The sequence below is a fragment of the Streptomyces microflavus genome (assembly GCF_014650075.1).
Classification (GTDB): Bacteria; Actinomycetota; Actinomycetes; order Streptomycetales; family Streptomycetaceae; genus Streptomyces; species Streptomyces microflavus.
In genome coordinates this window covers 112241-167858 of the sequence record NZ_BMUG01000011.1, presented here as the reverse complement: position 1 = coordinate 167858, position 55618 = coordinate 112241, and the positions used below count along the sequence as shown (strand labels likewise).

54 protein-coding genes and 1 tRNA gene (2 of these 55 cut by a window edge) are annotated in these 55618 nt (G+C 71.9%); 22 read left to right on the top strand and 33 right to left on the bottom strand.

The features are described 5' to 3' along the window. Positions 1-338 carry the 5' end (the start) of a M20/M25/M40 family metallo-hydrolase gene (locus IE264_RS29475; RefSeq protein WP_031123753.1) on the bottom strand. Its footprint begins 997 nt before the window's first position, so only the first 338 of its 1335 coding nucleotides appear in the window; it begins with the start codon at positions 336-338; the stop codon falls past the left edge of the window. 182 nt (positions 339-520) lie between these two features. On the opposite strand from IE264_RS29475, the gene IE264_RS29470 reads away from it, so the two are divergent. Both IE264_RS29470 and IE264_RS29465 read left to right on the top strand, forming a co-directional pair. Further along, positions 521-608, top strand: a tRNA-Leu gene (locus IE264_RS29470). Between the two features lie 70 nt (positions 609-678). Beyond that, a complete protein-coding gene (locus IE264_RS29465) occupies positions 679-1617 on the top strand; it encodes an RluA family pseudouridine synthase (RefSeq protein ID WP_032758341.1) in 939 nt (312 codons plus the stop codon). A 12-nt stretch (positions 1618-1629) separates the two neighbouring features. Here IE264_RS29465 and IE264_RS29460 read toward each other — a convergent pair whose 3' ends face one another. The 3 genes from IE264_RS29460 to IE264_RS29450 all read right to left on the bottom strand — a co-directional run bounded on the left by IE264_RS29460 (position 1630) and on the right by IE264_RS29450 (position 4115). Further along, positions 1630-2259, bottom strand: a complete 630-nt coding sequence (locus IE264_RS29460; RefSeq protein WP_032758339.1) for an MBL fold metallo-hydrolase — start codon at positions 2257-2259, stop codon at positions 1630-1632. Then, the gene (locus IE264_RS29455; RefSeq protein ID WP_015607548.1) at positions 2259-3344 is read right to left on the bottom strand and encodes an S-(hydroxymethyl)mycothiol dehydrogenase; all 1086 of its coding nucleotides are present in this window, start codon (positions 3342-3344) and stop codon (positions 2259-2261) included. The genes IE264_RS29460 and IE264_RS29455 overlap by 1 nt, the downstream gene beginning before the upstream one ends. A 69-nt stretch (positions 3345-3413) precedes the next feature. Next, entirely contained in the window at positions 3414-4115 is a 702-nt protein-coding gene (locus IE264_RS29450; RefSeq protein ID WP_015607549.1) for a FadR/GntR family transcriptional regulator, read from the bottom strand. A gap of 131 nt (positions 4116-4246) precedes the next feature. Between IE264_RS29450 and IE264_RS29445 the strand changes: the two genes are divergently transcribed. After that, on the top strand, positions 4247-4756 hold the full coding sequence (locus IE264_RS29445) for a gluconokinase (protein WP_031123757.1): 510 nt from the start codon (positions 4247-4249) through the stop codon (positions 4754-4756). Between the two features lie 11 nt (positions 4757-4767). Next, on the top strand, positions 4768-6165 hold the full coding sequence (locus IE264_RS29440; RefSeq protein WP_015607551.1) for a GntT/GntP/DsdX family permease: 1398 nt from the start codon (positions 4768-4770) through the stop codon (positions 6163-6165). Between the two features lie 77 nt (positions 6166-6242). Here IE264_RS29440 and IE264_RS29435 read toward each other — a convergent pair whose 3' ends face one another. Beyond that, entirely contained in the window at positions 6243-7823 is a 1581-nt protein-coding gene (locus IE264_RS29435; RefSeq protein ID WP_032758338.1) for an APC family permease, read from the bottom strand. Positions 7824-7871: 48 nt separating this feature from the next. After that, positions 7872-8843, bottom strand: a complete 972-nt coding sequence (locus IE264_RS29430) for a hypothetical protein (protein WP_032758337.1) — start codon at positions 8841-8843, stop codon at positions 7872-7874. Between the two features lie 204 nt (positions 8844-9047). Here IE264_RS29430 and IE264_RS29425 point away from each other — a divergent pair, with 204 nt between their 5' ends. After that, the gene (locus tag IE264_RS29425) at positions 9048-9494 is read left to right on the top strand and encodes an ASCH domain-containing protein (protein WP_015607554.1); all 447 of its coding nucleotides are present in this window, start codon (positions 9048-9050) and stop codon (positions 9492-9494) included. Between the two features lie 250 nt (positions 9495-9744). On the opposite strand, the gene IE264_RS29420 is transcribed toward IE264_RS29425, so the two are convergent. Beyond that, a complete protein-coding gene (locus IE264_RS29420; protein WP_032758336.1) occupies positions 9745-11403 on the bottom strand; it encodes an FAD-binding dehydrogenase in 1659 nt (552 codons plus the stop codon). A 120-nt stretch (positions 11404-11523) separates the two neighbouring features. On the opposite strand from IE264_RS29420, the gene IE264_RS29415 reads away from it, so the two are divergent. From IE264_RS29415 to IE264_RS29405, 3 genes are read left to right on the top strand one after another with little or no spacing between them, the layout of a single operon-like run. Next, the gene (locus IE264_RS29415; RefSeq protein WP_032758335.1) at positions 11524-12033 is read left to right on the top strand and encodes an NUDIX hydrolase; all 510 of its coding nucleotides are present in this window, start codon (positions 11524-11526) and stop codon (positions 12031-12033) included. 29 nt (positions 12034-12062) lie between these two features. Continuing rightward, positions 12063-12458: a YidH family protein gene (locus IE264_RS29410; RefSeq protein WP_015607557.1), complete on the top strand. Its 396-nt coding sequence runs from the start codon at positions 12063-12065 to the stop codon at positions 12456-12458. After that, positions 12455-12769 (top strand): DUF202 domain-containing protein, encoded by a 315-nt coding sequence (locus IE264_RS29405; RefSeq protein ID WP_032758334.1) that lies wholly within the window; start codon positions 12455-12457, stop codon positions 12767-12769. Before IE264_RS29410 ends, IE264_RS29405 begins: the two co-directional genes overlap by 4 nt. A gap of 41 nt (positions 12770-12810) precedes the next feature. Here IE264_RS29405 and IE264_RS29400 read toward each other — a convergent pair whose 3' ends face one another. Further along, on the bottom strand, positions 12811-13746 hold the full coding sequence (locus IE264_RS29400) for an NADP-dependent oxidoreductase (protein ID WP_015607559.1): 936 nt from the start codon (positions 13744-13746) through the stop codon (positions 12811-12813). An 89-nt stretch (positions 13747-13835) separates the two neighbouring features. After that, positions 13836-15140 carry a glucarate dehydratase family protein gene (locus tag IE264_RS29395; RefSeq protein ID WP_032758333.1) on the bottom strand — a complete coding sequence of 435 codons (1305 nt, stop codon included), beginning with the start codon at positions 15138-15140 and terminating at the stop codon, positions 13836-13838. Between the two features lie 142 nt (positions 15141-15282). Between IE264_RS29395 and IE264_RS29390 the strand changes: the two genes are divergently transcribed. Next, positions 15283-16305, top strand: coding sequence for a phosphotransferase family protein (locus tag IE264_RS29390; protein WP_032758439.1), 1023 nt, complete (start codon positions 15283-15285; stop codon positions 16303-16305). A 5-nt stretch (positions 16306-16310) separates the two neighbouring features. After that, positions 16311-17525 (top strand): acyl-CoA dehydrogenase family protein, encoded by a 1215-nt coding sequence (locus IE264_RS29385; RefSeq protein WP_032758332.1) that lies wholly within the window; start codon positions 16311-16313, stop codon positions 17523-17525. Between the two features lie 52 nt (positions 17526-17577). On the opposite strand, the gene IE264_RS29380 is transcribed toward IE264_RS29385, so the two are convergent. The 4 genes from IE264_RS29380 to IE264_RS29365 all read right to left on the bottom strand — a co-directional run bounded on the left by IE264_RS29380 (position 17578) and on the right by IE264_RS29365 (position 22319). Then, positions 17578-18915 (bottom strand): M28 family metallopeptidase, encoded by a 1338-nt coding sequence (locus IE264_RS29380; protein WP_032758331.1) that lies wholly within the window; start codon positions 18913-18915, stop codon positions 17578-17580. A 266-nt stretch (positions 18916-19181) separates the two neighbouring features. Beyond that, positions 19182-19775: a TetR/AcrR family transcriptional regulator gene (locus IE264_RS29375; RefSeq protein WP_015607564.1), complete on the bottom strand. Its 594-nt coding sequence runs from the start codon at positions 19773-19775 to the stop codon at positions 19182-19184. Between the two features lie 49 nt (positions 19776-19824). Next, positions 19825-21540, bottom strand: a complete 1716-nt coding sequence (locus IE264_RS29370; RefSeq protein ID WP_015607565.1) for an AMP-binding protein — start codon at positions 21538-21540, stop codon at positions 19825-19827. Then, a complete protein-coding gene (locus tag IE264_RS29365; RefSeq protein ID WP_032758330.1) occupies positions 21537-22319 on the bottom strand; it encodes an SDR family oxidoreductase in 783 nt (260 codons plus the stop codon). Before IE264_RS29365 ends, IE264_RS29370 begins: the two co-directional genes overlap by 4 nt. A 220-nt stretch (positions 22320-22539) precedes the next feature. Here IE264_RS29365 and IE264_RS29360 point away from each other — a divergent pair, with 220 nt between their 5' ends. Continuing rightward, positions 22540-23811, top strand: coding sequence for an exo-beta-N-acetylmuramidase NamZ family protein (locus IE264_RS29360; RefSeq protein WP_032758329.1), 1272 nt, complete (start codon positions 22540-22542; stop codon positions 23809-23811). A 138-nt stretch (positions 23812-23949) separates the two neighbouring features. On the opposite strand, the gene IE264_RS29355 is transcribed toward IE264_RS29360, so the two are convergent. Then, positions 23950-24432, bottom strand: coding sequence for a GNAT family N-acetyltransferase (locus tag IE264_RS29355; RefSeq protein ID WP_032758328.1), 483 nt, complete (start codon positions 24430-24432; stop codon positions 23950-23952). 278 nt (positions 24433-24710) lie between these two features. On the opposite strand from IE264_RS29355, the gene IE264_RS29350 reads away from it, so the two are divergent. Then, positions 24711-25334: a hypothetical protein gene (locus tag IE264_RS29350; RefSeq protein ID WP_031123776.1), complete on the top strand. Its 624-nt coding sequence runs from the start codon at positions 24711-24713 to the stop codon at positions 25332-25334. A gap of 75 nt (positions 25335-25409) precedes the next feature. Next, positions 25410-26150 carry a 3-keto-5-aminohexanoate cleavage protein gene (locus IE264_RS29345; protein WP_032758438.1) on the top strand — a complete coding sequence of 247 codons (741 nt, stop codon included), beginning with the start codon at positions 25410-25412 and terminating at the stop codon, positions 26148-26150. A 40-nt stretch (positions 26151-26190) separates the two neighbouring features. On the opposite strand, the gene soxR is transcribed toward IE264_RS29345, so the two are convergent. Continuing rightward, positions 26191-26682, bottom strand: a complete 492-nt coding sequence (gene soxR / locus IE264_RS29340; RefSeq protein ID WP_015607571.1) for a redox-sensitive transcriptional activator SoxR — start codon at positions 26680-26682, stop codon at positions 26191-26193. Between the two features lie 114 nt (positions 26683-26796). Between soxR and IE264_RS29335 the strand changes: the two genes are divergently transcribed. Continuing rightward, complete coding sequence (locus IE264_RS29335; RefSeq protein WP_015607572.1) at positions 26797-27258, top strand: MaoC family dehydratase; 462 nt, start codon at positions 26797-26799, stop codon at positions 27256-27258. A 40-nt stretch (positions 27259-27298) separates the two neighbouring features. Here IE264_RS29335 and urtE read toward each other — a convergent pair whose 3' ends face one another. Genes urtE through urtA form a run of 5 tightly spaced genes read right to left on the bottom strand, consistent with a single transcriptional unit; the run spans position 27299 to position 32055 of the window. Then, the gene (gene urtE, locus IE264_RS29330) at positions 27299-27997 is read right to left on the bottom strand and encodes an urea ABC transporter ATP-binding subunit UrtE (protein ID WP_032758437.1); all 699 of its coding nucleotides are present in this window, start codon (positions 27995-27997) and stop codon (positions 27299-27301) included. A 5-nt stretch (positions 27998-28002) separates the two neighbouring features. Beyond that, on the bottom strand, positions 28003-28788 hold the full coding sequence (gene urtD / locus IE264_RS29325) for an urea ABC transporter ATP-binding protein UrtD (RefSeq protein WP_032758327.1): 786 nt from the start codon (positions 28786-28788) through the stop codon (positions 28003-28005). Continuing rightward, entirely contained in the window at positions 28785-29930 is a 1146-nt protein-coding gene (gene urtC, locus IE264_RS29320) for an urea ABC transporter permease subunit UrtC (protein ID WP_032758326.1), read from the bottom strand. Before urtC ends, urtD begins: the two co-directional genes overlap by 4 nt. Then, positions 29927-30811 (bottom strand): urea ABC transporter permease subunit UrtB, encoded by an 885-nt coding sequence (gene urtB, locus IE264_RS29315; protein WP_015607576.1) that lies wholly within the window; start codon positions 30809-30811, stop codon positions 29927-29929. Before urtB ends, urtC begins: the two co-directional genes overlap by 4 nt. Next, a complete protein-coding gene (gene urtA / locus IE264_RS29310; protein ID WP_015607577.1) occupies positions 30808-32055 on the bottom strand; it encodes an urea ABC transporter substrate-binding protein in 1248 nt (415 codons plus the stop codon). The genes urtB and urtA overlap by 4 nt, the downstream gene beginning before the upstream one ends. A 385-nt stretch (positions 32056-32440) precedes the next feature. Between urtA and IE264_RS29305 the strand changes: the two genes are divergently transcribed. Then, positions 32441-32926 carry a MarR family winged helix-turn-helix transcriptional regulator gene (locus IE264_RS29305; protein WP_032758325.1) on the top strand — a complete coding sequence of 162 codons (486 nt, stop codon included), beginning with the start codon at positions 32441-32443 and terminating at the stop codon, positions 32924-32926. On the opposite strand, the gene IE264_RS29300 is transcribed toward IE264_RS29305, so the two are convergent. The 4 genes from IE264_RS29300 to IE264_RS29285 form a co-directional block, all read right to left on the bottom strand. Further along, positions 32883-34001, bottom strand: coding sequence for a substrate-binding domain-containing protein (locus IE264_RS29300; protein ID WP_032758324.1), 1119 nt, complete (start codon positions 33999-34001; stop codon positions 32883-32885). The two genes, IE264_RS29305 and IE264_RS29300, sit on opposite strands and share 44 nt — an antisense overlap. Before the next feature lie 101 nt (positions 34002-34102). Further along, positions 34103-34732: a TetR/AcrR family transcriptional regulator gene (locus IE264_RS29295; RefSeq protein WP_031123786.1), complete on the bottom strand. Its 630-nt coding sequence runs from the start codon at positions 34730-34732 to the stop codon at positions 34103-34105. A gap of 106 nt (positions 34733-34838) precedes the next feature. Beyond that, positions 34839-35129, bottom strand: a complete 291-nt coding sequence (locus IE264_RS29290) for a YiaA/YiaB family inner membrane protein (RefSeq protein WP_015607581.1) — start codon at positions 35127-35129, stop codon at positions 34839-34841. A gap of 97 nt (positions 35130-35226) precedes the next feature. Beyond that, complete coding sequence (locus IE264_RS29285) at positions 35227-36378, bottom strand: acyl-CoA dehydrogenase family protein (RefSeq protein WP_015607582.1); 1152 nt, start codon at positions 36376-36378, stop codon at positions 35227-35229. An 89-nt stretch (positions 36379-36467) separates the two neighbouring features. Here IE264_RS29285 and IE264_RS29280 point away from each other — a divergent pair, with 89 nt between their 5' ends. The 3 genes from IE264_RS29280 (at position 36468) to ppk2 (ending at position 39377) form a co-directional block, all read left to right on the top strand. Then, a complete protein-coding gene (locus IE264_RS29280) occupies positions 36468-37145 on the top strand; it encodes a TetR/AcrR family transcriptional regulator (RefSeq protein WP_032758322.1) in 678 nt (225 codons plus the stop codon). A gap of 254 nt (positions 37146-37399) precedes the next feature. Further along, positions 37400-38374: a DMT family transporter gene (locus IE264_RS29275; protein WP_032758320.1), complete on the top strand. Its 975-nt coding sequence runs from the start codon at positions 37400-37402 to the stop codon at positions 38372-38374. After that, entirely contained in the window at positions 38340-39377 is a 1038-nt protein-coding gene (gene ppk2 / locus IE264_RS29270) for a polyphosphate kinase 2 (protein WP_032758318.1), read from the top strand. The genes IE264_RS29275 and ppk2 overlap by 35 nt, the downstream gene beginning before the upstream one ends. Here the strand turns inward: ppk2 and IE264_RS29265 are convergent. The 7 genes from IE264_RS29265 to IE264_RS29235 form a co-directional block, all read right to left on the bottom strand. Continuing rightward, positions 39374-40453, bottom strand: a complete 1080-nt coding sequence (locus IE264_RS29265; protein WP_032758317.1) for a Zn-dependent alcohol dehydrogenase — start codon at positions 40451-40453, stop codon at positions 39374-39376. The two genes, ppk2 and IE264_RS29265, sit on opposite strands and share 4 nt — an antisense overlap. Positions 40454-40486: 33 nt before the next feature. Beyond that, the gene (locus IE264_RS29260) at positions 40487-41881 is read right to left on the bottom strand and encodes an aldehyde dehydrogenase family protein (protein ID WP_032758316.1); all 1395 of its coding nucleotides are present in this window, start codon (positions 41879-41881) and stop codon (positions 40487-40489) included. A 146-nt stretch (positions 41882-42027) separates the two neighbouring features. After that, positions 42028-43407, bottom strand: coding sequence for an ABC transporter ATP-binding protein (locus tag IE264_RS29255; RefSeq protein WP_032758315.1), 1380 nt, complete (start codon positions 43405-43407; stop codon positions 42028-42030). Positions 43408-43547: 140 nt separating this feature from the next. Further along, positions 43548-44864 (bottom strand): MFS transporter, encoded by a 1317-nt coding sequence (locus IE264_RS29250; protein ID WP_032758313.1) that lies wholly within the window; start codon positions 44862-44864, stop codon positions 43548-43550. Between the two features lie 27 nt (positions 44865-44891). Next, positions 44892-46304, bottom strand: coding sequence for a CitMHS family transporter (locus tag IE264_RS29245; protein ID WP_015607590.1), 1413 nt, complete (start codon positions 46302-46304; stop codon positions 44892-44894). A 151-nt stretch (positions 46305-46455) separates the two neighbouring features. Then, positions 46456-48639, bottom strand: a complete 2184-nt coding sequence (locus tag IE264_RS29240) for a molybdopterin oxidoreductase family protein (protein ID WP_032758312.1) — start codon at positions 48637-48639, stop codon at positions 46456-46458. 144 nt (positions 48640-48783) lie between these two features. Then, positions 48784-49395 (bottom strand): TetR/AcrR family transcriptional regulator, encoded by a 612-nt coding sequence (locus IE264_RS29235; RefSeq protein WP_015607592.1) that lies wholly within the window; start codon positions 49393-49395, stop codon positions 48784-48786. Between the two features lie 196 nt (positions 49396-49591). Between IE264_RS29235 and hmgA the strand changes: the two genes are divergently transcribed. From hmgA to IE264_RS29215, 4 genes are all read left to right on the top strand, one after another. After that, positions 49592-50911, top strand: a complete 1320-nt coding sequence (gene hmgA / locus IE264_RS29230; protein WP_032758311.1) for a homogentisate 1,2-dioxygenase — start codon at positions 49592-49594, stop codon at positions 50909-50911. Positions 50912-51068: 157 nt separating this feature from the next. Further along, the gene (locus IE264_RS29225; protein ID WP_032758310.1) at positions 51069-51842 is read left to right on the top strand and encodes a GntR family transcriptional regulator; all 774 of its coding nucleotides are present in this window, start codon (positions 51069-51071) and stop codon (positions 51840-51842) included. A gap of 106 nt (positions 51843-51948) precedes the next feature. Then, the gene (locus IE264_RS29220) at positions 51949-53214 is read left to right on the top strand and encodes a type ISP restriction/modification enzyme (protein ID WP_032758309.1); all 1266 of its coding nucleotides are present in this window, start codon (positions 51949-51951) and stop codon (positions 53212-53214) included. Positions 53215-53285: 71 nt separating this feature from the next. Beyond that, positions 53286-54482: a CaiB/BaiF CoA transferase family protein gene (locus IE264_RS29215; protein ID WP_015607596.1), complete on the top strand. Its 1197-nt coding sequence runs from the start codon at positions 53286-53288 to the stop codon at positions 54480-54482. Between the two features lie 51 nt (positions 54483-54533). Here the strand turns inward: IE264_RS29215 and IE264_RS29210 are convergent, their stop codons facing one another. Continuing rightward, positions 54534-54797: a hypothetical protein gene (locus IE264_RS29210; protein ID WP_015607597.1), complete on the bottom strand. Its 264-nt coding sequence runs from the start codon at positions 54795-54797 to the stop codon at positions 54534-54536. 241 nt (positions 54798-55038) lie between these two features. Continuing rightward, positions 55039-55618, bottom strand: partial view of an SGNH/GDSL hydrolase family protein gene (locus IE264_RS29205; RefSeq protein WP_032758308.1) — the 3' portion only. It continues 230 nt past the right edge of the window; 580 of the gene's 810 nt are visible here — the last part of the coding sequence; the start codon falls outside the window, past its right edge; its stop codon occupies positions 55039-55041.

Genomic DNA, 55618 nt, shown 5'->3' with positions numbered 1-55618 from the left:
TCCGCGATCTCGCCGGAGAACGGGTCGTGCGTCCAGTCCGCCGCGTTGGCCGGGACGACGTCGGTGTGCCCGTGGATGAGCAGGGCGGGCCGGGAGGGGTCCTCGCCCTCGATCCGGGCGACGGTGGAAGCGCGGCCCTTGTGCGACTCGAAGATCTGCGGCTCCAGACCCACCTCGGCGAGCTTCTCCGCCACGTACTCGGCGGCGAGCCGCTCACCGGGGCCGGAGTGGTCGCCGTAGTTGCTGGTGTCGATCCGGATCAGGTCGCGACAGAGGTCCACGACCTCCCTCTCGGCGTTGCCGCCGCTGACGGTGCTGCCCGTGCTGCTCTCGCTCACGCTGCTTCCTTCCGCTGTCGCTGTGGTGCTCTCCTTCATCCTCCCGCGCCCGGGGCTCACACCCAAGGCCGTGCACCCCCCGTCACGTACCGTTCACAGCCATCGGGCGTGATCGAGCACCCTCGAATGTTTGCTATGGTTTTCCACGTCGGAACGGGCACGGCCCGCGAGACAGACACCTTGTCCGGGTGGCGGAATGGCAGACGCGCTAGCTTGAGGTGCTAGTGCCCTTTATCGGGCGTGGGGGTTCAAGTCCCCCCTCGGACACCAGCAGGAGCCCCACTTCGGTGGGGCTCTTTTGCGTCACCGGGCCATCGAGGAAAACGGAAGAGGGGCGAGGATGAGGGGTCGCAGGAAGGCGCCCGCCGCGCCTCTCCCCCAGCGGGACGGGATCGATGCCGTACGGGTGCGGCTGCCGGAGGATCCGGACGGGGCGCCGGACACGGTCGGGGAGTATCTGGTCGCGCGGTTCGGTGGGGCGATCGGGGGCGACCGGGTGGCGGCGATGCTCGACGAGGGGCGGTTCGTGGGGGCCGACGGCGGGGCTGTGCGGGGCGATGAGCCGTATACCGCCGGGCGGAGCCTCTGGTTCCACCGGGACTTCGCGGCCGAGGAGCCGGTGCCGTTCCCGGTCGGGGTCGTGTACCGGGACGCGCATCTCGTGATCGCCGACAAGCCGCACTTCCTCGCCACCACGCCCCGGGGGCGGCACATCACGGAGACCGCGGTGGCGCGGCTGCGGCGGGAGCTGGGGCTGCCCGCACTCCAGCCCGCGCACCGGCTGGACCGGCTGACCGCGGGGCTCGTGCTCTTCGTGGTGCGGCCCGAGGAGCGGGGCGCGTACCAGACGCTGTTCCGGGACCGGCTGGTGAGGAAGGAGTACGAGGCGGTGGCCCCGTACGACCCGGAGCTGGTCCTCCCCCGGACCGTACGGAGCCGGATCGTGAAGGAGCGCGGGGTGCTCGCCGCCCGGGAGGAGCCCGGTGAGGCGAACAGCGAGAGCCGGGTGGAGCTGGTGGAGCGGCGGGGCGGGCTGGGCCGCTACCGGCTGCTTCCCGCGACCGGGCGGACGCATCAGCTGCGGGTCCATATGAACGCGCTGGGGGTGCCGATCCTCCACGATCCGCTGTATCCGGTGGTGGAGGCGGAGGGAGTGGTGGAGGACTGCTCCCGGCCCTTGCAGCTGCTGGCGCGGCGGCTGGAGTTCACCGATCCGGTCAGCGGGGAGCCGCGCCGCTTCGAGAGCGGGCTGCGGCTCTCCGCCTGGCCGGAGGGGTGACGTACGTGGTCCTCAGTGGCCGCGCTTGATCCAGTCGTCGAGCTGCGGGGCTTCCGCGCCGATGGTGGTGGGGTCGCCGTGGCCCGTGCGGACCGTGGTGTCGCCGGGGAGGGTGAGCAGGCGGTCCCGGATCGAGTCGATGATCGTGGGGAACGACGAGAAGGAGCGGCCGGTGGCGCCGGGGCCGCCCTGGAAGAGCGTGTCGCCGGTGAAGACCGTGGCCAGCTCGGGGGCGTAGAGGCAGATACCGCCGGGGGCGTGGCCCGGGGTGTGGAGGACCTTGAGGGTGGTGCCCGCCACCTCCAGCTCCTGACCGTCGGTCAGTTCGGCGTCGGGGGCTCGGTCCGGGTGGGTCTGCCCCCACAGCTCCAGGTCGTCCGGGTGGAGCAGGATCGGGGCGCCGGTGGCCTCGGCGAGGGCGGGGGCGGCGTCGATGTGGTCGTTGTGCGCGTGGGTGCAGACGATGGCACGCAGCGTACGCCCGCCGAGCGCGGCCTCGATGGCGGCGGCGTCGTGGGCTGCGTCGATGACGATCGCCTCGGTGTCGTCGCCGACGATCCAGACGTTGTTGTCGACGTCCCACTCGCCGCCGTCGAGGGCGAAGGTGCCGGAGGTGACCAGGTGGTCGATGCGGGCGGTCATCAGAAGACCACCACCGAGCGGAGGACGTCGCCGTCGTGCATCCGGGCGAAGGCCTGCTCGATGTCGCCCAGGCCGATCGTCTCGGTGACGAAGGCGGCGAGGTCGAGCCGGCCCTGCTGGTGGAGGTCGACGAGCATCGGGAAGTCGCGGGAGGGCAGGCAGTCGCCGTACCAGGAGGACTTGAGCGAGCCGCCGCGGCCGAAGACGTCCAGGAGCGGCAGTTCGAGCTTCATGTCCGGGGTGGGGACGCCGACGAGGACGACCGTTCCGGCGAGGTCGCGGGCGTAGAAGGCCTGCTGGTACGTCTCCGGGCGGCCGACGGCCTCGATGACGACGTCGGCGCCGTTGCCGTCGGTGAGGGCGCGGATCGCCTCGACCGGGTCGTCGGAGCGGGAGTTGACGGTGTGGGTGGCGCCCATCTTCTTCGCCGTCTCCAGCTTGCGGTCGTCGATGTCGACCGCGATGATCTTCGCCGCGCCGGCCAGCCGGGCTCCGGCGATCGCCGCGTCACCGACACCGCCGCAGCCGATGACGGCGACCGAGTCGCCGCGGCCGACCTGGCCGGTGTTGATGGCGGCGCCGATGCCCGCCATGACTCCGCAGCCCAGCAGCCCGGCGACGGCCGGGGAGACCTCGGGGTCGACCTTGGTGCACTGCCCGGAGGCGACCAGGGTCTTCTCCGCGAAGGCGCCGATGCCGAGGGCGGGCGACAGCTCCGTACCGTCGAGCAGGGTCATCTTCTGCTTGGCGTTGTGGGTGTCGAAGCAGTACCAGGGGCGGCCGCGGAGACAGGCGCGACACTGCCCGCACACCGCACGCCAGTTGAGGATGACGAAGTCGCCGGGGGCGACGTCCGTGACGCCCTCGCCGACCGACTCCACGACACCCGCCGCCTCGTGGCCGAGGAGGAAGGGGAACTCGTCGTTGATCCCGCCCTGCTTGTAGTGCAGGTCGGTGTGGCAGACGCCGCACGCCTGGATCTTCACGACGGCCTCTCCGGGGCCGGGGTCGGGGATGACGATCGTCTCGACCCGCACCGGCTCGTTCTTCCCCGGTGCGATGACCCCTTGCACCTGCTGTGGCATACCTTGCTCTCCCTGCTCCCGCGCTTCGCGAAGATCGAACGCGGACCACCGTACGCCTTGGGATGCCTGCTACGGAGCGAGGACGTCCAGTTCGTGCAGGGCACCCACCGCGATCTCCTTGGTGATGCGCTCGGCCGCTTCCGGGTCACCCTCGCGGACCGCCTCGGCGAGGCGTACGTGGAGGGTGACGGCGGCCGGGTCGGGGTCCTCGAACATCACCTGGTGGTGGGTGCGGCCCGCGAGGACCTCGGCGACGACGTCCCCGAGCCGGGCGAACATCTCGTTGCCGGAGGCGTTGAGGACGATCCGGTGGAAGGCGATGTCGTGTTCGAGGTAGCCCTCCAGCTGCTGGCCGCGCGAGGTGGCGACCATGCCGAGGGCGCGTTCGGTGAGCTCGGCGCACTGCGCGGCGGTGGCGTGCCGGGCGGCGAGGGACGCCGCGACCGGTTCGATCGCGGAGCGCAGCACGGTGAGGGAGCGCAGCTGGCGGGGGCGGTCGGAGCCGGCCAGGCGCCAGCGGATGACCTGGGGGTCGTAGACGTTCCAGGTCTCGGTGGGGCGGACGGTCACCCCGACCCGGCGGCGGGACTCGACCAGGTGCATGGACTCCAGGACCCGGACCACTTCGCGGACGACCGTACGGGAGACGTCGAAGCGCTGGGCGAGCTCGTCGGTGCGTAGGACGCTGCCGGGCGGGCACTGGCCGGAGGAGATCTCCAGACCCAGGGTGTCCAGCACATGTGTATGCAGCCCCTGGCTCTGTGTGGTCATGGGTCAAGCCTACGGGGCGACCCTCGGGAACAAAAAGTACGACGTATGTGTCACAGACTCTTGAATAAGTCGTACCTAATAGGTTTCAGTAGCGCGACGGACCGATGTCGAAGAAGACAGCGAGGCACCCCATGAGCACCCCCCACGTCGTCGTGGTGATGGGCGTAGCAGGAACCGGCAAGACCACGATCGGTCCCCTGCTCGCCGCCGAACTCGGCGTTCCGTACGCCGAGGGCGACGACTTCCATCCGCCGGCGAACATCGAGAAGATGTCGGCCGGCACCCCCCTGGACGACGACGACCGGTGGCCCTGGCTGGATGCCATCGGTGAGTGGGCGCACGGGCGGGCGGGGCTCGGCGGGGTCGTCTCCAGCTCGGCCCTCAAGCGGTCCTACCGGGACCGGCTGCGGGCCGGGGCGCCCGACGCCCTCTTCCTGCATCTGACCGGCGACCGGGCACTGATCGAGGAGCGGATGGCGGACCGCAAGGGCCACTTCATGCCCACCGCGCTGCTCGACTCCCAGTTCGCGACGTTGCAGCCGCTCCAGGCCGACGAGGCCGGGGTGGACGTCGACGTGTCCGGCACACCTACGGAAATCACCCAGCGAGCCGTCGCCGCGCTGCGCCGGCTCGACACCTAAGGATCATCACCGTGACCAGTCTCAGCGTCGAGATGCTGGCAGCGGGCGCCGCCGAACCGATCACCTCGGCAGGCAACGCTCAGTTGGGCATCGCCGTACTGGCGGGCATCGCCGTCATCGTTCTCCTGATCACCAAGCTCAAGATGCACGCGTTCCTGGCGCTGACCATCGGGTCCCTGGCGCTCGGCTCCTTCGCGGGAGCGGCACCGGCCGACACGATCGCCAGCTTCACCGCGGGCCTCGGCTCCACCGTCGCGAGCGTGGGCGTGCTCATCGCGCTCGGCGCCATCCTGGGCAAGCTGCTCGCCGACTCGGGCGGGGCCGACCAGATCGTCGACACCATCCTGGCGAAGGCGAGCCGGGGGGCCATGCCGTGGGCGATGGTCCTCATCGCCTCGATCATCGGACTGCCGCTCTTCTTCGAGGTCGGGATCGTGCTGATGATCCCGGTGGTGCTGCTCGTCGCCAAGCGCGGCAACTTCTCCCTGATGCGGATCGGTATCCCGGCGCTGGCCGGACTCTCCGTGATGCACGGGCTCATCCCGCCGCACCCCGGCCCGCTGGTCGCGATCGACGCCCTGGACGCCAACCTCGGTGTGACGCTGGCACTCGGTGTGCTGGTCGCCATCCCGACCGTGATCATCGCCGGACCGGTCTTCGCCCGCTACGCCGCGCGCTGGGTGGACATCGAGCCGCCGGAGAAGATGATCCCGCAGCGCCCGTCCGAGGACCTGGACCGCCGCCCCAGTTTCGCCGCCACCCTGGTGACGATCCTGCTGCCGGTCGTGCTGATGCTGCTCAAGGCGCTCGTCGAGATCGTGGTGGACGACCCGGAGAACAGCGTCCAGCGGGTGACGGACGTGGTCGGCTCGCCGCTGATCGCCCTGCTCGCGGCCGTACTGCTCGGCATGTTCACCCTCGGCCGGGCCGCCGGGTTCACCAAGGGCCGGCTCGCCGGGACCGTGGAGAAGTCGCTCGCCCCGATCGCCGGGATCCTGCTGATCGTCGGCGCCGGCGGTGGCTTCAAGCAGACGCTGATCGACGCCGGGGTCGGCCAGATGATCCTGGAGTTCTCCGAGAACTGGTCGATCCCGGCCCTGCTGCTCGGCTGGCTGATCGCCGTCGCGATCCGCCTCGCCACCGGTTCGGCCACCGTCGCCACCATCTCCGCGGCCGGTCTGGTCGCCCCGCTCGCCGCCGACATGTCGACCGCCCACGCGGCCCTGCTGGTCCTGGCCGTCGGTGCCGGTTCGCTCTTCTTCAGCCATGTGAACGACGCCGGGTTCTGGCTGGTGAAGGAGTACTTCGGGATGGACGTCGGCCAGACCGTGAAGACCTGGTCGGTGATGGAGACGATCATCTCCGTGGTCGCGATGGCCTTCATCATGCTGCTGTCGCTGTTGTTGTAGCGGCCCCCGCACATGAGAAGCGCCCGCCCCGGTGGATTTCCCCGGGGCGGGCGCTTCTCCGCGTACGTACGGGCTGTTCAGCGGCGGGTGGACTCGCTCTCCGCCGCCTTCTCCAGCTGGAACGCCTCGTTGCCGAGGCCGATCCGGGCGTGCACCTCGGGCTTGACCTTGCGCAGCACCACGCCGTAGACCAGGCCGCCGACGAGGGCGAGGACGATCACGCCGGGCAGCAGCCAGTTGAGGACCGAGCCGGGGCCGGAGCCCACGAGGACGTCGAAGTCGCGGACGGTGAAGACGGCGATCGCCAGGAGCGCGATCCCGGCGAGGGCGGAGGCGACCAGGCGCGGGGCCTGGGCGCGGCCCGCGCCGCGCTTGACGAAGAAGGCGATGACGGCGAAGGAGGCGGCGGCCATCAGCAGGATGACGCCCAGCGCGCCGACGTTGCCCATCCAGGTGAACAGGCGCAGGACGGGGACGGTGGGGTCGCCGATGTGGTTGTCGTCGGTGAAGGCGAAGGCCAGCACGATCACGACGGAGATGACGGACTGGAGCAGCGAGCCGGTGCCGGGGGCGCCGCTGGCCCGGTTGGTGCGGCCGAAGCGGGCGGGCAGCAGGCCCTCGCGGCCCATCGCGAACGCGTAGCGGGCGACCACGTTGTGGAAGCTGAGGAGCGCGGCGAACATGCCGGTGACGAAGAGGATGTGCAGGACGTCGGTGAAGGTGGAGCCGAGCCGCTCCTCGGTGAGGCCGAACAGCATGCCGGGGCCCTCCTTCAGGGAGGTGTCGGCGATGAAGCCGGGTCCGGCGGCGACGGTCAGGGCCCAGGAGCTGATCGCGAGGAACAGCGCGGCATAGCCCACGGCGAGGAACATCACCCGGGAGACCACGATCTGCGGGCGGCTGGTCTCCTCGGCGTAGACCGGTGCCTGCTCGAAGCCGACGAACGCGGCGATGCAGAAGCAGAGCGCGGTGGAGAGCCCGGCGCCGGTGAGGGTCTCGGGGTTGAACGCCTGGAACGAGAGCCCCTCGGGGCCGGGATCGGAGACGGCGGCGATGTCGAAGATCACGACGAGGAGGCACTCGATGACCAGCAGGACGCCGAGCACCTTGGCGTTGAGGTCGATCTTCAGCCAGCCGAGGACGCCGACGACGACCACCGATATCAGCGCGGGTATCCACCACTCGACATCGATGCCGGCGTAGGTCGAGAGAATGCCGGAGACCTCGAAGCCGAGGATCCCGTAGATGCCGACCTGCATCGCGCTGTACGCCACCAGCGCCACGAGCGAGGCGCCCGCGCCGGCCGTCGGGCCGAGGCCCCGGGCGATGTACGCGTAGAAGGCCCCGGCGTTGTGGACGTGCCGGCTCATCTCCGCGTAGCCGACGCTGAACAGCATCAGGACGGCACCGAGGATGACGTAGAGCAGGGGCTGGCCGACGACGCCCATCACACCGAAGACCGTGGGCATCACCCCGGCGACCACCATCAGGGGGGCGCTGGCGGCGAGCACGGAGAGCAGCAGGCCGGGGGTGCCGAGGCGGTTCGCCCGCAGGGCACGTTCCTCACCCTTGTACGTGTTGATCCCGCCGGTATCGCCCGTCAGCCTGGTGGTGCCGGGCTGCCGGGTCTTGCCTGGAAATGAACTGCCCGTCGACATGGCGGGGGTGGTCCCTTCTTCGGTCTTCGGTCCTCGGTGGGGCCTTGATCACGGGGTGCCGAGTGCGTGGTCCCGGGCGGCGGTGAACGCGGCGTACGGGTCGCGGCCCGCGTACGACCAGGGGGCGGCCGTGGCGTGCGGGCCGATGCGGTGGAAGAGGGCGGCGGCCTCGGCGGTCCGGCCCTCGCAGACCTTGGCGTGGGCCAGGAAGTTGAGGTCGACGCGGTGGCGGGGGTGGTCCTCGCGCTCCCACTCCAGCCACCAGTCGAAGGCGGCCTTCATCACCTGCCGGGCCCGCCGCCCCGACCAGTGCCCGGACGCCACGGGGTCGTCCGGCTCACTGCCCGCCGCCACGAGTACGCGGTAGCGCTCGGCGTGGGCGATGACGGGGAGCACGGCGAGCGGGGAGTCGGCGGGGGCCTGTTCGGCGGCCCAGGCGGCGAAGTCGTACACCTCGTGGAGCGGGTCCTGGCCGCTGTCGGGGTGGCTCTCGGCCAGTTGCGCGGTCATCACGTGGTGGGCGTGGTGGTGCTCGGGGTGGCGGGAGCGGACCTCCTCGAAGAGCCTGCCGGTCTCGTCACCGCCGTCCTCGCGGCCCCGGTCCAGAAGGAGCAGGGCGAGCCAGGGGGTGGGGTCCTCGGGGGTGATCCGGGCGGCGGCGAGACAGGCCTGGCGGGCCCGGGCGGCTTCGTCGGCCTTGGCCTTGGGGCGCAGGGCCCGTACGACACAGGCGCAGCCGAGGAGGGTGGTGGCGTCCGCGCTCTCGGGTTCGGCGAGCAGCCAGTCGCCGGCCCAGTCGACGGCGGACGGGATCTCGGCAAGGCCCAGGAGGCGGTGTCCCCTGCGGTCCCAGTCGTTCCCGGTGGTCACCAGCAGGGCGCGGGCGTCGCTCCAGCGGCCCTGGGTGAACTGGTTCCGGGCGTCGATGAGTTCGTGGTCGTCCAGGGCCGGGTCGAAGGCGTGGTCCGAGCGACCGCCCCGGCGGCGGGAGCGGCCCAGGGGCGGCGGAGGCGGGGACATGCCGCAGACTTCTTTCGACGCGGTGTGCGAGCAGATGATCGCGCACAGCAAAGCGGTAGGGAATGCTCCGAGTCAAGAGGTGGTCTCTACCAACTCCTCTCGCATTCCGGATAGTTGGCTGGAAGTCGTCGGGCCGGGAGTGGTGTTTTCCCAGCGTGCGGGCGGGGTGGGCGGGTGCGGAGTGACGCCTGACACACTGAGGGCATGGAACCTCGCGAACCTCTCGGCCCCTTCCTCCTCGCCTTTCCCGGGCCCTTGCGCGACCGGCTGGTGGCGGCGGTCCTGTCCGGTGAAAAGGTCTCCACCTCCGGGCTGTTGGCCGAGTACGAGCTGGAGGGCGAGGAGCTTCCGCCCGTGGGCGAACGGTCCGCACTGATCGACTCGGAGGGGCGGGAGGTGGCGGTGCTGGAGATGACCGAGGTACGGGTGCTGCCGCTCGGGGAGGTGGATCTGCAGCATGCGCTCGACGAGGGCGAGGGGTATCGGTCGGTGGCCGAATGGCGTGCGGGGCACGAGGCGTTCTGGCACGGGGAGGAGATGCGGGAGGCGATGGGGGATCCGTCGTTCACGGTGGATGACGGGACGATGATTGTGGCTGAGCGGTTTCGGGTGGTGCGGGTGTTGGGGGCGGGTGGGGGCTCCTCCGGGTGAGGGGCCCCTCGGGGTGCGCGGCGGGCCTTCGGCCGGGTGGACGCCGGGGCGCTGCCCCGGGCCCCGCTCCTCAATCGCCGGAGGGGCCTATTTTGTGACCCGGTCCGCATGCTCGGGAGGGGCTCTCTTTGTGCCCGGTCCGCATGCTCGGGAGGGGCTCTTTTTGTGCCCGGTCCGCTGTATTCCGGAGGGGCTTGGACAGTGCCCCGGTCCGCCCTGCGCGGGAGCGGTTACGGGGCCGGAGGGGGGCTCAGTCAGCCAGTGCCTCTGCCGCTGCCCTGCCCGCTGCTCGGCCCGAGAAGATGCAGCCGCCGAGGAACGTGCCCTCCAGGGAGCGGTAGCCGTGGACTCCGCCGCCGCCGAAGCCGGCCGCCTCGCCCGCCGCGTACAGGCCGGGGAGCGGGGTGCCGTCGGAGGTGAGGACCTGGGAGGACAGGTCCGTCTCCAGGCCGCCCAGGGACTTGCGGGTGAGGATGTTGAGGCGTACGGCGATGAGCGGGCCCGCCGCGGGGTCCAGGACGCGGTGCGGCTTGGCGGTGCGGATGAGGCGGTCGCCGAGGTAGGCGCGGGCGCCGTGGATCGCGGTGACCTGGAGGTCCTTGGTGAAGGGGTTGGCGATCTCGCGGTCGCGGGCGGTGATCTCGCGGCGCAGCTCCTCCGCGTCGATCAGGCCGTCACCGGTGATCGCATTCATGCCCCGGACCAGGGCGTCGAGGTCCTTCTCCACGACGAAGTCCGCGCCGTGGTCCATGAACGCCTTGACCGGTGCGGGCACGTCCGCGCGGGCCCTGCCGATCACATCGCGTACCGACTTGCCGGTGAGGTCCGGGTTCTGCTCGGAGCCGGAGAGGGCGAACTCCTTGCCGATGATCCGCTGGTTGAGCACGAACCAGGTGTAGCCGTATCCCGACTTCATGATGTGTTCGAGGGTGCCGAGCGTGTCGAAGCCGGGGAAGAGCGGGACCGGCAGGCGCTTGCCCCGGGCGTCGAACCAGAGGGAGGAGGGGCCCGGCAGGATACGGATGCCGTGCTTCGCCCAGATCGGGTTCCAGTTCTCGATGCCTTCGGTGTAGTGCCACATCCGGTCCCGGTTGATGTGGTGGGCGCCCGCCTCCTCCGCGATGCCCAGCATCAGGCCGTCGACGTGGGCGGGGACGCCGGAGAGCATCTTCTCGGGCGGGGTACCGAGCCGTTCGGGCCACTGGGAGCGGACGAGGTCGTGATTGCCGCCGATGCCTCCGGAGGTGACGATCACCGCCTGGGCCCTGAGCTCGAAGGCGCCGGTCGCCTCCCGGCCGCTGGCGGTGCCCCGCTCGGCCGCGCTCGGCTCCAGGATCTCGCCGGTGACCGTGTCCAGCGCCCCGGCCGTGCGGGCGAGGCCGGTGACGCGGTGGCGGAACCTCAGCTGGACGAGCCCCTTGGCGACGCCCTCACGGACCCGCCGCTCGAAGGGGGCGACGACGCCGGGGCCGGTGCCCCAGGTGATGTGGAAGCGGGGTACGGAGTTGCCGTGGCCGGTCGCGTCGTAGCCGCCGCGCTCCGCCCAGCCGACCACCGGGAAGATCCGCAGGCCCTGCTGGTGCAGCCAGGAGCGCTTCTCCCCGGCCGCGAAGTCGACGTACGCCTCGGCCCACTTCTTCGGCCAGTGGTCCTCCTTGCGGTCGAACCCGGCGGTGCCGTACCAGTCCTGGAGGGCCAGCTCCCGGCTGTCCTTGATCCGCAGCCGGCGCTGCTCGGGCGAGTCGACGAGGAAGAGGCCGCCGAAGGACCAGTGGGCCTGTCCGCCGATGGACTGCTCGGGCTCCTGGTCGAGGAGGATCACGGAACGGCCGGCGTCGGCCAGTTCGGCGGTGGCCACGAGTCCGGCGAGCCCCGCCCCGATCACGATCACATCAGCGTCGTACGCCATGGGTTCCATCCTGTCGTGAAGGCTCGGGAGGGCTCGGCGGGCGTGCAAGTTACCCGTGCGTCAGATCTTGGGTACCGGCCGCTGCCACGTCAACCACCCGGGTGCTGTTGGATGAAACGCATGACGCCTTCTGACGAGATCCTGGACATCGTCGACGAGAACGACGAGGTCATCGGGCAGGCCCCGCGCGGCGAGGCGACCGCGCGTGGGCTGCGCCACCGCTGTGTCTTCATCGAGGCGCGCGATGCGGAGGGGCGTCTCTTCGTCCATCGCCGGACGGCCACCAAGCTGGTCTTCCCCTCGCACTACGACATGTTCGTGGGCGGGGTGGTGGGCGCGGGCGAGTCCTACGACGAGGCGGCGCTGCGCGAGGCGGAGGAGGAGCTGGGGGTCTCGGGGCTTCCGGCCCCCGAGCCGCTGTTCCGGTTCCTCTACACCGGTGACGAGCACACCTGGTGGTCTGCGGTGTACCAGGTGCGGTGCGAGCTGCCGGTGGCCCCGCAGGCCGAGGAGGTCGCCTGGCACACCTTCCTGGACGAGAAGGAGCTGGAGGAGCGTCTCGGGGAGTGGCCGTGGGTGCCGGACGGGGTGGAGGCGTACCGGCGGCTGCAGGAGTTCCGGTCCGCCTGATCTGCGAGGGCACCGCCTAGGGTGCCCCTGTGAACAAGATCGCGCAGAGCGTACGTCTGTGGTTCGCGCCGCAGCGGATCCGGGACGAGGGGGACACCCCCGACTACCGGTTCTCCCTGGCCAACGAGCGGACGTTTCTCGCCTGGATCCGGACGGCGCTGGCCCTGATCGGCGGGGGCTTCGCCGTGGACCAGTTCCTGCCGGAGCTGGCCTGGGGGGTCCGGGCGGGGCTCGCCCTGGGGCTCCTCGCCGCGGGGGTGCTGTGCGCGCTGCGGGCGGTCAACCACTGGGTGCGGTGCGAGCGGGCGATGCGGCGCGGGGAGGATCTGCCGGTCTCCCGGTTCCCGGCACTGCTGGGAATCGTGGTGGCGGTCGTGGCCGTCGCGATGGTGGTGGTGGTCCTCTTCGGCTGGGAGGGCCGGTGACTGCGGCGGCAGACCGGGACCCCGGGCTCCAGCCGGAGCGGACCCGGCTCGCGTGGCGGCGTACCACCCTGTCGGCCACGGTGGTGGCACTGCTCGCGGGGCGGCAGGCGCTGCACAGCGGTGCGACCCCGGCCGCGCTGGTGGCGGTGGCGCTGAGCGCGGTGGCCTGGCTGGGGTTCCTGCTGGTGGCCCACCGCAGGGTGGGGCGCATGGGGGTGGCGCGGCCGGAGCCGCTCGCGCCGCGCGGGGCGCTGACGGCGGCGCTGTGCACGGTGGCGCTCGCGGTGTTCGCGGCGGCCATGCTGTTCTGAGAGCACCCTCCCGGGGTCCGAGAGCGCCCGCCCGGGGCTGCTCAGGCCTCCCAGTCCACCGTGACCACGATCTTGCCGCGGGTGCGTCCCTCCTGGTTGAGGCGGTACGCGTCGGCCGCCTGTTCCAGCGGGAAGACCCGGTCCACATGGACGGTGACGATGCCCTGTTCGGCCAGTTCCGCGAGCTGGGCCAGGTCGGCGGCGTCGGGCCGGACGAAGGCGTAGCGGCCGCCGTAGGAGAAGACCTCGCTGTCCGCGATCGAGGCGAGCCGGCCGCCCTCGGCGAGGGCCTCGGCCGAGACCCGCAGCGCTTCGCCGCCCACCGTGTCGAAGGCGGCGTCGAAGCCCTCGGGGGCCAGCTCCCGCAGCCGGTCGGCGAGCCCGTCCCCGTACTCCACGGGTTCGGCGCCGAGGCTTCGCACATGCTCGTGGTTGCGGGCGCTCGCGGTGCCGACGACCCGGCAGCCGCTGTGGCGGGCGATCTGCACGGCGAGCGAGCCGACCCCGCCCGCCGCCGCGTGGACGAGGACGGTGTCGCCCTCGCGGACCTTGAGGGTGCGGTGCAGCACCTGGTACGCGGTCAGCCCGGCCAGCGGCAGGCCCGCGGCCTCCTCGAAGCTCAGGCTGAGGGGCTTGCGGGCGAGGGTGCGCACGGGGGCGGCGACGTACTCGGCGAACGTACCCCGGGAGAGGAAGTCCTCGCGGACGTAGCCGATCACCTCGTCCCCGACGGCGAACTCGTCGACGGCGATGCCCGGTTGCACGACCACACCGGAGACGTCCCAGCCCGGGATCACCGGGAAGACGGCTTCGAGGCCGCCCTGGAGGTAGCCCTCGCGGGCCTTCCAGTCGACCGGGTTGACGGCCGCGGCCCGCACCTTCACCAGGACCGCGTCGGGGCCGACCTTGGGGTCGGGCCGCTCGCCGTACTCCAGGACATCGGCCGAGCCGTACGCGCTGTAGCTGATCGCCTTCATCCCTCGACCTTCGGTGCAGGTCAGGGTGGACGCAACTCAGGTGGTACGCCCGTGGGCCCGGCCCCCTACGCCGTGGGCCCGCGCCTCCCTCACCAGCGCGGGATCTCCGGGACCGTCCACTCGGGGTCGGCCCGGCGCATCGCCGCCGCGTCGTCGCGCTCGCGGTGGGTGCCGTCGTCCTGGAGCCAGCGGCGGTGCAGGGCGGCCAGCCGGTCACGGTCCAGTTCGACGCCGAGGCCGGGGGCGTCGGAGACGGTCAGCCGGCCGTCGGTGAAGGTGTGGCGTTCGGTGATGACGTCCTCGGTCTGCCAGGGGTAGTGGCTGTCGCAGGCGTACGCGAGGCCGGGCACGGTGGCGGCGACGTGGGTCATCGCGGCGAGGCTGATGCCGAGGTGGGTGTTGGAGTGCATGGACAGCCCGACACCGAACGTGCGGCAGAGGGCGGCGAGTTCGCGGGTGCGGTGCAGGCCGCCCCAGTAGTGGTGGTCGCTGAGGACGATCTGTACGGCGTCGGTGGCGAAGGCCTCGGGGACCTCGGCCAGGGTGGTGACGCACATGTTGGTGGCCAGCGGGACATCGGTGGACGCGGCGACGGCGGCCATGGATTCCGTGGAGCCGGTGGGGTCCTCCAGGTACTCCAGGACGCCCTTGAGCCGGTCGGCGACGTACAGCGCGGTGGGCACGGACCAGGCGCCGTTGGGGTCCAGGCGGAGGGGGCGGCCGGGGAACGCCTCGGCCAGGGCGCGGATCGCGGCGATCTCGTCGTCGGGTGGGAAGACACCGCCCTTGAGCTTGAAGGAGGCGAAGCCGTACGTGTCGGCGAAGCGCCGGGCCTGGGCGACGATGCCCGCCGGGTCGAGCGCCGCGCCCCAGTCGTCGCGCTCCCCGTCCTGCGGGTGGGCGGCCCAGCGGTAGAAGAGGTACGCGCTGTACTCGACGGTGGAGCGGACCTTCCCGCCGAGCAGCGCGTGCACGGGCAGGCCGAGCGCCTTGCCGAGGGCGTCCAGGCAGGCGACCTCGAAGGCGGAGACGACGGAGAGGCGGATCTTGTCGGCGCTCTGGACGCCGCGCAGCCCGCCGGCGTCCACCCGGTGGTCGGCCGCCCGGTCGCCGGCGGGCCGTGAGTCGCCGCACACCTCGTCGGCCAGGGCGAACAGTCCGTTCAGATCGGTGACCGCGCGGCCGGGGAGCGCCCGGGCGAGCGCGCCCGCGGGGTCCAGGTACTTGCCGTCCCCGTACGTCTCCCCCACCCCCGTCACCCCGCCCCGCGTGACCACTTCCACGATGAGCCGGGGCGTGTACGGCTGGTGGACCCCCTGGGTGTTCAGCAGGGGCGGATCGGCCACGAGGATCGGGGTGAGCCGGACGTCTTCGATCACCAGGTCGGTATGCATACGTGAACTGTATTCAGGGATGGGATCGACCACCAGGGTCGGGACGCACTTCCCGCGCCTGATTACGGGAGTTCACTGGACGACATACCGACTGGTCGGCATCATGGTCAGCGATCGTCCCGTCGCCCCGGAGGTACGCACCATGAGCTCACTCCCCCCACCAGGTCTCGACCCCGGGCTGCTGCGCGTACACCTGGACCGCGAGCGTCCCGGGCTGGTGCGCGGGCCGCTGGAGGCGCGGCTGATCGAGGGCGGCCGCTCGAACCTCACGTACACCGTCACCGACGGGACCGGCCGGTGGGTGGTGCGCAGACCGCCGCTGGGCCATGTGCTGGCCACCGCGCACGACATGAAGCGCGAGCACCGGGTGATCAGCGCCCTGCACCCCACCGCCGTCCCGGTTCCGGAGCCGGTGCTGCTCTGCGAGGACGACTCGGTGCTCGGTGCGCCGTTCTACGTCATGGAGCACGTCGAGGGCGTCCCGTACCGCACCGCCGAACAGCTCGCCCCGCTGGGCCCCGAGCGCACCCGGGCCGCCGTCCTCGCCCTCGTCGACACCCTGGTCGACCTGCACGCGGTGGACCCCGGGGCCGTCGGGCTCGGGGACTTCGGGCGCCCGGAGGGGTTCCTGGACCGGCAGCTGCGGCGCTGGGGCAAGCAGCTGGACGCCTCCCGCAACCGCGAGCTGGCCGGAATCGACGAACTGCACGCCTCGCTCGGCCGCGAGCTGCCCTCCTCCCCCGCGCCCACCGTCGTACACGGCGACTACCGCCTGGACAACGTGCTGCTCGGCCCGGACGACCGCATCAACGCCGTCCTGGACTGGGAGATGTCCACCCTCGGCGATCCGCTCACCGACCTCGGGCTCCTCGTGATGTACAGCTCCGACCTCGATCTGCCGCACTCCCCCGTCTCCACCACCAGCGGCGCGGCGGGGCACCCCTCGCCCGCCGAGCTGATCGAGCGGTACGCCGCCGGGTCGGGCCGGGACACCTCCGCCATCTCCTGGTACACCGCGTTCGCCTGGTTCAAGCTCGCCGTGATCCTGGAGGGCATCCACTACCGCTACACCCTCGGCCAGACCGTCGGCGCGGGCTTCGATCAGATCGGCGATCTGGTCCCGGTCTTCATCGAGCACGGCCTCACCACTCTCCAGGAAGGCTGAACCCCATGGACTTCGCATTCGACGCCCGTACCGAGGAGCTGCGGAGCAGGCTGCTCGCCTTCATGGACGCGTACGTGTACCCGGCCGAGCAGGTCGCGGAGGAGCAGCGGGCGCTCCTCGCCTCGCCGTGGGACACCCCGGCGGTCGTGGACGAGCTGAAGGCCGAGGCGCGGCGGCAGGGGCTGTGGAACCTCTTCCTGCCGGACGCGGAGTACGGGGCGGGGCTGACGAACCTCCAGTACGCGCCGCTCGCGGAGATCACCGGCCGATCCCCGCACCTCGCGCCGACCGCGCTGAACTGCGCGGCCCCGGACACCGGGAACATGGAGGTGCTCTTCCAGTTCGCCACCGAGGAGCAGAAGAAGCAGTGGCTGGAGCCGCTGCTGGACGGGGAGATCCGCTCGGCGTTCGCGATGACGGAGCCGGAGGTGGCGTCGTCGGACGCGACGAACATCGAGACCCGGATCGTCAGGGACGGCGACTCGTACGTCATCAACGGCCGGAAGTGGTACATCTCCGGGGCGATGAACCCGGACTGCGCGGTCTTCATCGTGATGGGCAAGACCGACCCGGACGGCGCCGACCTCCGCCGTCAGCAGTCGATGATCCTGGTGCCGCGCGACACCCCGGGCCTCGAAGTGCGGCGCGCCATGCAGGTGTACGGGTACGAGGACCACTCCCACGGCGGCCACGCCGAGGTGGTCTTCCACGACGTACGGGTGCCGGCGGCGAACCTGATCGGTGAGGAGGGCGGCGGTTTCGCCATCGCGCAGGCGCGGCTGGGTCCGGGGCGGATCCACCACTGCATGCGGCTGATCGGGATGGCGGAGCGGGCCATCGAGCTGATGTGCCGCCGGGCGGTGGCACGTACGGCGTTCGGCAAGCCGCTCGCCCAGCAGGGCGTCGTGCAGAACTGGATCGCGGACGCCCGGGTGACGGTGGAGCAGTTGCGGCTGCTGGTGCTGAAGACGGCCTGGCTGATGGACACGGTGGGCAACAAGGGGGCGCACACCGAGATCCAGTCCATCAAGATCGCCACGCCGCGCGCGGTGGTGGACATCCTGGACTCGGCGGTGCAGCTGCACGGCGCGGGCGGGGTGAGCCAGGACTTCCCGCTGGCGGAGCTGTGGGCGGCGGCGCGGACGCTGCGGCTGGCGGACGGGCCGGACGAGGTGCACCAGCGGTCGCTGGCCCGGCGGGAGATCAAGCGGTACCTGTGAACCGCGTGTGGCCCCCTCCGGGGGAGGGGGCCACAGCGGGAGCGCCGGGAGATCAGAAGGTGAGCTTCCAGCTGTCGATGTAGCCGGTGTCCTGCCGGGCGATGTCCTGCACCCGGAGCTTCCAGACGCCGTTGGCCACCTCGGAGGAGGCGTTGACCGTGTAGGTGGCGATCACGTTGTCCGCGGAGTCGCCGCTGCTGGAGTTCTTCAGCCGGTAGGCGGTGCCGTCCGGTGCCAGCAGGTCGACCACGAGGTCACCGCGGTAGGTGTGCTTGATGTCCACGCCCACCTGGAGTGCGGCGGGGGCGTTGCCGGTCCGGCCGGAGACGGTGACCGAGGAGGTCACGGCCGCCCCGGCGTCCGGGATGGCGACGTCGGCGTCGTTGGAGAAGACGGTGCCCGTGGGCGGCTCGCCCGTGGAGCCCGCGGAGAGGGTCCAGACGGCGTGGGCGGCGGCATCGCTGTTGCGGTCCAGGGCGGTGTCGTTGATGTTCGCCGTGGTGTCGCAGGAGGAGTGGTAGCAGCGGTCGAAGGCCTGGCCCTGCGTTCCGCCCCACTTCTGCACCTGGGCCGCGGTCTTGGTGCGGCTGGCGCCGGTGAAGAGGCCACCGACGGGGACGCCCGCCGACTTGAACGGGGCGTGGTCGGAGCGGCCGTCGCCCTCGGTCTCGATCTCGGTGGGCACGCCGAGGCCCGCGAAGTAGTCCTTGAAGGTCTTCTCGATGACCGGGTCGTCGTCGTAGACGAAGTAGCCCGCGTTCGGCGAGCCGATCATGTCGAAGTTGAGGTAGCCGGAGATCTTCGAACGCTCGGCGGCCGGCAGGTTGTTGACGTAGTACTTGGAGCCGATCAGGCCCAGCTCCTCCGCACCCCACCAGGCGAACCGCAGGTGCTTGTCGGGCTGGTAGCCGGCGCGGGAGACGGCGAGGGCGGTCTCCAGGACGGCGGCCGAGCCGGAGGCGTTGTCGTTGATCCCGGCGCCGGAGGAGACGGAGTCCAGGTGGGCTCCGGCGAAGACGACCTTGTTCGGGTCGCCGCCGGGCCAGTCGGCTATCAGGTTGTAGCCGGTGGCGCCGCTGGAGGTGAACTGCTGGATGGACGTGGTGTATCCGGCCGCGTCGAGCTTGGCCTTCACGTAGTCGACGGACGCCTTGTAGCCGGGGCGGCCGTGGGCGCGGTTGCCGCCGTTGTTCGCGGCGATCGTCGAGAACTGCGTGAGGTGGCCCTTGACGTTGGCCAGGGGTATGTCGGGCGCTGCGACGGCGGCTGTCGCCGCGGTCGTCGCCGGGGCGGCCTGCGCGGTGGGCGCGGCGGTCCCGAGGAGGGCTGCGAGGGCGACGGCGGCGACGGCCGCCGGGGATCTGCGCAGGGTGATTCGGTTCGGTCTCATCGATGGGGCTCCGGATTCCGTTCGGGGACTGACGGAACGTGCGGGGGGCACCCGGCCGCGTGGAACGTACGGCCGGGTCCTGGAGCTGGTGGTGCGCACCGCAGGACCGGTGGTCCGTGCGATGCGTGACCGATGGTCAATGAGGTGACAGTGTTCCGTCAAGAGCGGAAAACGGACATGTCAGTTCTATTAACGAACACCGAACCGTGTTTGAAAGCGCTCAACCGGCCCTGAACAGTGGCGAATCGCGTGTCCCCCGGCGCCTGTTACGGGCGCAGGGCCCGCAGCAGCAGGTCCGCGAGGTGGTCGGCGACCTGCTGGCGGCTGAGCGGGCCGTCCGGGCGGTACCAGGTGGAGAGGTGGTGGACCGATCCGAAGTGGTAGTCGACCACCAGGTCGGCGGGGGTGGCGGTGGAGAACACCCCACTGCGCTGGCCCTCCTCGATCAGCGCCCGGAACCGCTCGTGGTAGCGGCGGCGCTCCACCCGTACCTGCTTGTTCTTCTCCGGGCTCAGGTGGTGCATGGAGCGGAAGAAGATCGCGGCGTCGTCCAGGTTGTCGATGGTCGTGACGACCACGTCGGCCGCCGCGTCCCGCAGCCGCTGCTCGACGGGGGCCTCGGCGCCCGCGAAGGCGTCGAGCCGCTCCTGCTGGAGCCGCAGCACCCGGGCGTAGACCTCCTGGAGCAGGTCCTCCTTGGAGCCGAAGTAGTGGTAGAGCGCCCCCTTGGTGACGCCCGCCGCCTCGACGATCTCCTGGACCGAGGTGCGGTCGTACCCGCGCTCGGCGAAGAGACGGGTGGCGGCGGCCAGCAGCCTCTGAGGGACGGGAGTGCCGTTCTGCTCCGTCGCCTTGGCCATGAGCCGCCACCTGCCTTTCATACTGTGCGTTCGCTGTTCCGACGAGGTTCTAACGGGGGGAACGCAGTTCCCGCCTCAGGATCTTCCCACTCGCCGTCTTCGGCAGCTCGGTCAGGATCTCCACCTCGCGCGGATACTTGTAGGCGGCGAGCCTTTCCTTGCAGTACGTCCCGAGCTCGCCCGGTTCGACCCGAACGCCCGGACGCAGACTGACATACGCCCGTACGGTCTCCCCCCGGTAGGCGTCGGGCACGCCCACGACGGCGGCCTCGCGCACCGCCGGGTGGGTGTACAGGACGTCCTCCACCTCGCGGGGCCACACCTTGAAGCCGGAGGCGTTGATCATGTCCTTCTTGCGGTCGACGACGTAGAGCCAGCCCGCCGCGTCCATGAAGCCGATGTCACCGGTGCGCAGCTCGCCGTCCGGGAAGGCGGCCTCGGTGGCCTCGGGGAGGTTCCAGTAGCCGGAGACGACCTGCGGGCCGCGCACCGCGATCTCGCCCTGCTCCCCGAAGGGCACCTCCTGCCCCGTCTCGTCGAGGATCCGTACGACGGTGTCGGGGCCGGGTACGCCGACGGAGAGGGTGCCGGAGACCGGGTCCACCGGGGCCTCGCGCTCGGGCGGGACCGAGGCGCAGGGGGCGGTGCACTCGGTGAGGCCGTAGCCGTTGCGGATGTACGGGCCGAAGCCGGCGCGGAACCTCTCCACCAGCGCGGGCGGCAGCGGGGCGCCGCCGGAGGAGATCACCTGGAAGGAGGCGAAGTGGTCCGGGGTGACGTCCGGGTGGGCGGCCAGGGCCATGAAGGCGGTGGACGGCCCGACCGTGTACGCGGGGCGGTGGGCGGCGAAGGCTTCGAGGACGACGCCCGCCTCGAAGCGGTAGGCCAGGACCAGGGTGCCCGCGTTGGCGATACAGGCGGCGAGCTGGCAGACCATGCCGGTGATGTGGAAGAGCGGGGCGAGCGCGAAGTAGACGGAGCCCTCGGCGAGGGGATGCCCGGCGCGCTGCCGTTCGGCGTTGACCATGATGTTGGCGTGGGAGTTCATGGCGCCCTTGGGGGTGCCGCTGGTCCCGGAGGTGTAGCTGATCAGCGCCGTGTCGGCGGCGGTGAGCTCCCGGCCGTCCGGGGCCCGGTGACCGGCGCGGGCGACGGTCAGCAGGTCGTCGGCGAGGTCGTCGGGGCCGGGGGCGGGGAGCCGCTCGAAGCCGAGCACGCGGGCGTCGTCCACGCTCTGGAGGTCCAGCTCGCAGGCGGTCAGCGCGATCGTGAGGTCCGGGGCGCCCTCCGCGGTCTCCCGCAGATACGCCGCCCAGGCCCTCTCCCCGCAGATCAGCGCGGTGACCCCGGCGTCCTTCAGTACGTGGCCGACCTCGCCGGACTTGTACATCGGGTTGAGCGGTACGACGGTGGCCCCCGCCTTCCACGCGCCGAGGAGCGCGAGGACGAAGTGCGGGCTGTTCTGGAGCATGATCGCGACCCGGTCGCCGCGCCGCAGGCCCCGGGAGGCGAGGTGTCCGGCCACCGAGTCGGAGAGCTCGTCGGTCTCGCGGTAAGTGAGGCGCCCGTCGAAGTAGGCGAGGGCCGGGTGGCCGTCGGGGGCCCGCCCTACGGCGTCCCGGAAGGCGTGCAGCACGGTCTCCGCGGGGTGCAGTTCGGCGCGCTGGGCGTCGCTGAGGAGGGCGAGCCACGGCTTGGCCGCGTAGACGGAGCCGCCGGGGGGCGTGTCGTCGTGAGCCGGGGCGGGGCCGGCCGGGTCGCTCATGCGCCGCTCGCCTCCCACTTCTGCTGGAGGCGGTTCATGTTGCCCATCCATCGGTCGGGGTCCTCGGCGCGGGCCCGGTAGTAACCGGCGACCTCGGGGTGCGGCAGGACCAGGAAGCGGTCGGCCGCCATCGCGTCGAACAGCGCGTCGGCGACGGCGTCCGGCTCGATGGCTCCGGGGGCGAGGACCAGCTCGCCGGCCGAACCCGCGGCGGTGAGCATATCCGTACGCACGCCCTGCGGGCAGATCGCGTGAACCTTGACGCCGCGGTGGCGGTAGGTGAGCGAGAGCCACTCGGCGAAGGCGACCGCCCCGTGCTTGGTGACGCTGTAGGGGGCCGCGCCGATCATCGTCAGCAGCCCGGCGGCGGACGCGGTGGTGACGAAGCGCCCGCTGCCGCGCTCCAGCCACTGCGGCAGCAGGGCCCTGGCCGCGCGGACGTGGGCCATCACATTGACGTCCCAGGCGGCGGCCCAGACCTCCTCGTCGGCGAACGCGTCACCGGGTGAGGCGAGTCCGGCGTTGGCGCAGTAGACGTCGACCGTGCCGCCCAGCGCGTCCCGGGCGGCGGCCACGGTGTCCGAGGCGTCGCCGGCGACGGCGGTCCCGCCGATCTCCTTGGCGAGCGGCTCGATGCGCGCGAGGTCGAGGTCGTTGACGACGACCCGCGCGCCCTCCGCGGCGAACCTGCGGGCCAGAGCGGCGCCGATGCCGCCTCCGGCCCCTGTGACCACCACACCGGCGCCCCGCACCGTATCCGCCGTATCTCCCGTGCCCATCGTCGTCCCGCCTTCCGTACGCCTGTTCCGCGGCCCCTCCGCATCGGCAGACTAACCGGTCGGTATGTGATCGGGGAAGGGTCGGGAAGGGCCCCGGGGCAGGTCGGCGGGGGCGGCTGCCCGGCCGGGGGAATCGGCGCGGCCGGGGTCGTTCCGTGCGGCCCCCAGCCGCGCTAGCGTGCGTGGCCATGACAGTCGGCGCGATCATGGAGGTAGCGGAATGAGCCTTTCCCGACGTGGTGTGCTGGCCGCGGGAGGCGCCGTGGGAGCGCTCGCGGCGACGGCCGCCGGCACCGGTGGAGCCGCCGCTTCCGGACGCGGCCACGGACCGGGGCGCGCCCGGGTCCGTACCGGATTCGACCGGCTGGCGGCCGACGGCTACCGGCTGCTGCGGGGCCAGAAGGTCGGCGTCGTCACCAACCCGACCGGCATCACCGCCGATGTCCGGCACATCGTCGACGTGATGCACCCCGACTCCCGGGTGAACCTGACCGCCGTCTTCGGCCCCGAGCACGGCTTCCGGGGCACCGCGCAGGCGGGCGGCTCGGAGGGGCGCTACGACGACCCGGCGACCGGGCTGCCGGTCTACGACACGTACCTCAAGAGCGGGCAGCCGCTCGCGGACATCTTCACCGCGTCCGGCGTGGACACGGTCCTCTTCGACATCCAGGACGCGGGCGCGCGCTTCTACACGTACATCTGGACGCTGTACGACTGCATGGAGGCCGCCGCGCTCGCGGGCAAGCGCCTGGTGGTGCTGGACCGGCCGAACCCGGTGACCGGGCGGGCGGCGCTGGGGCCGGTGCTGGACCCGGCGTTCGCCACGTTCGTCGGCCGCCGGGAGATCGCCCAGGCGCACGGGATGACGGTGGCGGAGCTGGCGCTGTTCTTCAAGGCGGAGTTCCTGCACGAGAACCCGGTGCGGCTGGACGTGGTGACCATGTCGGGGTGGCGGCGCTCGGACTTCTTCGACGACACCGGGCTGCCGTGGGTGCCGCCGAGCCCGAACATGCCGACGCCGGAGACGGCCCTGGTCTACTCCGGGACCTGCCTCTTCGAAGGCACGAACCTCTCCGAGGGCCGGGGCACCACCCGCCCCTTCGAGCTGCTGGGCGCGGAGGGCATCGACCACCGCTGGGCGGCCGCCGTGAACGCGCTGGGGCTGCCGGGGGTCGCCTTCCGGGAGGCGTACTTCGCGCCGACGTTCTCCAAGTTCCAGGGGAAGACGGTGGGCGGGGTGCAGGTGCACGTCCAGGACCGGGAGGTGTTCGACCCGGTCCGCACCGGCATCGCCCTGCTGGTGACGGCGAAGCGGACGTGGAGCGGATTCGCCTGGCGCCCGGACAACTGGATCGACAAGCTCACCGGGAACACCCGGGTCCGCACCATGATCGACGCGGGGGCGGACACGGACGCGGTGGTGGACGCGTGGCGGTCGGACCTGACGGCGTTCCGGGCGAAGCGGCGGAGGTATCTGCGGTACGGGGGGTAGTGCGGGCGGGGCGGGGGGCGCACGCGGGACGAGGGGCCGGGCGCACCCGGAACGCCAGAGGGGGGCGCGCACAGAACGGCGGGCGCCCTCGCCGGAGGGCCGCCGCCCGTCGTTCCGGGCGCCGGCCCTCCGCCCGTCTCAGCCCGTGAGGTCCAGGTCGCCGAGGTACTCGTCGTCGTCGGTCAGGCCCCGCTTGCGGTAGCCGAGCCGGAGGTAGAACTCCTCCGGACCGCCCTCGCCTCCGTGCCAGGTCACGGTCGAGACCGTCCCGCCCCGGCGGCGGATCTCCTCGTTCACCGCGCCCACCGCGAACCGCCCGTACCCCCGGCCCTGCTCACCGGCGGCTATGGCCAGCCGCCAGAGGCCGGAGCGCAGCGGGGCGTCCGGCACATCGGCGTCGTAGTCGAACCGGACGTCGAAGAAGGCCATCACGAAGCCCACGATGCGGTCGCCGTCACAGATCAGCCGGGGCCAGGCGGTGTCGGGGTGCACATAGGCCTCGGCCAACGACTGTGCGACCGGCGAGACGAACTTCCGCTGCTCGGGAGCGACTTCCAGCCGACAGGCGTCGAGCACGGTGTCGGGCGTGACCTTTTCCAGGCGGGGAGAGACTGCTGTCATACGGGCACCCAACCGCACCCGCGCGGGGCCCTGCCACTGATTTTCCCTGGTCAGCGGGCGGGTGCGAGCGGCTCCGGGGTGCCGGGGCGCCGAAGACCCCCCGCACGGCCGCGCGCCCTCTCACCACCCGTCCGCGCGCCGTTCCGCTTCTGCCCGTGGCGCCCGTCCCACATGGGGAGTCTCAGCCAATGGACGGTTTCCATCTTTCGATGGAGCCGAAACGGGCAGGCGTACGTCCACTCCCTGACGCCGAAGGACGAACGACGGAGGTGGCAGACATGGCCGGTTTCCGGAGTCTTGCGAGACAGGTCCGCGATCCGCTGGGCGATCTGGCCCTGCGGCGGTACTCGCTGCGCAAGTGCCTGGAGAGGTTCGCCCCCTATGGTCACCGGGCGACCTGGGACCATCTGTGCGCCCGGCACGGGATCGATCCCGAGGACCGGGCACCCGATCCGGCGCGCCTGCTGGGCGCCCTGGAGGAGCTGGAGGAGGCGCGGGCCATCTGGCTCGCCTACGAGGCGGGGTTCGCCGAGCGGCGGCGGCGCGAGAAGCACGAGGGCCTGCGGCGGCCCGGCGCGTTCGACGACTGGCACCGCCGGACGTGGGGCGGTCACGGAGTGGCCCGCTGCGCGGATCCGGAGGTCCACCCCAGTGAGCCGCTCGCCGAGGTGCTGCGCCGGCTGATCGCGGCGCTCGGTTCCGGCCCCGGCTCGGCCTGCCCGGTCTGTGCGGACACCGGGATCGAGTGGCGACAGGAGCGGGAGCGCGGGCATGAGCCGTGGTCGGGTCCGGTGTGCACGGCGTGCGGGATCGCGGTGCCGCAGCCGGTGCTGACGGACCGCACGCTGGCCAGGGCCCGGTTGGTACGGCACCGGAGGCTCGCCGCGGCGGCAGCGGCGTAGGGACTTCCGGGGTACGTCGCCGGGGGCGAGGGCGTTCCCGGCCCGTTGTCAGTGGCGGATGTCACCATCGGGCACATGATCCAGGTCTGCCTGAACGGCCGGCGCGGTGCGGATGCTTCGGCGGCCGTGCCCCTGTCCCCCGAAGCGCTGGCCCGGTCGGCGGCCGAGGCCGTCGCCGCCGGTGCCACCGACATCCATGTGCATCCGCGGACCCCCTGCGGGCAGGACACGCTCTCGCCCCGGGTGGTGGCCGCGACGCTGACGGCGATACGGGCGGCGGTGCGCGTCCCGGTCGGGGTGACGACGGGCGCCTGGGCGGAGCCGGATCCACGGCGCCGGGTGGAGCGCGTGCGGGAGTGGACGGTGCTGCCCGACCACGCATCGGTCAACTGGCACGAGCCGGGCGCCGAGGAGCTGGCCGCCGCGCTGCTGGAGCGTGGCGTGGGCGTGGAGGCCGGGCTCTGGTCGGACACGGAGGGGCACCGCCTCTTCCGCCGCTCCCCGGTGGCGCCCCGCGTCCTGCGGGTGCTGGCCGAGGTCACCGACACCGACCCGGCGACGGCGACCGGCTCGGCCCGGCTGCTCCTCGCCGAGGTGGGCGCCGCGCACGGCCGCCCGGTGCTGCTGCACGGCGAGGAGGGCGGAGCGTGGCCGGTGGCGGCGCTGGCCTTCCGACTGGGCCTGGGGACGCGGATCGGCGCGGAGGATGTGACGGTGCTGCCGGACGGGAGCCCCGCGCGCTCGAACGCGGAACTGGTCGCCGCGGCGGTGCGGTTGCGGCAGACGTCGTGCGGGGGCGGGCCTGCCGTGTCGTGAGTCGGCCCCGTCCGGGGCGGCCGCCGGGACGCGCCCCAGGTCAGCCGGTCCCGTCCTCCTCCGCCGCCGGGTCCCGCCGGCGCTCGGGCATCAGGCGCGAGCCAGTGATCCGTTCGCCGGAGATGTCGTCGGGGTTGGACAGCACACAGTTCTCCAGCGACAGACAGCCGCAGCCGATGCAGTCGGTCAGATGGTCGCGCAGCCGGTGCAACTGCTTGATCCGCTCGTCCAGTTCCTGGCGCCAGGCCTCGGAGAGGCGGGCCCAGTCGTCCCGGTTCGGCGTGCGCTCCTCGGGCAGCGAGGCGAGTGCGTCCCGGATCGTGGCCAGTGGGATGCCGACGCGCTGGGCCGCGCGTACGAAGGCGACGCGGCGCAGGGCGTCGCGCGAGTAGCGGCGCTGGTTGCCGCTGGTGCGGCGGCTGCTGATCAGGCCCTTGGACTCGTAGAAGTGCAGAGCGGAGACCGCGGCGCCGCTGCGCGCCGAGAGCTGGCCGACCGAGAGTTCGTGGAGTGTCTGTGGGATCTGTGGCACTCCTCAGACCCTACTGCCATGTCGTTGACAGGAACGCGGCACACAACGATGCTGAGCAAGCGCTTAGACATCGCACCTGAAGGTGCGGAGAGCCGGAAGGCAGGGACCGGGAACATGGCAGAGCCGAAGATCTTCACGTCCGCACAGGAGCTGCTCGACGGGGTGGGCGAGCAACTGGGACACAGCGACTGGCTGGAGGTCGACCAGAAGCGGATCGACCTGTTCGCCGAGGCGACCGGCGACCACCAGTGGATCCATGTGGACCCGGAGCGCGCGGCGGCCGGGCCGTTCGGCACGACCATCGCGCACGGCTATCTGACGCTCTCGCTGCTGCCCGCCCTGGTGCCGCAGGTGATGCGGGTCGAGAACATGAAGATGGGCATCAACTACGGGACCAACAAGGTCCGCTTCCCCTCCACCGTCCCGGTCGGTTCACGGCTGCGGGCCACCGCGGTGCTCAGCAGCGTGGAGGAGGCCGGGGGCGGCGTGCAGGTCACCGCGGTCGTCACGGTCGAGCGCGAGGGCAGCGAGAAGCCCGCGTGCGTGGCCGAGTCGGTGTCGCGCTACTACTTCTGATTCTGACGGCCCGCGCCTCTCGGGGGACGGGCCGGGCCGCTCACACGCTCAGCGCCTCCCGGACCGTCTTCTCCGCACCCGTACCCCCCTCACCCGACGACGTGACCCTGCCCGCCTCCAGGACGTAGTAGCGCTCCGCCGCCCGCATGGCGAAGCCGACGTGCTGTTCGACGAGGAGGACGCTGAGGCCGCCGCGCTCGGCCAGGGAGAGGATCGTGGCCTCGATCTCGGCGACGACGGAGGGCTGGATGCCCTCCGTCGGTTCGTCGAGGAGAAGGAGCCGGGGGCGGGTGACGAGGGCGCGGGCGATGGCGAGTTGCTGGCGCTGTCCGCCCGAGAGGAGGCCGGCGCGGCGGTGGGCGAGTTCGCGGAGGACGGGGAAGAGGTCGAGGGCCTCGGCGATGGCCTCACGGCCGCCGCCGCGCGGGGAGCCGTCGGCGACGAGCTGGAGGTTCTCGGCGGTGGTCAGGTGGGGGAAGGACTGCTGGCCCTGGGGGACGTACGCCATGCCTCGGGCGACGCGCCGGTGGGGCGCCAGGTGGGTGATGTCCTCGCCGTCGAGGCGGACAGTCCCGCCGGACGGCTTGATGAGGCCCATGGCGGTGCGCAGGAGGGTGCTTTTCCCGGCGCCGTTGTGGCCGAGGACGGCGGCGACGCCGTCGTCCGGCACGGCCACGGTCACGTCGTGCAGGACGGTGGTGCGGTCGTAGCCGGCGCGGACTTCGTCGATCTCCAGCACGGCGGTCACACCTCTTCGCGGACGGGGACGGGAACGGCGGCCGAGGGCTCGGGTTCCGAGGCGCGGCCGAGGTAGACCTCCTGGACCTTGGCGTCGGCCTGGACCTGGGCGACCGTGCCCTCGCTGAGCACCTTGCCGGCGTGCAGGACGCTGACGCTGCGGGCGAAGGAGCGCATGAAGTCCATGTCGTGCTCGATGACGACGACGGTGTGGTCCTCGCTGATCCGCTGGAGCAGCTCACCGGCGGACTCACGCTCGTCGTGGCTCATCCCGGCGACGGGCTCGTCGAGCAGCAGCAGCTTCACGTCCTGGACGAGGAGCATGCCGATCTCCAGGCTCTGCTTCTGGCCGTGGGCCAGCACCCCGGCGGGGCGGTGGCGCAGCGCGGCCAGGCCGGTGATCTCCAGCGCCTTCCCCACCGAGTCGGGGAGGTGTCTGCGCCGCCGCAGCAGTGTCAGCGCGCTGCGGCCGGCCCCCGCGGCGATGTCGAGGTTCTGCTCGACGGTCAGCTGCTCGAAGACCGTCGCTGTCTGGAAGGTGCGGCCGATGCCCCGGCGGGCGATGCGGTGCACGGGCTCGCCGATGATCTCCTCACCGCCGAAGCGGATCGATCCGCTCGCCCGGACCAGGCCGGTGACGGCGTCGACCAGCGTCGTCTTGCCCGCGCCGTTCGGTCCGATCAGGAAGCGCAGGTCTCCCGGGTGGATGTCCAGGTCGACGCCGTCGACGGCGGTGACGCCCCCGTCGAACGTCACCCGGAGGTCGCGGACGGTCAGTCCCTCGCCGCTCATGCGGTCACTCCCTTCGTCGCCCTGACTCCATCCGTGCTCCGCCGCCTGCGCAGCACCGTCGTCAGCGAGGCCAGCCCGCCGGGCAGGAAGCCGACCGCGACGACGAACAGCAGGCCCTGGAGATACGTCCACCCGGCCGGCCACGCGTCCGAGAGCGTGCTCTGTGCCCAGGCCACCGCGATCGCCCCGAGCACCGCGCCCACCAGGGACGCCCGCCCGCCGACGGCCGCGCCGATGACGAAGCCGATGGACGGCACGATCCCGATCAGCGCCGGGGAGATGATCCCCACCGCCGGCACGAACAGCGCGCCGGCCAGACCCGCCATGCCGGCCGCGACCACGTACGCCACCAGCTTGACGTTGGCCGGGTTGTAGCCGAGGAAGCGCACCCGCTCCTCGGAGTCCCGTACCGCGATGAGGAGTTCGCCGTAACGGCTGACGAACAACTGCCGGGCGAGGGCCATGAGCAGCAGCAGGACGATCGCGATGATGACGTAGACCATCCGCTGGTTGACCGGGTCGTTCAGGTCGTAGCCGAAGAAGCCCTGGAAGTCGGTCAGGCCGTTGGTGCCGCCCGTGGTGGCCTGCTGGCCGACCAGCCAGATCGCCAGGGCCGCCGCCAACGCCTGGCTGAGGATCGCGAAGTACGCGCCCTTCACCCGGCGGCGGAAGACGAGCACGCCGAGCAGGGCCGCGACGGCCATCGGCAGCAGCACCGTCATGGCGAGCGCGAACGCCGGGTTGGCGAAGGGCTGCCACCACCAGGGCAGCCCGCCCTCGGTGCCGTACAGCTGCATGAAGTCGGGCAGCGGCTGTCCCGTTGCCGCTGCGTCGGCGAGCTTGAGGTGCATCGCCATGGCGTAGCCGCCGAGGCCGAAGAAGACGCCCTGCCCGAGGACCAGCAGCCCGCCCCGGCCCCAGGCGAGGCTCACGCCGACCGCGACGATCCCGTAACAGAGGTACTTGGCCAGCAGCCCGAGCCGGAAGTCCGACAGGACCAGGGGGGCGACGCCCACCAGCAGCACCGCGCCGAGCAGGAAGGCGGCGGGTATCCGGAAGCGGTTCTGGAACGGTCGGTCCGGCGGTCCGGCCGGGGGGCCGGCGGCCGGGACGGTGGCCGGGGGTGTGCTCGTCGTCGTCATACCAGGCTCCTGGTGCGCACGGTGTACAGGCCCTGCGGCCGCCACTGGAGGAAGGCGACGATCCCCACGAGGACCACCACCTTCGCCACGCTCACGGTCGTGGAGTATTCGAGGACCGACTGCAGCAGGCCGAGCACGAACGCGGTGATGACCGCGCCCCTGAGCCGTCCGATGCCGCCGACGACCACGACCAGGAAGGCGTCCACGATGTAGTTGGTCCCCGTCGTCGGACCGATCGGGCCGATCAGCGTCAGCGCTACCCCCGCCATCCCCGCCAGACCCGAGCCGATGAAGAACGTCGTCCGGTCCACCCGCCCCGTCGCGATCCCGGACACCTCCGCGAGGTCCCGGTTCTGCACCACCGCCCGGATCCGGCGGCCCAGCGGTGTGACCCGCAGAATCGCCGCCAGGCCGCACACGCAGAGCAGCGCGAACCCGAGGATGAACAGCCGGCTGTTGGCCAGGGTCACCCCCGCGACCGACACGCTCCCCGTCAGCAGGTCGGGCGCGGTCGTCTGGACGTTCGGCGCGCCGAAGACGTCCCGCGCCAGCTGCTGCAGCATCAGCGAGACACCCCAGGTCACCAGCAGTGTGTCCAGCGGGCGTGCGTAGAGCCGCCGGATGAGCAGCCACTCCAGGAGTGCGCCCATCGACCCGGCCACGAGGAACGCGACCGGCAGGGCGAGGAGGAGCGATATGCCGGCGTTCTCGATCGGCTTCTGCAGCACGTACGTCGTGTAGGCGCCGGCCATGATGAACTCGCCGTGCGCCATGTTGATGACGCCCATCTGACCGAAGGTGAGGGTCAGGCCGAGGGCGATGAGAAGGAGGACCGCGCCGATGCTGACGCCGGTGAAGGACTGGTTGAGGATGACCGTCACAGGTCCGCCGCCCAGTCGTAGCCCTTCAGGTACGGGTCGGGCTTGATGGGCCCGCCCGAGTTCCAGACCTCCTCGATGAGCCCGCTCGCGGTGACCTTGCCGATGCGGGCGGTCTTGTGGACGTGCTGCGTCGCACCGTCGACCGTCACCTTGCCCTCCGGTGCGTCGAACTCGATCCCGTCCGAGGCCGCCTTCACCTTCTCGACGTCGAAGGACCCCGCCTTCTCGACCATCGCCTTCCACAGGTGGACGGAGATGTACGCCGCCTCCATCGGGTCGCTGGTGGGCTTGTCCTTGCCGTACGCCGCCCGGTACGCGGCGACGAACTTCTCGTTCGCCGCTCCGGGCGTGGTCTGGTAGTAGTTCCAGGCCGTCAACTGACCTTCCAGGTACTGCGTTCCGATGCTCTTGACCTCCTCCTCCGCGATGGAGACGGAGAGCACCGGCAGCTTCTTCGCGGTCAGCCCGGCGGACTTGTACTCCTTGAAGAAGGCCACGTTGCTGTCGCCGTTCAGGGTGTTGAAGACCGCGTCGGCCCCCGCGCCCTTGACCTTGTTGACGATGGTGGCGAACTCCGTGGAGCCCAGCGGCGCGTAGTCCTCGCCGAGCACCTCCATGCCGTTCGCCTTCGCGTACGTCTTGATGATCTTGTTGGCAGTGCGCGGGAAGACGTAGTCGCTGCCGACGAGGTAGAGCTTGGTGAGGCCCTGCTTCTTGAGGTAGTCGAGCGCGGGCACGATCTGCTGGTTGGTGGTGGCGCCCGAGTAGAAGATGTACGGGGACTGCTCCAGGCCCTCGTACTGCACGGGGTAGAACAGCAGCGACTTGTTCCGCTCGAAGACCGGTTTCACCGCCTTGCGGCTGGCCGACGTCCAGCAGCCGAAGGTCGCGACGACCTTGGAGTCCGTGATGAGCGCCTGCGCCTTCTCGGCGAAGGTCGGCCAGTCGGAGGCCCCGTCCTGACTGACCGGTTCGAGCTTCTTGCCGAGGACGCCGCCGGCGGCGTTGATCTCCTTGACCGCGAGCAGCAGCGCGTTGTGGACGGTGACCTCGCTGATCGCCATCGTGCCGGAGAGCGAGTTCAGCAGGCCGACCTTGACGGTGTCGCCGGAGGTGTCGGCCTTGGCGCCCGCGGCCTTCGACGTGTCGCTGCCGGTCTTCGCGCCGCAGGCGCTGAGCACGGCGCCGGCGCCGAGAGCGGAAATGCCGGTCAGAAGACCGCGCCTGGTGATGAGCCCGGACATGGCAGTACCTCCTTGCCCCGAAGGGCGGTGCGAGCGGATTCCTCCGGGCGAGGGGAGGAAGGGGAGGGAAAGGGGGAGGGCCCAGCCGTTCCGGGGTGGCCTCCGGGCTGGTCTCTGAAGTGGTCCACAGCCTGCGGCGGAACTGTTTCGGGTGTGTTGCGGCGCAGTTGAAGAACAGTTTCCGGCGGAAGTAATCGCGTTTCGCACTCATGTGAGTCGGCGTCAACCGGCCGATCGGTGAACGAATTCGCGATGCAGGTATTCATTACTTCCACTGGAAAGGATCAGAATCGGCATACGGCCTGCCGGGAGAGCGGTGATCGGTTGTAGGCTCCATCGCACCCCCGCCGCGGGGGCCGTGCCGACGTGAGCCCCGAGGAGTGCGATGGCGAGGCAGCCCCAGGACCTGCTCCACCTGCTGACCCGGGCCGAGCGCCTCGCGGCGCGTCGTATCCAGTCCGTGCTCGACGCGTTCGGCTGCTCCGTCGACGCGTGGCGGGTCCTCGACCTGCTCTCGGGCGACGAGGGCCGGAACATGACGTCCCTCGCCGAGGACGCCGCCCTGCCCGCGCCGACCCTCACCAAGATCGTCGACCAACTCGTCGACCAGAACCTGGTGTTCCGCCGCGTCGACCCCGCCGACCGCCGCCGGGTCCTCGCCCAGCTCACCCCCCGGGGCCTGCGGCGGCGCCGGGAGCTCTCGCGCGCGGTACGGGCGGAGTGGGGACCGTCGGTCCCCGGGCTCACGGAGGACGAAGAGGATCAGCTGCTGCCGCTGCTCGGCCGGCTGTCCGGCGCGCTGGCCGACGGCAGCGACAGGGAAGGGGCTACGCCAGCCCCTGCGGGGAATCCAGTTGGGCGAGCACGGTGAAGTCGAGGCCGTCGGCCTCGGCCAGATAGATGCGCTGGCGCACATGCCGCCCGTCCAGGCCGAGCAGACCGCAGGGCCCCTCGTACCGGACGTGGTCGGCGGCCGCGCCGATGGCGGAGACGTCCAGACTGCGGGCGCGCTCGATGAGCGCCGCGAGCAGCAGCACGCCTTCGTAGCAGGACTCGCCGAGGCTGCCGGGGACCGGCGCGTCCGCGCCGAAGCGGGCGGCGTAACGGCCGTGGAAGTCCATGCTGTGCCCGTCCGCGAGCGAGGCGAAGAACCCGGCCGTGCTGTAGAGGTCGACGGTCGCCCCGGGGCCGCTGCCCAGGAGCATGCTCTCGTCCATCAGTGTGCTCAGCCGCAGACAGCGGGCGTCCAGCCCGGCCGCGGCGAACGCCCGGTTGAACCGGACCGCGTCGCTGCCCACGAGCAGCACCAGCACGGCGTCGGCGTCCGCGCGCTCGATACGGCGCAGGACGTCGGCGAAGTCGTCCGTGCCGAGCGGCAGATACGCCTCTCCGCAGACCCGCCCCCGGGACTCCCGCGCGTACCGGCGGGCGGCACGGGCGGTGCAGCGCGGCCAGATGTAGTCGTTCCCGACGACGAACCAGCGGCGCACGTCCCGCATCCGTGCCAGCATCCGCATCGCCGGGAGCAGTTGTCCCGCGGGGGTCTCGCTCGTCATGAAGACGCCCTCGGTCCGCTCACCGCCCTCGTACAGCGCGGTGTACACATACGGCACCCGGTGCGCGACCCGCGGTGCCACCGCCTGCCGCACCGAGCTGATGTGCCATCCGGTGACTCCCTGCACCGCCCCGGCCGCGACCAGCGCCTCGACCTCGGCGGCCACCCTGGACGGCTCGGCCCCGCCGTCCACCTCAAGGAGCCGCAGCTCCCGCCCCAGGACTCCGCCCGCCGCGTTGACCTCCTCCACGGCCAGCCGCGCACACGCTTCGCACCCCGGCCCGAAGATCCCCGCCGGCCCCTGCATCGGATACACCAGCGCCACGTTCAGGACCGACGCGTCCACCGTGAACCACTCGGGGGTACGGAGACGCGTCGGAGGCAGTGACATGCAGCCATGATTGCCCCACCACGTGGCCGGATCCGGACGAGCGCCACGATCGAGACCGATTCGTAGACGTACGCGCCCGTGGGGCCCGGGTCCGGCGGACCCTACGGCTGCGGCGGGGCGCCGACCATCCGCAGGACGAGGTCGGCGTAGAGCGCGCCGACCTCGTCGGGCGTGCGGCTGCCCTGGGCGTTGAACCAGCGGGCCACGTCGATGCAGAGGGAGAGCACGGCGAGGGTGGTGCCGGGGATGTCGGGGACGTCGAACTCCCCCGCCCGCACCCCTTCGCTGATGATCCCGCGCACCACCGCGTCGCTCCTGCGGCGCAGTTCGACGATCTCGGTGCGGTGCTCGGGGCCGAGGGCGTCGAGCTCGTACTGGACGACGCGCGCGGTGGTGTGGCGCTCCGCGTGCCAGCGGACGAAGGACCGTACGGCTCCGGCGAGCCGCTCGGCGGCCGTGCCGTCCCCGTCGGCCTCGGCCTGGAGGAGGTGGAGCGCCCGGTCGTGACCGATCTTGCTGATCCGGTGGAGCAGCTCTTCCTTCGTCTTGTAGTGGATGTAGAGCGCGGCCGGGCTCATCCCGGCGCGGCCGGCGATGTCACGGGTGGTGGTCGCGTGGTACCCGCGCTCGGCGAAGGCGTCGACCGCGGCGACGAGGAGCCGCCGGGCCGCCTCGGGCGTGACCTCGCCCCAGGGAGCGTCGTCGCCGCTCGTCTCCTCCGCCGTGCTCATCACCCGGTGCCCCTCTCCGTCAACAGGACGAACACCATACCCCGAACCTGAGCAAGCGCTTAGGGCCGTCTCATGGGGCGGCGCGGGTTCAGGGCTTCCGGAAGCGTCAGAGCTTCTGGAAGGGGTCGTGCTCGGCGAGGATCTTCTCCAGCCGGGCCTGGTCGACCCGACTGACGATCTGCCCGGCCTCCTGCCGGTCCCGGATCACCTTGGCCAGCGTGAAGCAGGACGTGACGAGGTAGAGCACCCCGATGGCGAGGAAGCCGCGCACCCAGGCATCGGCGTCGAGGAAGAAGATACCGAGGGCCACCGCGCCCATCGCCACCAGGAAGGAGGCGACGGCCTGGCCGTAGAAGGCGGCGGTGCTCTGCTGCTTGACCGATGTCGTGTCACTCATGGGTTCAGCATCCGCCGGCGTGGCGCACGCCACATCCGTGCCCGTACTCAGGCGGGTACTCAGACACACGTACGAGCCGGGGTGGCGGCGGCCGCTCTCAGAACGCGGAGACGCCTGTCAGCGCCCGGCCGATGATGAGCTTCTGGATCTGGCTGGTGCCTTCGTAGAGCGTCATCACGCGGGCGTCCCGGAGCAGCTTCCCGACCGGGTACTCGTCGATGTAGCCGTAGCCGCCGAAGACCTGGATGGCGTTGTTGGCGCAGCGGACGGCGGCCTCGGAGGCGTACAGCTTGGCCTGGGAGGCGGCGGTGGCGAACTCCTGGCCCCGGTCGACGAGGTCGGCGACCCGCCAGGTGAGCAGCCGGGCCGCCTCGACGTCGACGGAGATGTCGCTGAGCAGCTCCTGGACGAGCTGGTGTCCGGCGATGCCCTTTCCGAACTGCTCGCGCTCACCGGCGTACCGCACGGACGCGTCCAGGGCGGCCTGCGCGATACCCACGCACCCCGCCGCGACCGACATCCGGCCCTTGGCGAGGGCCGACATGGCGACGGTGAAGCCCTTGCCCTCGGGGCCGAGGAGGGTGGTGGCCGGTACGCGGACGTCCTGGAGGACCAGTTCGGCGGTGGCCTGGCCGCGCAGGCCGAGCTTGCCGTGGATGGTGCGGCGGGTGAGGCCGGGGGTGTCGGCGGGGACCAGGAAGGCGGAGACGCCGCGGTGGCCGGGGGCGTCGTTCGTGCGGGCGAAGAGCAGGACGACGTCGGCCCAGGTGCCGTTGGTGATGAACATCTTGGTGCCGTTGATGACGTAGTCGCCACCGTCGCGTACGGCCCTGGTGGCGAGGTTTCCGGCGTCCGATCCGGTGCCGGGCTCGGTGAGGCCGAAGCAGCCGATCGCCTCACCGGAGGTGAGCCGGGGCAGCCACTGCCGCTTCTGCTTCTCGTCGCCCCAGGAGGCGATGGTCTTGGCGACCAGGCCGAGCGAGACGGAGACGATCCCGCGCACGGAGGAGTCGCCCCGGCCCAGCTCCTCGGTGACCAGGCAGTACGTGAGGTGGTCACCGCCCGAGCCGCCGTACTCCTCGGGGACGGTGAGACCGAGGAAGCCGAGCGCGCCGAGCTTCTTCACGATCGACCTGTCGACATTCTCGGCCCGGTCCCACGCGACGACGTGCGGAGTGACCTCACGGGCCACGAACTCCTCGGCCAGCCGCCGGACGGCCTCCTGCTCCTCGCTGAGCTCCAGGTTCATTGCGCGCCACCCACTCCTCGTACGGCTTCTCGCGCAGCGCTTTAATTAGCACTGCTAGTTTCTGGTTCGCAGCGCCTACTATGAGCCGCATGGCCCGACCGCGCAAGCCCCTTCTCAGCAGAGACCGCATCGTCGAGGCGGCGAGCTCCCTCGTGGACTCCGAAGGGCTCGACGCCGTCTCCACGCGTCGGCTGGCGGCCGTCCTGGGGGTCAGCGGGCCCTCTCTCTACAACCACTTCCGGAACAAGGACGAGATCCTCGACGCGGTCGCCGACGCCGTCTCCGTACAGGTCGATCTGTCGATGTTCGAGGAGTCCGACGCCCGGGACTGGCGCGAGGCGCTGCACGACTGGGCGCTCTCCTACCGGGCGGCCCTCGCCGCGCACCCGCACATCGTCCCGGTCCTCGCCCGGGGCCCGGGGCGCCGGCCGGCGGGGCTGCGGGTCGCCGACGCGGTGTTCGGGGCGATGGTGGGCGCGGGGTGGCCGCCGGCGCAGGCGACCCGGATCGGGGCGCTGATGCGGTACTTCATCACCGGCTCGGCGCTGGGCTCCTTCGCCGGGGGCTTCGTGGACGACGAGAGCGCGTACGACCCGGCCGACTACCCGCACCTGGGCCAGGCGCACCTGCTGGCCGACCACCGGCGGCAGGTGGACGAGGGGGCGTTCGAGACGGGGCTGCGGGCGTTGCTGGACGGGTTGGCGCTGCAGTACGAGGAGTACGCGCGGCCCACGGAAACGGTTCGGCGTGCGCCGAAGCGTCCTTGACGCGGTCTGCCCACTGCAGCCCGTCCGGCGTTTGAGGACGGAACCCTTGCCCGGGATGGGCGGCGCCCGGGCTTCCCGGACACGGAAGGGGTTGCCCGGTGCCACCGCCACGGTTCCGTCCTCAAACGCCGGACGGGCTGAGGGTGACGGCCTCCGTCCTCAAACGCCGGACGGGCTGGAACTTGCCGGCCGTCGATTGACGGTTGCCGACAATTCGGTGGGGGGCGAACCGTTTCGGCCCTACGGTCGTGGCCATGACGACGACCCCGGCCGACTCCGCCCCCGCCCGATCCTGGCGCGCCACCGCCGCCGCCTGCACCACCGTCGTGCTGTGGGCCTCCGCCTTCGTCTCCATCCGCAGTGCGGGCGAGGCCTACTCCCCCGGCGCCCTGGCCCTCGGGCGGCTCCTCGCGGGCGTGCTGGTGCTCGGGGCGATCCTCCTCCTACGCCGGGAGGGGCTGCCCGGACGCGGCGCCTGGCGCGGGATCATCACGTCCGGGGTGCTGTGGTTCGGGCTCTACATGGTGGCGCTCAACTGGGGCGAGCAGGAGGTCGACGCCGGTACGGCGGCGATGCTGGTGAACATCGGGCCGATCCTGATGGCGCTGCTGGGCGCCCGGATGCTCGGCGAGGGGCTGCCCCGCCGCCTGCTCCTGGGGATGGGCATCTCGTTCTCGGGTGCGGTCGTCGTCGGCCTCGCGATGTCCGGGCACGGCACCTCGTCCGTGCTGGGCGTGGCCCTCTGCCTGCTGGCGGCAGTGGTGTACGCGCTGGGCGTGGTGAGCCAGAAGCCGGCGCTCGCGTACGGCTCCTCGCTCCAGATCAACACCTTCGGCTGCCTGATCGGCGCCGTCGCCTGCCTGCCGTTCACCGGGGTGCTGATCTCCGAGGCGGCCGACGCGCCGATGTCCGCGACCCTGAACATGATCTACCTGGGCGTGTTCCCGACCGCACTGGCCTTCACCACCTGGGGCTACGCGCTGGCCCGGACCACCGCGGGCCGGATGGGCGCCACCACGTACGCGGTCCCGGCGATCGTGGTGCTCATGGCGTGGGTGCTGCTGGACGAGGTGCCGACCCTGCTCGGGGTCCTCGGGGGGCTGCTCTGCCTGGCCGGGGTGGCGGTCTCCCGGAGCCGTCAGCAGACTGGGCCCACACGCGGAAATCCGGACCGGCCGGTGGAGGGAAACCGTCATGACGCGGAGTACCGGAGCGCACGGCGACCGTAATGGCCGTAGTGGCAGTAATGGCCGCAACGGGGCGAAGAAGAAGGCCGCCCGCGAGGAGGCCGCGCGGGCGGCCCGCTTCGGCGGGCCGTACCTCGACGGCTTCCGCGTGGCCGACAGCGGTGACGACGACCCGGTCCTGGTCGAGCCGGACGGCCATGCCCGGGACGCGTGGCGGGAGGACTACCCGTACGAGAACAAGCTCCGGCGCCGCGACTACGAGAAGGCCAAGCGCGCCCTCCAGATAGAGCTGCTGAAGCTCCAGCACTGGGTGAAGGAGCGCGACGAGCGGCTGGTGATCCTCTTCGAGGGGCGGGACGCGGCGGGCAAGGGCGGCACCATCAAGCGGTTCACCGAGCATCTGAATCCGCGTGGTGCCCGCATCGTGGCCCTGGAGAAGCCCACCGAACGTGAGCGCACCCAGTGGTACTTCCAGCGGTACGCGGCGCATCTGCCGAGCGCCGGGGAGATCGTGCTCTTCGACCGCTCCTGGTACAACCGGGCCGGGGTCGAGCGGGTGATGGGGTTCTGCACGACCCGCGAGTACCTGGAGTTCATGCACCAGGCGCCCGGCTTCGAGCGGATGCTCGCCCGGGACGGCATCCACCTGGTGAAGTTCTGGTTCTCCGTCTCCCGCAACGAGCAGCGCAACCGGTTCATGATCCGGCAGATCGACCCCGTACGACGGTGGAAACTGAGCCCCGTCGACCTCGCCTCGCTGGACAAGTGGGACGAGTACACCGAGGCCAAGGAGCTGATGCTCTTCCACACCGACACGGCCGACGCGCCCTGGACGGTGGTGAAGAGCAACGACAAGAAGCGGGCCCGGCTGGAGGCGATGCGGCATGTGCTGGACCGCTTCGACTACCCGGGCAAGGACCCGGAGGTCGTCGGGGCGCCGGACCCGCTGATCGTGGGCCCGGCCTCCCGGCTCTTCGAGGAGGGCGAGATGGACGCCCGGCTGCTGGGTCCGGTGACGTCCACCTCCCGGACCACGGACTACTAGAAGACGACGAGGGCCCGGCCGCCCTTGCCCGCGATCATGTTGTCGAACGCGGCGGGGATACCGTCCAGGGCGATGCGTTCGGTGACCATCATCGACAGGTCGAAACGGCCCGCGCGGATGTGGTCGGCCAGGGCCGGCAGATCGCGGGCCGGGTCGCTGTTGCCGTAGACGCAGCCCGTCAGGGACCGGCCCCAGTGGAAGATCTCCAGGGCGTTGAAGGTGACCTCCTGGTCCTTGCCGCCGATCCCGACGACCGTGGTGCGCCCGCCGCGCCGGGTGGACTCCCAGGCGGCCCGGATGGTCGCGGGCCGGCCGACGCACTCCACGGCCACGTCCGTGCCCTGGCCGCCGGTGAGCTTGCGGATCTCGCGCGGGGTGGTGGCGGAGGCGATGACGTAGTCGGTCGCGCCGGCCTGCCGGGCCAGCTCCTCCTTGGCCGGGGAGACGTCGACCGCGATGATCCGGGAGGCGCCCGCGATCCGGGCGGCCTGGAGCACGGCGAGGCCGACGCCGCCGATCCCGAAGACCACGACGCTCTCGCCCTCGCGGACCCTGGCGCTGTGGTGGATCGCCCCGTAGCCGGTGAGGACCGCGCAGCCGAGGAGGGCGGCGTCGGTGAGCGGAATGCCGTCGGGGGCCGGGAGCACGCAGTTCGCGGCGACGACGGTCTCCTCCGCGAAGGCCGCCACGTTGAGGCCGGGGTGGAGGTCGGTGCCGTCCGCCGTACGGGCGTGGAGGTTGGCGGTCCCCTTCAGGGCGTCGGCGCAGAGCCAGACCTCGCCGATCCCGCAGTGGAAGCAGACCCCGCAGGAGGGGGCCCAGTTGAGGACCACGCCGTCACCGGGCGCGACATGCGTGACGCCCTCGCCGACCGCCAGGACCGTACCGGCTCCCTCATGGCCGAGGACGGCGGGCACCGGGACCCGCATGGTGCCGTTGGTCAGGGACAGGTCGGAGTGGCAGACGCCCGCCGCGGCGAGCGCGATGCGCACCTGACCGGGGCCGGGCTCCGGCAGGACGATGTCGGTGATCTCCAGGGGAGCTCCGACGGCGGGCAGTACGGCGGCGCGGACCACGAACAGGCTCCTTCAGCAGCAGGGTTACGGGGATCAGAACTGGAGCGACTTGGTCTGGAGGTACTCCGCCAGACCGTGCGGGCCCAGCTCGCGGCCGACCCCCGACTGCTTGTAACCGCCGAAGGGGGCCAGCGGGTTGAACCGGCCGCCGTTGATGTCGACCTGCCCGGTGTCCATCCGGCGGGCGAAGGCGACCGCCTCCTCGTCGTCGGCCGCCCACACGGCTCCCGCGAGGCCGTACACGGTGTCGTTGGCGATACGGAGGGCGTCGTCCACGTCCTCGTACCGCAGGATCGAGACCACCGGGCCGAAGATCTCCTCCTGGGCGATGGTCATGTCCGGGGTGACATCGGCGAAGACGGTGGGGCTGACGTAGTAGCCGGTCTCCAGGGGCGCGTCGGGGCCGCCCGCGATCAGCCGGGCGCCCTCGTCCATCCCCTTCCGGATGTAACCCAGCACCCGGGCCTGCTGCTTGGCGTTGACGAGCGGGCCGACCCGCTCGCCGGGCGCGTACTTGAGCACGGCCTGCGCCGCGAGCTCCACGGCCTCCTCGTACCGTTCGGCGTCGACCAGCATCCGGGTCCAGGCGCTGCACGTCTGGCCGGAGTTGGTCATCACGTTGGCGATGCCGACGTTGACCGCCTTGGCGAGGTCGGCGCCGGGGAGGATCACGTTGGCGGACTTGCCGCCGAGTTCGAGGGCGACGCGCTTGACCGCGCCTCCGGCGGTGGCACCGATCTGCCTGCCCACGGCGGTCGAGCCGGTGAACGAGACCAGGTCGACGCCATCGTGCTCGGCGAGCGCCTGACCGGCGACCGGGCCGAGGCCGGTGACCAGGTTGAAGACCCCGGCGGGCAGCCCGGCGGCCTCGGTGGCCTCGGCGAAGAGCTGGGCGGTGAGCGGGGTGTCCTCGGCCGGCTTGAGGACGACCGTGCAGCCGGCGGCGAGCGCGGGGGCGACCTTGGCGACGATCTGGTGGAGCGGGTAGTTCCAGGGGGTGATCGCGCCGACGACCCCGACCGGCTCCAGCAGGACGGTGGAGTTGCCGATCCTCTCCTCGAAGGCGTACGACGCGGCCAGTTCGGCGTACGAGGCGGCGACCAGGACCGGGACGCCCGCGTGGACCATCTGCGAGAGCGGCAGCGGCGAGCCCAGCTCGGCCGTGATCGTCTCGGCCAGCTCGTCCTTGCGGGCGACCAGCGCGTCGCTCAGGGCGGAGAGCCGGGCGGCGCGCTCGGCGGGCGGGGTGGCGGCCCAGCCGGGGAACGCGGCGCAGGCGGCCTTTACCGCCGCGTCGACGTCCTCGGCCGTGCCCGCCGGTACATGGCCGATGAGCTGCTCGTCGGCCGGGTTCACGACCGCGATCGTGTCCTGGCCGACGGCGGGCCGCCACGCGCCGCCGATGTACATCTGGTCATGGGCCTTCATGGCTGTTTCCTCCCGGACGGGCTGTGCGGAGCGCCGACGTGATGTCCCCCACCGCACAAACTAGCGCCGTTAGTTTTCCGACGCCAGGGAGCTCCCGGAGACGCCGGTCACGCCGGGAGGCGTGCGCCCGGTCCGAAGAGGAGGCCTCAGCCGTCCAGGCCGGGCACATCCTGCGGCAGCGGGCAGATGCGGCGGCCGTAGTGGTCGAAGACGTACAGATGCGCCAGGTCCACCAGCAGCGGCACCTGGCCGCCGGTCCGCAGCCGCATGTCGGGGCCGGTGCGCACCACCAGGTCGCCGGAGATGACGGAGGGCCGGTCCGGGGTGCGGACCGCCGCCGGGTCCGGGGCGGGTTCGTCGAGGGCGACGACGGGCCCGCTGATCCGGCCCGCGGCCCGCCCCTTCAGCCGGTCCAGGACGCGGAGGCCGCCCTGACCGCCGAGCACCCCGCCCGGACGGCCCGCGGCGGCCCTGCGGCGCCGGGGCATGGCCCGGGGCTGGGCCGATTCGAGGTCCGGGACGATGGCGGCCTGCGAACCGGTGTTGAGGTGGACCAGCGCCTCGTGGCCCTGGTACTCGACGTGCTCGACGATCCCGCTGAGCGCCACCTCGCCGGGGCGGGCCTGGCTGGGCGGGGCGATCCGGACCGCCTCCGAGCGCAGCCCCACGATGATCCGGCGGCCCTGCTGGATGCGGAGCAACTGGTGGTCGGGGCTGAGGGGTTCGGGCAGGGCGAGCCGCTGACGGCCGAGGTCGATCGACATCCGCCCCTCCAGCGGGGCGTGGACGACGGCCTGGAGGAGGTTGATGCGCGGGGTGCCGATGAACGCGGCCACGAAGACGTTGTCGGGCAGCGCGTAGACGTCCCGGGGCGGGCTGACCTGCTGCAGGACACCGCCGCGCATCACCGCCACACGGTCCCCGAGGGACATCGCCTCTGCCTGATCGTGCGTCACATATACGGTGGTGACGCCGAGTTCCCTGGTGAGCAGGGCGATCTCGGCGCGCAGATGGTTGCGGAGCTTGGCGTCCAGGTTGGAGAGCGGCTCGTCCATCAGGAAGACGGAGGGCCTGCGGGAGATGGCCCGGCCCATCGCCACCCGCTGGCGCTCGCCGCCGGAGAGCTGCGCCGGGTAGCGGTCGAGTACGTGCTCGATGCCGAGCATCCGGGCGGTGGCCTCGATCCGGGCGGTGTTGTCCTCGCGCGGGTTCTCCAGCTTCAGCGGGAAGCCGATGTTGGCCCGGTTGGTCATGCTCGGGTACAGCGCGAAGTTCTGGAACACCATGGCCATCCCGCGTTCGCGCGGCGGGATGTGGTTGGCGAACTCGCCGTCCAGCAGCAGCTCGCCCTCGCTGATCTCCTCCAGACCCGCGATCATGCGCAGCACGGTCGACTTGCCGCAGCCGGAGGGGCCGAGCAGTACGACGAACTCGCCGGGGTCGATGGAGAGCGTGAACCGGTCGACGGCACGCCGGTCCCGGCCGTAGCTCTTGCTGACGTGGTGCAGGGAGATGGCGCGCGTCATGAAGGGTCCCCGGGATGAAGGTGTGGCGTCGCGGTGGGGAGCGGCTGTGGAGGGAAGTTAGCCCACCGGGCGGGGTGTGGGAATGACTCGCGCGAAGGTTGGGACGCGTGGGGCGTACGGGGTTGGGTGGGGCGGGTGCGTCAGGAACGGTTGCGGGTGGCCGGGGGCGTGTTGTCGCTCTGTTCCCGTTCGCGTATCGGGTCTGCGGCAGGCGTTACGGGGGCGGGCTCCGGCTGTACGGAAGCGGGCTGCGGGGGTACGGGTGCCGGGGCCGTTCGTCCGCTGCGCAGGCCCAGGCCCGCCGCGGCCAGCAGCAGGGCGCCGAGCAGCGCGAACGGGGCCGCCGCCCCCGCCGTACCCGCGATCAGCCCCGCGGCGGCGGGAGCGGCGGCCTGGCCCAGCCGGTTGCCGGTGAGGCGCAGGGCCAGTGCGGTGGACCGGGCCTCGGCGGGGGCCGCCTGGACCACCGTGGTCATGGACAGCGGCTGCCCGGCGCCGAGGCAGAACCCGAGGGCGGCCAGCATGACGGCGAGCGCCGGGACGGGGACCGGGAGGACCATGCCCGCGCAGAGCAGGCCGGCCAGCAGGCAGCTGGTGGTCAGCAGGGCGTTCCGGCCGAGGAGCCGCAGCATCGGGGTCATCGCCAGGCGGCAGGCGATCGAGGCGGCGGCCCGGAGGCTGAGCAGCAGCCCGACGGTGGCGGGGGTGATCCCCCGGTGCTCGCCGACGACCGGCAGGTAGGCGGTGAGGATGTCGGTGGAGGACAGGACGGCCATGCTGATGAAGATCCCGGCCGGGACGCCTCGCGCCCCCAGGATCGTGGTGACCGGAACCTTGGCGGGCTGCTTCGTGGCACGGGAGCCGGGCGTACGCCGGTGCTCGATGTGCCAGAGCGAGGTGAGGGCGACCGCGCAGACCGCCGCCGAGACGAGGAGCGCGAGGGCGCTCGTACGCCCCAGAGCACCGCTCTCGCCGGAGATCAGTGCACCCGCCGCGATCGGGCCGATCAGCTGGCCGACCGAGGCGCCGATGGTGAAGTGGCCGAAGTTGCGGTCCTGTTCGGCCGGGGCGGACTGCCGGGCCACGATCGACTGCGCGCCGATCACGAAGCAGAGGTGGCCGAGGCCCATCACCCCGCTCCAGGCGGCCATCGCGGGCAGGGAGGAGACGGCACCGCTGAGCGCGCAGCCGCCGGAGATCAGCACCACGCCGATCGGCAGCAGGGGCGCGCACCGGCCGTGGTCGGTGCGGCGGCCGAGCGGGACGGCGGCGAACAGCGGCAGCAGGGCGTAGACCCCGGCGATGACGCCGACGGCCATCTCGTCCGCACCGAGCGCGAGGGCCCGGTAGGAGACGGCGGGCCGCGCCATCGACACCGCCCCCTGCGCGAAGGCGAAGGCGATGACGAGGCGCAGCAGCCAGCCCCTGCCGGGCCCGGGTCGCGGTGCGGGTGTCATCGGAGCCCACCCATCAGAAGCCACCCATCAGATCGTGCCGAAGAGGATGCCCGCCCCGAGCACCACGAGCGAGGTGAGCACGGCCCACTTGACGGTGAACCGGGTGTGGTCACCGAACTCGACCTTGGCCATGCCGACCAGGACGTAGACGGCGGGGACCAGCGGCGAGGACATGTGCAGGGCCTGGCCGGCCAGGGAGGCGCGGGCGATCTCCAGCGGGGAGACGCCGTGGGCAGCGCCGGCTTCGGCGAGGACGGGGACGACGCCGAAGTAGAAGCCGTCGTTGGACATGAAGTAGGTGAGCGGCAGGCTGAGCAGCCCGGTGACGATGGCCATGTGCGGGCCCATCGCGTCGGGGACGGCGCTGACGACCGAGTCGGCCATGTTCTCGACCATACCGGTGCCGGTGAGGACGCCGGTGAAGACGGCGGCGGCGAAGACCATGCCGGAGACGTTGAGGACGTTGTCGGCGTGGGCGGCGATCCGGGCCCGCTGGTCGGGCATGTGGGGGAAGTTGACGGTGAGGGCCAGGGCGGCGCCGAGGAGGAAGAGCACCGGGATCGGCATCAGCTGCATGATCATCGCGGTCAGCAGGGCGACGGTGAGACCGGCGTTGAACCAGTAGAGCCTGGGCCGCAGGGTGGAGCGGTCGGGGTCGAGGCCCTTGAAGTCCTCGTCGTCCTCGTCACCGTCACCGTCCTGCGTGATTTCCGCCGAACCCGAGCCGCCGGAGCCCTTCCGCAGACGGTCCTCCCCGCCCCCGCCCGCCCCGGCCAGGACGGTCTCCTGCTCCGGCTCCCGTACCAGCGCCTCGTCCAGCGTGAGCATGCCCAGGCGCTTGCGCTCGCGGAGGCCCAGTACGTACGAGAGCAGGAAGACGGCGAGCAGTCCGACGGCGAGCGCCGGGATCATGGGGATGAAGATCTCGGAGGCGTCCAGCTTGAGCGCGGTCGCGGCACGCGCGGTGGGGCCGCCCCAGGGAAGGGTGTTCATGACACCGTTCGCCGTGGCCGCCACACCGGTCATGACGACCAGGCTCATCTTGAGGCGTTTGTAGAGCGGATACATCGCCGAGACGGTGATCATGAAGGTGGTGGAGCCGTCGCCGTCCAGGGAGACGATCGCGGCGAGCACCGCCGTACCGACGACGATCCGCATCGGGTCCGCCTTGCAGAACCGCAGAATGCCTCGGACGATCGGGTCGAAGAGGCCGACGTCGATCATCACGCCGAAGTAGACGATGGCGAACATCAGCATGGCGGCGGTCGGCGCCAGGTTGCCGACGCCGTCGATGACGTAGTCGCCGAGCTTCGCCCCCTGTCCGACGGCGACGCAGAAGAGTGCGGGGATCAGTACCAGCGCCGCGATCGGCGACATCTTCTTCGTCATGATCAGGACCAGGAAGGTCGCGATCATGGCGAAGCCGAGGATTGTCAGCATGGGGGATACCTAACGTTCATCCTTGAACTCCCACCGGTCTCGGCGGTCGGTCCGGACGACGTTAGGGGCCCCCTCGAAGAGTTAACAAGACGTTGACACGTGAGCAATACGAGCAAAACCCCAGGTCAACGCGGTGGCGTTACGGAGAGGGTTACGGGGACGGGGTCACCGTAACCGGAATGGCGTTCAGTACGGCGGTGCCGGAGAGCGGGTCCAGGAGGGTGCCGTCGAGCAGCTGGTTCACGTTCACCCCGGGGTGGGCGGCGGCCACCGACATGCGGGTGCCGGGGCGGCTGTGGCCCCAGCCGTGCGGGAGGCTCACCACTCCGCTGCGTACGGTGTCCGTGATCTCGGCGGGGGCCTCGACCCCACCGCCCGCCGACTCGATCCGGACCGTGGCGCCGTCCACGAGCCCGAGCCGGGCCGCGTCGTCGGGGTGGATCTGGAGGGTGCAGACGTTGGAGCCGCCGCTGAGCGAACCGACGTTGTGCATCCAGCTGTTGTTGGAGCGCAGATGGCGGCGGCCGACGAGCACGAGCGGGGCGGGGCTCTCGCCCAGCGCCCGGCGCAGGCGGGGCAGGTCGGCGGCGATCGCGGCGGGGAGCAGTTCGATGCGACCGGAGCGGGTGCGCAGGATCTCCGGGACGCGCGGCTTCAGCGGGCCGAGGTCGATGCCGTGCGGGTGGGCGAGGAGTTCCTCCAGCGTCAGGCCGTACGGGCCGAGCCGCAGCATGAGGTCGAGGCGGCGTTCGGGTCCGCTCTCCCCGGTGAGTTCGCCGGCCAGCTCCTTCGGGGCCCCGGCCCGGGTGATCGCGGTGGTGATGGCGAGGTCGTCGACGGCGGAGGGCGGGGCGCCGTGCATCCCGCTCACCGCGAGGATCAGCCGGGCGTGGATCTCGCTCTCGTCCATCCGGCCGTCCTCCAGCGGTACGGGGGCCGGGGTATAGCGGACCTGGTTGTGCACGGCGAAGGAGTTGAACGCGAAGTCGAAGTGGGCGCTCTGCGAGGGCGGCGGCGGGGGCAGGACGACATCCGCGTGGCGGGAGGTCTCGTTGAGGTACGGGTCGACGCTGACCATGAAGTCGAGCCGGCCGGCGAGGGCCGCGTCGAGCCGGTCGCCGTCGGGCGCGGAGAGGACGGGGTTGGCGGCGAGGACGACCAGGGCGCGGATGCGGCCCTCGCCCGGGGTCTCGATCTCCTCGGCCAGAGCGGCGGTGGGGAGTTCACCCTTGGCCTCGGGGTGACCGGAGACCCGGCTCGCCCAGCGGCCCAGGGCGAAGCCCTTGCCGGGGGCGGCGGCGCGTGGGGCGCGGGCCGTGGCGGAGAGCGGGAACAGCGCGCCGCCGGGGCGGTCGAGGTTGCCGGTGAGGATGTTGAGGACGTCCACCAGCCAGCTGGCGAGGGTGCCGTGCTCGACGGTGCAGCTGCCGATCCGCGCGTAGACGGCGGCGGTGGGGGCGGCGGCCAGTTCCCGGGCGAGGGCGGTGATGGTGGCCGCGTCCACATCACAGGCGGCGGCGACCGCGTCCGGGGTGAAGCCGGCGAGGGCGGCGGCGAGTTCGTCCGCGCCCTCCAGGTGTTCGGCGAGCGGGCCGGGGTCGGCGAGCTTCTCCTGAAGGAGGACGTGGGCCATCGCGGCGAGCAGCAGGGCATCGGCTCCCGGCCGGATCGCCACATGCCGGTCGGCGAGGCGGGCGGTACGGGTGCGGCGCGGGTCGATGACGGTGAGGGTGCCACCGCGCCGGCGCAGCGCCTTGAGCCGGCCGGGGAAGTCGGGCGCGGTGCAGAGGCTGCCGTTGGACTCCAGGGGGTTGGCGCCGATCAGCAGGAGGTGGTCGGTGCGGTCGAGATCCGGTACGGGGATGGCGTGCGCGTCGCCGAAGAGCAGCCCGCTGGAGACGTGCTTGGGCATCTGGTCCAGGGTGCTCGCCGTGAACACGTTGCGGGTGCGCAGGGCGGCGAGCAGCAGGGGCGGGTAGAGGGAGCCCGCCATGGTGTGGACGTTGGGGTTGCCGAGCACCACCCCGACGGCCTGCGGGCCGTGGGCCTCGGCCAGGGCCGGTATGCGGTCGGCGATCCGGTCGAACGCCTCGTCCCAGGTCGCCTCGCGCAGCTCCCCGTCCTCTCCTCGTACGAGGGGGACGCGCAGCCGGTCGGGGTCGCCGTCCAGGCCCCCGAAGGACGCCCCCTTGGGGCAGATGAAGCCCCGGCTGAAGATGTCGTCGCGGTCGCCGCGCGCACCCGTGACGGTGGTCCCCTCGATGGTCAGGGTGAGGCCGCAGGTGGCTTCGCAGAGGGGGCAGATACGCGGTGCGGTACGGGAGTCGTGGGACATGGGCCCTCCCCGGGGCGACGGCGGTGGCAACGCTGACGACACGGCGAGCATACCGACCGGTAGGCATGTCGGGGAGGCGCTGGAGGGCGGCACTTGGCGAGCACTCCACGCACCCGGCCCCGCCCCCTTCCCTCCCCGGCGCCCTCAGTCCAGGATCTGCGCGAGGTACGCCCGTACCAGCGTCCGGGTCTCGGCGACGATCGCCGGGTCCCCCGCCGGGTCCGTACGGAAGGCGAGCTGGAGCAGGGCGTCCGCCGCCTCGACGCTGACCAGGACGGCCCGCAGCAGCTCCGGGCCGGGGTGGCGGCCGAGGTGTCCGGCGAGGAGTTCGCCGAGCCGGCCCGCGAGGCGCCGGTTGGCGTCGTCCGCCGCCTCCTCGGCGGGCGACGGGGGCCCGAAGTCGACCAGGGTGAAGCCGGGCACGGTCCGCTTCATCGCCAGGTACTCGTCCAGCACCGCGTCGATGGCCCCGCGCCAGTCGTCGGCGGGGAGGGAGCCGAGCCGGGCGGTGATGCGCTCGGCGTAGAGGTCCAGGTTGCGCAGCGCGAGGGCTTCGACCAGGGCCCGCTTGTTGGAGAAGAAGCGGTAGACGGAGCCGATGGGCACCTCGGCGCGCAGGGCGACGTCACGGGTGGAGAGCTGCTCGTAACCGGTCTCGTCGAGCAGTCCGGCGCAGGCGTCGAGTATCCGGGCGAGCCGGTCGGCGCTGCGCTGCTGCACGGGGGCGCGGCGGAGGTTCGGGTTCGGGTGGGGCACGGACCCATGATGCCGTGGACCTTCCGGGCGCCGTCCGCAAGCCCCTCGGAAGCCACCCCGCGCCCCGGATCGGCGTCCGGAACCCCCCGAATGGCGCGATCCATGCCGTTGACGCGCCCGCCTCCTATTCCTACGGTGTCCCATAGGATTCGTTGTCCGGCGGATTCGAGGGCTTCATGGGCACCGGGAGTGCGGGATGAGCGGCATCGAGCAGGCGAGGAAGACGGCGGAGGGGCTGACGTACTCCTCCGGTTTCGGCAACGAGCACAGCTCGGAGGCGGTTCCGGGGGCGCTGCCGCACGGCCGCAACTCACCCCAGCGCGCCCCCCTCGGGCTCTACGCGGAGCAGCTGAGCGGCTCCGCCTTCACCGAGCCCCGCGCGGACAACCGCCGCTCCTGGCTCTACCGGATCCGCCCCTCCGCCGCCCACCCGGCCTTCACCCGGGCCGACAACGGCGGCCTGCGCACGGCACCCTTCACCGAGACCGTGCCGGACCCGAACCGGCTCCGCTGGAACCCGCTCCCCGACCCCACGCCCGGCACGGACTTCGTCAGCGGGCTGTGGACCCTGGGCGGCAACGGGGACGCCACCCAGCGCACGGGCATGGCGGTTCACCTCTACCACGCCAACTCCTCCATGACCGACCGGGTGTTCAGCGACTCCGACGGCGAGCTGCTGATCGTCCCGGAGCGCGGCGGGCTGCTGCTCCGCACCGAACTGGGCCTGCTCCGCGCCGAACCGGGCCATGTCGCGCTGATCCCGCGTGGCGTCCGCTTCCGGGTGGAGCTGCTGGACGAGACCGCACGCGGGTACGTCTGCGAGAACTACGGCCGCCCGTTCGCGCTCCCGGACCTCGGGCCGATCGGCGCCAACGGCCTGGCGCACGCCCGGGACTTCCTGGCCCCCGTCGCCGCGTACGAGACCGAGGACCGGCCGGTGGAGGTGATCAACAAGTACTGCGGCAACCTCTGGACGGCCACGTACGACCACTCCCCGCTCGACGTCGTCGCCTGGTACGGCACGCACACCCCGTACGTCTACGACCTGCGCCGGTTCAACGTCATCGGCACGATCAGCTACGACCACCCCGACCCCTCGATCTTCACGGTGCTGACCTCGCCGTCCGACACCCCGGGCCTCGCCGGTGTCGACTTCGTCGTCTTCGCGCCGCGCTGGCTGGTCGGCGAGGACACGTTCCGGCCTCCCTACTTCCACCGGAACGTGATGAGCGAGTACATGGGGCTGATCGACGGCGCGTACGACGCGAAGGCGGAGGGCTTCGTCCCCGGCGGCGGCTCGCTGCACAACATGATGTCGGCCCACGGACCGGACCGCGAGACCTTCGACCGGGCGAGCGCGGCGGAGCTGAAGCCGCAGAAGATCGAGGACGGTCTGGCCTTCATGTTCGAGACCCGCTGGCCGATCATCGCGACCCCGCAGGCGGCCGGCGCCGGCCATCTGCAGCGCGGCTACGACGACGTGTGGCAGGGTCTGAGCCGCAACTTCCGGCCGTAGAGGGACAAGGCGGGCGGAGGGGCCCGGAGGACGGGACGGGGACGACGTGACAGAGAGCCATGAGACGACGACGGCCGAGGCGGGGACTGCCGAAGCGGGGACTGCCGAGACGGGGCGGGGCAGGGCGGCGGAGACCGACGGGGACGCGGGGGCCGGGGTGAACCCGGTGGGCCGGCCGCACCCGCCCGCCTTCGCCCCCGACTCGCTCGTCCTCAACCGGAAGCTGCCGCTCTGGTACCAGGTCTCCCAGTCCCTGCGGGCCTCCATACTCGGCCGTCCGCAGGACGCCTCCCCCCGGCTGCCCACCGAGGAGCAGCTCGCCGCGCACTACGGGGTCAGCGTGCTCACGATGCGCCAGGCGCTCAAGGAGCTGGAGACGGAGGGGCTGATCAGCAGGCACCGGCGACGCGGCACGTTCATCGAGCCGCGCGCCCGGCGGGTCTCCCCGGTCCGGCTGCTGGGCTCGGTCGACGCGATCGTCGCCCAGCAGTCCGGGGAGGCGACGACGGTTCTCGGCCACGGGTCGGTGCCGGTGCCCGGCGATCTCGCGGAGTTCTTCCCGGACTGCGGCGAGGTGGTCACCTACCGGCGGCTGCGCCGCGACGGCGAGAGCGACGAGCCGACCAACTGGGCGGAGAACGCGGTACGCCCCGACATCGCTGCCCGGATCGACGTGGCCGACCTCGAACGGTGGCCGATGACCAAGGTGCTGCGGGATGTCGTCGGGGTCAGGATCTCCCGGATCACCGACACGGTGGAGGCCCGGCTCGCCGACCCGGCCACCGCCGAACTCCTCCAGGTCCCGCTGCTCAGCCCGATCCTGCACTACACGGGCGTGACGTACGACGAGGAGGGGCGCGTGGTGGATGTGGCCCGGATCCGCTACCGGGGCGACCGGTTCTCGTTCTCGGTGACGGTGGAGGCCCACTAGGACGCCCGCCGGGACACCCACTACGGGGCGCCTGCCCCCGCCGTTACGATGCGAACGGGTCATGGCGGACAGGGCCGGCGGAGAGCGGACTGGGGAGGACGGCTCGGTGGCAGCGCGCAGGACGGCGGCGGCCGGATCCGGCGAGGACGGGAAGTCCTTGCCGCTGGACGAGCTGATGCCGTGGTCGGTGCGGCCGCTGAGAACCGGCCGCTCCTGGGTGATGGGCCCCGATCCCACCGCGCTCCGCGCCCGCTGGGAGCGGCTGGCCGCCGCCGAGGGCGCCGAGCAGGAGCGGCTGTTCCGCCCGAGCCGCTCCCGTACGCCCGACACCCCGGTCGCCGCGCTGCCCGGCCGGTCCACCGGCACCGGCCGCTTCGCCCGCGAACCGGGCGCCTGCCCCGACCCCGTACGGATCCTGCACGGCCCCTTCGACGAGCAGTGGCTGCTCCCCGACCACCGGCTGATCGACGCGGCCCGCCCGGAGCTGTGGCGGGTCGGCGACGAGCGGCAGCTCTTCACGGTCGAACACGGTTACGTGCCCCAGGCCACCGGGCCCACGCTGTCGGTGACCCACCTGCTCCCCGACGGGCACTCCCCCGCCGGGCGCGCGGGCCGGATCCGGCCGCTGTACCGGCGGCCCGACGCCACCGACCCCAACCTGGCACCCGGTCTGCTCGACGTACTGCGTGCGCGGCTGGGGCCGGAGGTGGCGCCCGGGTCCGTACTGGCCTGGATCACGGCCGCCGCCCTGCCCTCCCCGTCCGGCTGCCGGGTCCCGCTGCCTGCCGACGCCGAGGTGTGGGCGGCCGGGGTGGAGCTCGGCCGGGAGCTGGTACGGGTGCAGCTGCGCGGGGCCCGGGGCGGCGAGCGGCCCCGGCTGCCGGGCGGGCGCAGGCCCTACGTGCGGGCGGCGCTCCCGGCCCGGCCCGCCGGGATCGTGTACGACGCGCAGGCCGAGGCCCTGGTCATCGGCGATGGCCGGATCTCGCCGGTGCCCGCGGGGGCCTGGGAGTTCACGGTGAGCGGCGTACGGGTGCTGGAGCTCTGGTTCGAACGCCGGGCGGCGGCAGCGGTGGGCGCGGTCCCCGAGGGGGCGGACGCAGACGGGCTCGACGCGGTCGGGGCGCGCGGGTGGACCCCGGAGTGGACCTCGGAGCTGCTGGAGCTCATCTCCGTACTGGCACTCCTGGACGGGCTGCGGCCCCGGCAGGAGGCGCTGCGGGCCCGGCTGGAGCGGGCCGAGGTGCCCCTGATCTCCCGGGACGAGCTGCGGGCGGCCGGGGTGCTGCCGGTTCCGGGCTCCGTACGGCTTCCCGCCTCGGTCCTCGGCCACCAGGAGGAGGGACCGGAGGGGCAATTCGCGTTGCTGTGAGAGTGGGCGGACAGCCTTCCTGTGGGGGTGGGAGGTGGCGAAGGGCCCGGTCGGCAGGGTAAGCACGGGCCATGAGCACTCAGCCACTCCCCCTCGACGGCATCACCGTGGTGGCCGTCGAACAGGCGGTCGCCGCCCCCTTCGCCACCCGGCAGCTCGCCGACCTCGGGGCCAGGGTCATCAAGGTGGAGCGCCCGGACGGCGGCGACTTCGCGCGCGGGTACGACACGGCGGCCCGCGGTCTCGCCTCGCACTTCGTCTGGTGCAACCGGGGCAAGGAGTCCCTCGCCGTCGATCTGAAGGACCCGCGCGGCCTGGCGGTGGTGCGTGAACTCGTCGCCGGGGCGGATGTGTTCGTGCAGAACCTGGCCCAGGGCGCCGCGGCCCGGCTCGGGCTGGACGCCGCCACGCTCTGCGCGGCGCACCCGCGGCTGGTGGCCGTGGACATCTCCGGCTACGGGGAGAGCGGACCGTACGCGCACAAGCGGGCCTACGACATGCTCGTGCAGTGCGAAGCGGGCCTGGTCTCCGTCACCGGGACCGCCGAGCAGCCGGTGAAGGCGGGCATCCCGGCGGCGGACATCGCGGCGGCCATGTACGCGTTCTCCGGGGTGCTGGCGGCGCTGCTGCGGCGGGGTACGACCGGCCGGGGCGGGCCGGTGGAGGTCTCCATGCTGGACGCGCTGGCCGAGTGGATGGGGCATCCGCTGCACCAGGGGATGCACGGGGCCGCTCCCCCGCCGCGTACCGGGCTCGCGCACTCGGTGATCGCGCCGTACGACGCCTACGGCACGGCCGACGGCGAACAGGTCCTGCTCTCGGTGCAGAACGACCGGGAGTGGCGGCGGCTGGCCGAACAGGTTCTCGTACGACCCGAGTTGGCCGACGATCCGGACTTCGCGACGAACACCGCGCGCACCGCGAACCGGGAGCGGACCGACGAGGTGGTGGGGCGGGCGCTGGCGCGGCTGACGGGCCGGGAGGCGCTCGACGCGCTGGACGCGGCGGGGATCGCCTGCGCCCGGCTGAACACGGTCGCCGATGTGGCGGCGCACCCGCAGCTCGCGGCGCGGGACCGGTGGCGGGAAGTGGAGTCACCGGTCGGGCCGTTGCGGGCGCTGCTGCCGCCGATCACACTGCCGGGCGGGGCGGAGCCTTCGATGGGTGCCGTACCGGCGCTGGGTGAACACACCGATGAGCTGCTGCGAGCCCTGGGGATGACGGACGAGCAGACATCGGTGCTGCGCCGGGACGGGGTGATCGCCTGAGCCGTCCCTCTCCCGAGCGGTGGGCCGGCCCAGTGGTCGATGTGGCGTCGGTCAGCGGCGGCTGCCGAAGAGCGAGCGCCGCAGTCGCCGCAGCGGGGCGAAGAGCGACACACGGGCGCTCCTGCTCCGGCGGGTGTGCGCGGCATCACGCGAGGTCAGCTCGCGCATCAGCAGCGTCGCTTCCGCCGACTCGCGCTGCGGGACGACAGGGCCGCCGAGCACCGCGAGATGGCGGTCGAGGCGCGTACTGGTCGCACCGCTCCCGCATGTGATGGCAGGCACCCGCGGCCTGCTCCGCATCGTTATCTGTTCCATGTCACTCCCCACCCGTACGAGGGCACCCGGTCCGGGCAGGTTAACCCTATCGCCCCACGGTGACACACGGGTATCCCGCCCGCGGGATCGAGCACACACATACGGAGGTTGACGACCTGTTACCGAATCCGCCCGATTCCAGGGCGAGTTCGGACAGTTCGGATGGTTTGTTCGACGGAACGGGAGGCCCCGGGGCCGGGGCCTCCCGCACAGGCGGACGGTTCGCCGCTCAACTCACCTGTCAGGCAGCGGAATTGAAGACGGGCAGATAGCCGCCCGACTGTCCGGCGGCGGTGGGGTGGTAGGACTCGCCGATGTTGAGCCAGTTCACGCTGTGCAACCAGGAGTTGCCCGAGCAGATCTCGTGACCGGTGAAGGTCGTCCTGACGTCACCGAAGGCGAAGCCGTGGTCGGCGGCGCGCTTGGCGGTGGCCGCGTTCAGGTAGTCGGAGGCGCCGTTGATGGCGGTGCGCTCCCGCTCGCTGAGGCCGGCCACGCAGCTGCCGCCCAGCTGGTAGAAGCGGGGGTAGCCGAGGACGACGACCCGGGCGGAGGGGGCCTTGGCCTTGATGGCGTTGTACACGGAGTCGAGCCGGCCGGGCAGGGTCGAGTCGACGTAGGCGCGGGCGGTGGCGATGCGGCTGAGGCAGGTGGACTCGGACTGCAGGACACAGGTCGTCATGACGTCGGCGAAGCCCGCGTCATTGCCGCCGATGGAGATCGAGACGAGTTCGGTGGAGGCGTTGAGCGGTCCGAGCTGACCGCTGGTGACGTCGTTGGTCCGGGCGCCGGAGCAGGCGGTGAAGGCGAAGCTGGAGGGG

Bases quoted from the DNA above. Each gene is read 5' to 3' on its own strand.
- IE264_RS29445 (WP_031123757.1), top strand. From the start codon at position 4,247: ATGAGCACCCCCCACGTCGTCGTGGTGATGGGCGTAGCAGGAACCGGC.
- IE264_RS29380 (WP_032758331.1), bottom strand. From the start codon at position 18,915: ATGAGACCGAACCGAATCACCCTGCGCAGATCCCCGGCGGCCGTCGCC.
- IE264_RS29385 (WP_032758332.1), top strand. From the start codon at position 16,311: ATGGACTTCGCATTCGACGCCCGTACCGAGGAGCTGCGGAGCAGGCTG.
- IE264_RS29435 (WP_032758338.1), bottom strand. From the start codon at position 7,823: ATGTCGACGGGCAGTTCATTTCCAGGCAAGACCCGGCAGCCCGGCACC.
- IE264_RS29245 (WP_015607590.1), bottom strand. From the start codon at position 46,304: ATGCTGACAATCCTCGGCTTCGCCATGATCGCGACCTTCCTGGTCCTG.
- IE264_RS29255 (WP_032758315.1), bottom strand. From the start codon at position 43,407: ATGACGCGCGCCATCTCCCTGCACCACGTCAGCAAGAGCTACGGCCGG.
- IE264_RS29295 (WP_031123786.1), bottom strand. From the start codon at position 34,732: ATGAGCACGGCGGAGGAGACGAGCGGCGACGACGCTCCCTGGGGCGAG.
- IE264_RS29400 (WP_015607559.1), bottom strand. From the start codon at position 13,746: ATGAAGGCGATCAGCTACAGCGCGTACGGCTCGGCCGATGTCCTGGAG.
- IE264_RS29335 (WP_015607572.1), top strand. From the start codon at position 26,797: ATGGCAGAGCCGAAGATCTTCACGTCCGCACAGGAGCTGCTCGACGGG.
- IE264_RS29360 (WP_032758329.1), top strand. From the start codon at position 22,540: ATGAGCCTTTCCCGACGTGGTGTGCTGGCCGCGGGAGGCGCCGTGGGA.
- IE264_RS29215 (WP_015607596.1), top strand. From the start codon at position 53,286: ATGAGCACTCAGCCACTCCCCCTCGACGGCATCACCGTGGTGGCCGTC.
- IE264_RS29250 (WP_032758313.1), bottom strand. From the start codon at position 44,864: ATGACACCCGCACCGCGACCCGGGCCCGGCAGGGGCTGGCTGCTGCGC.
- IE264_RS29290 (WP_015607581.1), bottom strand. From the start codon at position 35,129: ATGAGTGACACGACATCGGTCAAGCAGCAGAGCACCGCCGCCTTCTAC.
- IE264_RS29345 (WP_032758438.1), top strand. From the start codon at position 25,410: ATGATCCAGGTCTGCCTGAACGGCCGGCGCGGTGCGGATGCTTCGGCG.
- IE264_RS29305 (WP_032758325.1), top strand. From the start codon at position 32,441: ATGGCGAGGCAGCCCCAGGACCTGCTCCACCTGCTGACCCGGGCCGAG.
- IE264_RS29210 (WP_015607597.1), bottom strand. From the start codon at position 54,797: ATGGAACAGATAACGATGCGGAGCAGGCCGCGGGTGCCTGCCATCACA.
- IE264_RS29285 (WP_015607582.1), bottom strand. From the start codon at position 36,378: ATGAACCTGGAGCTCAGCGAGGAGCAGGAGGCCGTCCGGCGGCTGGCC.
- IE264_RS29450 (WP_015607549.1), bottom strand. From the start codon at position 4,115: ATGACCACACAGAGCCAGGGGCTGCATACACATGTGCTGGACACCCTG.
- urtD (WP_032758327.1), bottom strand. From the start codon at position 28,788: ATGAGCGGCGAGGGACTGACCGTCCGCGACCTCCGGGTGACGTTCGAC.
- ppk2 (WP_032758318.1), top strand. From the start codon at position 38,340: ATGACGCGGAGTACCGGAGCGCACGGCGACCGTAATGGCCGTAGTGGC.
- IE264_RS29460 (WP_032758339.1), bottom strand. From the start codon at position 2,259: ATGACCGCCCGCATCGACCACCTGGTCACCTCCGGCACCTTCGCCCTC.
- IE264_RS29375 (WP_015607564.1), bottom strand. From the start codon at position 19,775: ATGGCCAAGGCGACGGAGCAGAACGGCACTCCCGTCCCTCAGAGGCTG.
- IE264_RS29395 (WP_032758333.1), bottom strand. From the start codon at position 15,140: ATGCATACCGACCTGGTGATCGAAGACGTCCGGCTCACCCCGATCCTC.
- IE264_RS29420 (WP_032758336.1), bottom strand. From the start codon at position 11,403: ATGGCGTACGACGCTGATGTGATCGTGATCGGGGCGGGGCTCGCCGGA.
- IE264_RS29465 (WP_032758341.1), top strand. From the start codon at position 679: ATGAGGGGTCGCAGGAAGGCGCCCGCCGCGCCTCTCCCCCAGCGGGAC.
- IE264_RS29370 (WP_015607565.1), bottom strand. From the start codon at position 21,540: ATGAGCGACCCGGCCGGCCCCGCCCCGGCTCACGACGACACGCCCCCC.
- IE264_RS29280 (WP_032758322.1), top strand. From the start codon at position 36,468: ATGGCCCGACCGCGCAAGCCCCTTCTCAGCAGAGACCGCATCGTCGAG.
- IE264_RS29260 (WP_032758316.1), bottom strand. From the start codon at position 41,881: ATGAAGGCCCATGACCAGATGTACATCGGCGGCGCGTGGCGGCCCGCC.
- IE264_RS29390 (WP_032758439.1), top strand. From the start codon at position 15,283: ATGAGCTCACTCCCCCCACCAGGTCTCGACCCCGGGCTGCTGCGCGTA.
- urtC (WP_032758326.1), bottom strand. From the start codon at position 29,930: ATGACGACGACGAGCACACCCCCGGCCACCGTCCCGGCCGCCGGCCCC.
- IE264_RS29455 (WP_015607548.1), bottom strand. From the start codon at position 3,344: ATGCCACAGCAGGTGCAAGGGGTCATCGCACCGGGGAAGAACGAGCCG.
- IE264_RS29430 (WP_032758337.1), bottom strand. From the start codon at position 8,843: ATGTCCCCGCCTCCGCCGCCCCTGGGCCGCTCCCGCCGCCGGGGCGGT.
- IE264_RS29240 (WP_032758312.1), bottom strand. From the start codon at position 48,639: ATGTCCCACGACTCCCGTACCGCACCGCGTATCTGCCCCCTCTGCGAA.
- IE264_RS29350 (WP_031123776.1), top strand. From the start codon at position 24,711: ATGGCCGGTTTCCGGAGTCTTGCGAGACAGGTCCGCGATCCGCTGGGC.
- hmgA (WP_032758311.1), top strand. From the start codon at position 49,592: ATGAGCGGCATCGAGCAGGCGAGGAAGACGGCGGAGGGGCTGACGTAC.
- IE264_RS29415 (WP_032758335.1), top strand. From the start codon at position 11,524: ATGACGCCTTCTGACGAGATCCTGGACATCGTCGACGAGAACGACGAG.
- IE264_RS29365 (WP_032758330.1), bottom strand. From the start codon at position 22,319: ATGGGCACGGGAGATACGGCGGATACGGTGCGGGGCGCCGGTGTGGTG.
- IE264_RS29425 (WP_015607554.1), top strand. From the start codon at position 9,048: ATGGAACCTCGCGAACCTCTCGGCCCCTTCCTCCTCGCCTTTCCCGGG.
- IE264_RS29300 (WP_032758324.1), bottom strand. From the start codon at position 34,001: ATGTCACTGCCTCCGACGCGTCTCCGTACCCCCGAGTGGTTCACGGTG.
- IE264_RS29275 (WP_032758320.1), top strand. From the start codon at position 37,400: ATGACGACGACCCCGGCCGACTCCGCCCCCGCCCGATCCTGGCGCGCC.
- urtA (WP_015607577.1), bottom strand. From the start codon at position 32,055: ATGTCCGGGCTCATCACCAGGCGCGGTCTTCTGACCGGCATTTCCGCT.
- IE264_RS29355 (WP_032758328.1), bottom strand. From the start codon at position 24,432: ATGACAGCAGTCTCTCCCCGCCTGGAAAAGGTCACGCCCGACACCGTG.